Consider the following 55,483-nt stretch of genomic DNA (forward strand, 5'->3'; position numbering starts at 1 on the left):
GTCCCCAGCCCCTGGATCGCCGCCCCCAGCACCAGCCCGTTCAGGCTGTGCGCCAGCAAAGCCGTCAGCGAACCGAGGATAAATATCCCCATACCGAGCAAAACGACCGGCCGGCGGCCAATACTGTCCGAAAGCGGGCCATAAAACAGCTGAGAGGCACCATAGGTCATCAGATAGGCCGCCATTACCCGCTGAACGGCACCATCGCCAACGTTAAATGCCGCCGCAATGGTGGACATCGCCGGAACATAAATAGTCTGCGCCATTTGTCCGACCGCCAGCAGCGCAATCAGCATCACTAACAGATGTCCATTTTCAATCTTTTTCATCGCGCCACATCAGTATAAATAACGGTAAAATTTTTCGTATCCAGAGGATCAGGCAAATGGATACGCTCAGCGCCGGAGAAAATATCAGGAATGGATGACAAAGCGAGGACTGAACCCAAAATAAGCCACCTGCGGCTGTCACTAAAAACGGGCGCGACTGTAAAACAATTTTTACGCTAAGGTAAATTCGTGCGCATACTTTGTTTATACGAGCTTTACCGCCGCCGGAAACTGGAAAAACCACTCACAGCTGACGAAGATAGCCGCAGAGAAGCCAATCCTGCCGCAACTGAGTTAAGGAGTTTGTTATGGCCGCCTGGGTCAACGCCCGAGTAGAAAAAGTGACGAACTGGACGGAAAGCCTGTTCAGTATCATTGTGACCGCCCCCATCGACCCCTTTACCGCTGGCCAGTACGCCAAGCTGTCGCTGGAAGTTAACGGTGAACGCGTGGTTCGCGCCTATTCCTTTGTGAATGCACCGAGTAATAAAAATCTTGAGTTCTATCTGGTGCTGGTTCCTGAGGGTAAGCTCAGCCCGCTACTGTATGCGCTGAAGCCGGGTGATGAAGTAATGATTACCCAGGACGCTCAGGGCTTTTTTGTTATCGAAGAAATTCCGCAATGCGATACGCTGTGGATGCTGGCAACCGGGACCGCCATTGGCCCTTATCTGTCGATTTTAGAAGAAGGGAAAGGACTGGATCGCTTTAAGAATATCGTACTGCTTCATGCCGCGCGCTACGCCCGGGATTTGAGCTATCTGCCGCAGATGCAGCAACTACAGCAGCGCTATAACGGCCAGCTGCAGATTCAAACGGTAGTGAGTCGTGAAGAAGCCGAAGGCTCGCTGACCGGCAGGGTGCCGGCACTGATTGCCAGCGGCCAGCTGGAGGCCGCAACTGGCCTGAAAATCGATGCTGAGTCGAGCCACGTCATGCTGTGCGGTAACCCGGAGATGGTAAAAGACACCCAGCAGCTGCTGAAAGATACTCGCGGAATGCGCAAGCACTTCAAGCGTAAACCGGGCCACATGACCAGCGAACACTACTGGTAATCAGGCTGTTCCACGGCGCAGGAACACCACATACTGCGCCGTCTTACCGTAACGGTTATCGCCATCCGTACCACGGAAGAAGCCAAGTTCAACCATCATGCTGACCAGAATCAACGTGGGGATAAAACGCCCCAGCAGCCACTGCGCATCCCCTGGCAGCATCGACCAGCTACCGGCCATCAGCATCCACGCGAGGATCAGCAGCAGCGCCCACTGGCCGCCCTTGTTGCGGTCGTGTAATCGTTTCACCAGTACTGCGCTGACCGGCCACAGCAGCGCCACCACGCAAAATGCCGCCAGTTGCATATCCATCAAACCGTTACCGGCAAGACTAAACAACAGCGTCAATAGCAGTATCCAGACCACCTGCCAGATCCAGAAATCCCGCCGCCTGAGACGGCCACGAAATGAGAAACACCATTGTTGTAGAGTCATTATTTTTCCCAGTGTCAGGGTGCCCTTTGACTTTTCCAGTCATTGTCCGTTTTAATCTTGAGCAGAGTTTACTGGTTAGGGCCATGAAAATGAATCAAGCGATCTGGGCAGCGATTATCCTGCTGACCACACTGAACATCGCTACAGCAAAAGCCGATCCCGATCCTCAGGACCGGGCAGAACATATGCCTGCGGCACCCTATCTGCAAATGGGGGCCCCAACCTTTGATATGACCATTGGCCAGTTTCGTGAAAAATATAATGCTGCCAACGCAACGTTACCGTTAGGTGAATATCGCGCAATTGACACACCCGATGATAAAAGCAATCTGACCCGTGCCGCTAGTAAGATCAACGAAAATCTTTACGCTTCCACGGCGCTTGAGCACGGCAGCGGGAAGATCAAAACGCTGCAGATCACCTGGCTCCCCATCCCCGGGCCAGAACAGAAAGCCGCGCGGGAAAAGGCACTGGCCTATATGACGGCCTTTGTGCGGTTCTTTGAACCGATGCTCAGCGATGAACAAAGCCAGAAACGGGTGAACGATCTGCTGGCGAAAGGCAAGAATTCGCGATATTACCAGCAGTCGGAGGGGGCGTTGCGCTACATTGTGGCGGATAACGGCGAAAAGGGGCTTACTTTCGCGATCGAACCGCTAAAACTGGCTCTCGCTACCCCCTGAATCGATTCATGCAAACGATGACGAAAAGCAAAGCCTTTCGCATATTTGATCTCTATACTGTCGGCAGACAACGCTGCCTGCCGGCAGCTTTAATACTCTCTAAGCGTGGAGGATACAATGCGACATCCATTAGTGATGGGTAACTGGAAACTGAACGGTAGCAAGCACATGGTCAATGAGCTGATCGCCGGTCTGCGTAACGAACTGAGCGGTGTTGACGGTTGTGGCGTGGCAATTGCCCCACCGGCGATCTATCTGGATCAGGCAAAACATGCCATTTCTGGTAGCCATATCGTACTGGGTGCGCAGAACGTTGACGTGAATCTGTCAGGCGCGTTTACCGGCGAAACCTCTGCCGACATGCTGAAAGATATCGGTGCGCACTACATCATTATCGGTCACTCTGAGCGTCGTACCTATCACGCAGAGAGCGACGAATTCATTGCTAAAAAGTTCGCTATCGTGAAAGCGGCAGGTCTGGTGCCGGTTCTGTGCATCGGTGAAACCGACGCTGAAAACGAAGCGGGCAAAACTGAAGAAGTTTGCGCTCGTCAGATCGATGCCGTGCTGAAAACTCAGGGCGCTGAAGCCTTCAACGGCGCGGTTATCGCCTATGAGCCAGTATGGGCCATCGGTACCGGCAAATCAGCAACCCCTGAGCAGGCACAGGCGGTACACAAGTTCATCCGTGACCACATCGCGAAGCAGGATGCGACCGTGGCTGCACAGGTTATTATCCAGTACGGCGGTTCCGTTAACGATAAAAACGCAGCAGAGCTGTTCGGCCAGCCGGACATCGACGGCGCGCTGGTTGGCGGTGCATCGCTGAAAGCTGACGCGTTCGCGGTTATCGTGAAAGCCGCTGCCGCAGCGAAAAAAGCCTGATCCTCATCCCTGCCCTTCGGGGCAGGGATAGTTTTAGCCAAACTCCTCCACCAGCGCCTTCAGCCTGGCCGCACTCGCGGCAAAACCGCCTTCCGGCAAATTAGTCACCCCCAACACCAGCCCGCAGTAAGCCGTTTTATCCTGATACCACACCGACAGCGGTGACGGGGCCATACCGTACGCCAGCGCCGCCTTTGCAATCTGTACATCGCGCGTGCCCTGCGGCAGGGGAATAATCACCGCCAGTGCCGCACGCGACAGCTGTGTAAAATGCGGCTCAAGCGCCTGTAGCAGCTCGCTGAGTCGGGCGGCATACAGCCGTTTCATCCGCCGCAGATGGCGCATGTAGTGCCCATCGTGCAGAAATTCCGCCACCGCGTTATGCAGAACGGATGACGATGCCGGCGCCAGCAGCGCCACCGTTTCCGCAAAATGCCCGGCCAGCGCGTCCGGCACCACCAGATATCCCATACGCAGCGCCGGGCTGAGCGTTTTACTGAACGTGCCAATATGCAGCACGCGCTCTGCATCCAGCGCCGCCAGGGCAGGAGCCGCCCGCCCCTGCAATTGCAGTTCGCCAAGATAATCATCTTCGATAACCCAGCTATCCTGCCGCCGCGCCCAGGCCAGCAGCTCGCCGCGGCGCGCAAGCGATAATGTCACGCCGAGCGGTGACTGCTGCCCCGGCGTTACCAATGCCACGCGTGCATCGTCCGCCAGCCGTATACCGTCCGCAACGGAAATACCCTGCTCATCTACCGGCACCGGTATCGCCTCGATTCCGGCCAGGTTCAGTGCACGGCGAGCCAGCAGATAACCCGGATCTTCACTCCAGGCACGCGAACCATGCAGCCCCAACGCCAGGCAGATAATGCCCAGCGCACCGGTATAGCCATTGGTGATAATGACCTGCGAGGCCTGGCAGCGGATACCGCGCGCCAGTGACAGATAACTCACCAGCTCCTGACGCAGCGCCAGGCTGCCGCGCGGATCGGCATACCCCGTTGCGCCTCCGGCAATCTCCCGAACGTGGCGGGCCAGAATCCGCGACCAGACTTTGGCCGGAAAAGCATCGCTGGCAGGAGCGCCCATCTGGAAAGTCATTGGCACCATGTCAAAGGCATGGACCACATCCGCCAGCGGAGCCAGCACCGGTGCTTTCGGCGGTATCGCACGGGCGGCGGGCAGCACGGCACTGACCCAGGTGCCCGCTGCGCCACGAGCCACCAGCAGCTGGCTGTCTACCAGCATATCGTAGGCCGCACGCACCGTACCGCGTGCAACACCCAGAGCAACCGCCAGATCACGGCAGGAAGGCACGCGCGACCCCGCCGGGAGGCGACCTTCCGCAATCGCCTGCGCCATCCCGGTACGAATCTGCTCCGTCAGCGAACGATCGGCGTAGCGCTGCAGGCCGATTTGTTCCGCCGTTTGCACGGCAGATGGACCACTGTTTTTGTCAATTCCTGGCACTTTTATTGCCCCATCAAACCGATGAAAATAGTCATCAGCAGCGAATGCTGTCGATCATTCACGCCAATCCCCCTGTATCTGGAGACACAAATATGAGCGAACGTATTGATTTTAACGCCACTTCCCCAACCGGAATGAAGGCGCTGGGCGGCGTCTATGGTTATGTCGCGCAGTGCGGCGTGCCGATGAGCATTATCGAACTGATTTTCCTGCGCGTCTCACAAATTAACGGCTGCGCATACTGCATCGACATGCACACTAAAGCGTTACACAAAGAGGGGATGCCGTGGGACAAAATTGTGCTCACCCAGGTGTGGCGTGAAGCAGGCAACTGGTTTTCCAGCAATGAGCAGGCGGCGCTGGCCTGGGCCGAATCCCTGACGCTGATTGCGCAGACCAACGCACCGGACGAGGTGTATGCCCTGGTCCAAAAAGAATTTAGCGAAAAAGCGATTACCGATATGACAATTGCTATCGGTTTAATGAATGCTTATAACCGTCTGGCCATAAGCCACCGCAAGCTACCGGACAGCGCTCCTCGTAATTAATCCATCCTTCTCAGCCATTTACCCCTCATCTCCTGCTGGTATTGCGGGCCGCTCAACGGCCCGTATAAATGTTACTAATTTCCGCTCATGAATCATTCTCATTTTTAATCTTTAAACACTTTTTTAATTAGCCCGTAACAATGGTATATTTCTGATACTTCCTAAAAGTGATTAAACTTGCAGCAAAAAATGCGGGTGGAATCTTTTAGCATTCCTGAATTAGCGCAATAACTTCACTGGTTCAGAGATATATCGGGTCTGTTTTACCTGCTTAACATGTTGAATTAATTCAGCATACGGAGATGTATCCTCATGCGTAAAATGGCAGTACTTCTGGCGGGTCTGGGTTTGACCAGTAAAGCCGCTGTAGAAGACGAGAAGCACGTTGATGTCTTACTGATCGGTGGTGGAGTGATGAGCGCCACCCTTGGTACCTACCTGCAAGAGCTGGAGCCGAACTGGCGCATCAGCATGGTAGAGCGTCTCGATGCAGTCGCCGAAGAGAGTTCCAACGGCTGGAATAATGCCGGTACGGGACACTCAGCGCTGATGGAACTGAATTACACTCCGGAAAATGCCGATGGATCGATCGACATTAAGAAAGCGGTAGAAATTAACGAAGCGTTCCAGATTTCCCGCCGTTTCTGGGCACACCAGGTTGAACGTGGCGTATTGCGCGATCCGCGCAGCTTCATTACCAGCGTGCCGCATATCAGCTTTGTCTGGGGCGACGATAACGTCAGCTTCCTGAAACGTCGCTACGCGGCGCTGCAAAACTGCAGCCTGTTCCGCGGTATGGAATATTCAGAAGATGCGGAACAGATCAAACAGTGGGTGCCGCTGGTGATGGAAGGCCGCGAGCAGGGGCAGAAAGTTGCCGCTACCCGTATTCCTATCGGCACCGACGTTAACTTCGGTGAAGTCACCCGCCAGCTGGTCACCTCACTGAAGAAGAACCCGAACTTCAGCCTGAAAAATCGCCACGAAGTGCGCAAGGTCCATCGCAACAGCGACGGCAGCTGGAACGTGACCGTGGCCGATCTGAACAACGACGGCAAGCAGGACACCATTCGCGCCAAATATGTCTTTATCGGTGCCGGTGGTGCGGCGCTGACGCTGTTACAGGAATCCGCAATTCCTGAAATGAAAAACTATGCAGGCTTCCCGGTGGGTGGCGAGTTCCTCGTTAGCGAAAACCCGGAAGTGGTGAAGCGCCATCTGGCGAAGGTGTACGGCAAAGCGTCCGTTGGTGCACCGCCGATGTCCGTTCCGCACCTGGATGCCCGCACGCTGGACGGCAAGCCGGTGCTGCTGTTCGGTCCATTTGCTACCTTCTCCACCAAGTTCCTCAAGCAGGGTTCCCTGTGGGATATGTTTGGCTCTATTACGCCATCGAACCTGATGCCGATGATGCGCGTGGGGATGGATAACTTCGATCTGGTGAAATATCTGGTCGGTCAGGTGCTGCTCAGCGCTGACGATCGTCATAAGGCACTGTGCGAATACTTCCCGGACGCGCGTAAAGAGGACTGGCGGCTGGTGAAAGCCGGTCAGCGCGTGCAGATCATTGAGAAAGATGCCAAAAAAGGCGGCGTACTGAAGCTGGGCACCGAAGTGGTCACCTCGCAGGATGGCACCATTTCCGCGCTGCTGGGCGCATCGCCGGGTGCCTCAACGGCGGCACCGATCATGCTGGATCTGATGAGCAAAGTGTTCAAAGAGCAGATGGCATCGTCAGACTGGCAGAGCAAACTGAAGGCAATTATCCCATTCTATGGCCAGAAGCTGAACGGCAACGTGGCCGCGACGGAGAAGGAGCTGGCGGACACCAGCCGCATCCTGCAGCTGGACTACGCGCCAATGACCTCTGCCAATGATGAAAACAGCGAGCAGGCGGCGGAAGTCGTCGGTAAGTAATCGCAGGATGGGGAAACCCATGCGCCGGCGGGCGATTTGAAAAAGAAAAAAGGCGGATATCCGCCTTTTTTCTTGCGCTAAATTCGAGGAACTAAGCCAGCTGGATAGCTTCCACCAGCATCCACAGCGTCGTTGCCAGCAGCGACAGCGCCATGATGGTGTTAAACAGCTGTAGCTTCCACGGCACCTGCAGATGCTTACCCAGCCGATCGCCCATCATCGCCCAGACCAGGATGCACGGCAGGTTCAGCACCATAAAACCGACCATCACTGCCAGAATGCTGCTGTTGACGGTATACATCAGCGCCACGTTGGTTGCCATCAGCCAGGCTTTTGGATTCACCGCCTGAAACAGCGCGCCGCCAATCATCGTCATCGGACGCGCTTTTTCACGCATCTCCGGCGCACCGGAACGGAAGATTTTCCACGACAGCCAAAGCAGATAGCCGCAGCCCAGTAGCGTCAGCGGCAGGCGGATTGCTCCCATCCACGTCAGCAGGACTTCCAGCAGCGCACCGGCCAGTGCGGTCTGTATGCCACAGCCCAGCATAATCCCGGTGACCATCGGCAGAGTACGGCGCATACCAAAATTGACCCCGGAGGTCGCCAGCATCAGGTTGTTAGGGCCTGGGGTAATCGACATAACGGTGACATAGCTGACAAAAGAGAGATCGAGCATAAGAGAGTTCCTACATTCCGGGTGAATACAACCAGTGTATTCACTCTGTCATGATGGTAACAGATGCAGAAAAACAGTATTGTTATGGGTACAAAGTGATTTAAGTTATCACTGTACCCATCCGTTGAGGAGCGATCTGTGTCCATTACCGAACCGCAGGCGACGCTGTACCATAATCTGGCCGAAACGCTGGCCGCCGCTATCCAGCAGGGGACGTTTATGCCCGGTAGCCGACTGCCCGCCATCCGCCGCTGCGCGGCCAGCCATCAGGTCAGCGTTAATACCGTGCTGACCGCCTACGGCATTCTGGAAGATCGCGGCCTGATTGAAGCACGGCCGCAGTCCGGTTACTACGTGCGCGATGCGCTCCCTTCGCTGACCTACCAGTCTCCGCCGCGCAGCAGCGTACGCTCGCCGGGGAGTAAAAAACTCGACCTGATCGATGCCGTTTTTGCCGCGCAGAACCATGCAGACTACACCAATATCTCACTGGCCTGCCCGCAGAACAGCGACTTTTTCCCCACGGCAAAAATCAGCCGCATCATGGCCTCACTGCTGCGTCGTGAACCCGACCTGATTGGCCGCTACGCCCTGCCGCCGGGCAGCCTGCGCCTGCGTCGGGAAATCGCCCGCCGCTCAATGGATTTGGGTATTCGCATCAGCACGGACGACGTAACGCTCACCCACGGCTGTATGGAAGCACTCCAGCTGGCGCTGCGCGCGGTTACCCAGCCCGGCGACTGCGTTGGGCTGGAAACGCCGACCTACTTTTACCTCTTTCCGCTGCTCGCCAGCTTAGGGCTTAAGGTGCTTGAGATCCCCACCGATCCGCAGCACGGGCTGTCGCTGGATGCGCTGGAACTGATGCTGCGGGAGCGGCGTATTCAGGCGATTATCGCCATGCCGAACGCGCAGAATCCACTGGGCAGCAGCATGACGCTGGAGGGGAAAAAGCGACTGGCGCGACTGGTGAATCAGTACGAAGTGCCGCTGCTGGAAGATGGACTGTATGCCGAACTGCAGTTCTGCTGGCCGCTGACGCCCGCAGTTAAAGCCTTTGATGAAAATGGCTGGGTGCTGTACTGCAGCAGCTTTACCAAAACGGTGGCACCCGACTTCCATCTCGGCTGGATTGCCGCCGGCCGTTTCAGCCAGGAGCTGGCCCGGCTGAAATCCGTTTCCTCGCTGGCAGAATCGCGCCTGCTGTCGGAAACGCTGGGGATTTTTCTGGAATCCGGCGGCTACGATCACCATCTGCGCTCGCTGCGCCGCCGCTATGCCGCTCAGCTGGAGGAGGCGCGCGGTATCATCGCCCGCCATTTCCCGCACGGAACGCGCGCCACCCGCCCCAGCGGAGGGTTTGTCTTTTGGGTTGAGCTGCCTGGCAATATCGACAGCGTTGAGCTGTTCCACAGGCTGCTGCAGGAGAAAATCTGCCTGACGCCCGGCGCGCTTTACACGCTGAGCGAGCGCTGTAATAACGCTCTGCGGCTCTCCTGCTGCTACCCGTTTAATGAGCGCTACATCTGGGCGTTGCAGCGCACCGGTGCCGTGGCCTGCGAAATGAGCGGGATTGCGGCTGGCGTGGCGTAAAAACTATGGCGTACCGTTTCGACCCCAGGCCGCATAGCCCTTACGCGCGGTCAGGCGCTCGTAGTAGGCCCGAACGGCAGGAAACTCCGCGTGTTCAAGCGGGGTTTCATACCAGCGATTAACCGACAGGCCAACCGGGATGTCTGCCAGCGAGAAGTTGTCCCCGGATACGTAAGCTCCGGTTTTCTCCAGCTGCTGGTTGAGTATCCCCATGGTGTATTCCCAACCCTTGCAGGCCGCCGCCAGTAAGGTTGGGTCCTGATGTGCAGGGGAATGGCGAACCAGCGACATAAACGCATAGCGCCAGGCGGTGTTAAGTTCGGTGGCCTGCCAGTCAATCCACTGATCTACACGCGCACGCTGTCGGGGATTTTGCGGGTAGAGCCATTCGCCCCCATAGGCATTCGCCAGGTAGCGGATAATGGTGTTGGATTCCCACAGGATAAAATCATCGTCCAGAATAACCGGAATGAGCGCGTTCGGATTCAGCGCTTTAAACGCCTCTTCCTTCGGCGACTGAAAACCCTCGCCCCACTCTTCACGTTCAAAGGGGATACCTAATTCATCACAGATCCACAGCACTTTTCTGACATTGATAGAAGACGCTCTTCCCAGTATTTTCAGCATAATATGTTCCATTTTTTATCTGATATTATCTAGTAATAGCCATAATCAACGAGGCTGACAACCCCTGTGATAAATCATCGCACTACGTGGTCAGTCCCCATGGAAATCTTCCGGTTACAGGTATTGTTATGACGCAGCTACGCCCTTTTAAACAGGTTGATGTTTTTACTTCCACGCCGTTTAACGGTAATCCACTGGCGGTCATTATGGATGCCGACGGCCTGAGCGATGAGCAGATGCAGACCATCGCGCGCTGGACCAATCTTTCCGAAACCACCTTTGTTTTACCGGCAACCGAACCGGCGGCAGATTATCGCGTGCGTATTTTCACCCCGGACATGGAGCTGCCGTTTGCCGGGCATCCTACGCTGGGCACGGCGCACGCATTGCTGGAGTCCGGTATTTCGCTGAATCAGCCGCAGCAGATCGTGCAGCAGTGCGGCGTCGGTCTGGTGAACATCCGCATCGCCGATGACGGTGCGCTGGCGTTCGCTTCACCGGAGGCAGTGCTGACGCCGTTTAGCGATGCGCCCATTTCCAGCGCGTTGAACAGTGATAAGCTGGAAGAGCAGCTGCCGGTGATGGTGGCCGATATGGGTATTCGCTGGCTGCTGGTGCCGATGAAGTCGGCGGAAGCGGTGCTGGAGATCAAACCGGACGCCGTCGAGTTTGCCCGGCTGATTAAGAAATCCAACGTGAACGGGGTAATGCCGTTTGGGCCACTCAAAGGCGTCGCTGATGGCTATGAGGTGCGTGGCCTGCTAATTGAACAAGGTTCCCTGACGGAAGATCCGGTGACCGGCAGCGCGAACGCCTGCCTGGCACGCTATTTCCAGGCACGCGGCGTGGAACTGGACTATCTGGTTCATCAGGGAACCGCCATCCAGCGTGCGGGAAGAGTGACCGTGACCTACGCCAGCGACGGCGTGTGGATTGGTGGCCAGACGGTCACGGTGCTGGATGGTGCCATTCGTTTATAAGCCACGTAGCGACGATTCGACTCACTATCGCGGAGGGAGATCCCGGCTTGCTTGCTTGCTTGCTTGCTTGCTTGCTTGCTTGCTTGCTTGCTTGCTTGCCACAGATGCTGCGCTCCCCACCGCGATAGTGAATCATAATTTGCTGAATTACAGGAACATTCCGCCTGACGCTTCGATGCGCTGGCCGTTAATCCAGCGGCACTCGTCGCTCAGCAGGGCGGCAACGGCGTTGCCGATATCATCCGGCAGGCCGACGCGGCCCAGCGCGGTTTGTGCAGCAATCGCCGCATTCATTGCCGCATCATCACGCACCCGGCCACCGCCGAAATCCGTCTCGATTGCACCGGGCGCGAGAATGTTGACCGCAATACCGCGCGCGCCCAGCTCTTTAGCCTGATAGCGCGTCAGTACCTCCATCGCGCCTTTGACCGCCGCGTAAGCGCCGGAGCCCGGCAGCGTAAAGCGTGCCAGTCCACTGGACACATTCAGAATGCGCCCGCCGTTGGTAATCAGCGGCAGCAGCTTCTGAGTGAGGAAGAAAGGTCCCTTAAAATGAACATTCACCAGCTGGTCAAACTGCGCTTCGGTCGTGTCGGCAAACGGCGTATAGAGGCCGGTCCCTGCATTGTTGAATAAGTAATCAAAGCTGTCGCGCTGCCATACTTTTTGCAGCGTTTCCCGCACGCGTCCGGCAAAGGCATCAAAGCTGCTGCTATCGCCCACATCCAGCTGTAGCGCCACTGCGCGCGCACCCAGGGACTGGATTTTCGTGACGACTTCCTGCGCTTCCTGCTCTTTACTGTGCCAGGTCAGAATGATATCAATCCCCTTTTCCGCCAGTTTTAACGCTGCATTCTGGCCTAAACCGCGGCTGCCGCCGGTGATCAGTGCAATTTTCTCGCTCATTTGTTTCTCCAGGGAGTGGGCTGTGGACAAAAAACAGGATATTACTGCTCTGATGAACTATAAATAGCGTTAACTACGCTTCACTGTTCCATTAACAACAACAATAAGAGAAAAAATGGATAAAATACACACAATGAAAGTGTTTGTACGCGTGGCGGAAATGCAGAGTTTTACCCGCGCGGCAGAGAGCCTGGGACTGCCTAAAGGCAGCCTGTCGCGCCAGATCCAGGCGCTGGAAAACAGCCTTGGCTCGCGCCTGCTGCACCGAACGACGCGGCGGGTGCAGCTGACCCAGGATGGTCAGATTTACTTCGAACGCTGCCGTGATGTGCTGGCCACGCTGGAAGAGATGGATTCGATGTTCCAGCACGATCCGGCCACGCTCAGCGGTCGGCTGCGGGTAGACATGCCGGTCAGCCTCGCCAGCGGCTATCTCATCCCGCTACTCCCCGAGTTTCTTCAGCACTACCCCGGGATTGAACTGGAGCTGAGCAGCAGCGATCGCCGGGTAGATGTGGTACGAGAGGGCTTCGACTGTGTCGTTCGCGTGGGGGTTTTAGAAGATTCCGGGCTGGTCGCACGGCCGCTGGGCCATCTTCCACTGATTAACTGCGCCAGTCCTGACTATCTTGCGCGCTTCGGTACACCGGAATCCCTGAAGGATTTGTCCCAGCATGCGATGGTTCACTACAGTCAGCAGCTCGGCGTGCAGTCGGGCGGCTTTGAATATTTTGATGGTAAAACGACCACGCAGATCAAAACCGGCGGTGCCGTTACCGTGAACAGCACGGAAACCTACCGCTCGGCCTGCCTGGCCGGTCTGGGCATTATTCAGGTACCGCGCGTTGGCGTGCAGAGTGCATTGAAAGAAAAAAAACTGGTGGAGATTTTGCCACACTTCCCGGCATGCCCGATGCAGCTGTCGCTGCTCTGGCCGCATCGTCGTAATCAGGCACGGCGGGTTCAAGTGTTCATTGAATGGCTGAGCCAGGCACTGAAGCGCTACGTTGCCTGACTGACAGGCTATAATTTGCAATTAAACATTAATCAAAAGGATAGAGAAGGATTCATGGCGGATACTCAACGGCGCGATCCCCAGGCAGCAGATACGGCGGAAAAACCGCTGATCAACATCAAAACCGGGAATCATACGGTCGATAAATCCATTACCCGGGTATCCCGGCTGGTCAGCTGGTTCCGTGCCATTCCGGCGGTAGCGCATTTTATTCGTGCGGGTGAGCGATTTAACGATCGGCTTGGTAGCCAGTTTGGCGCAGCGATTACCTATTTTTCATTTCTTTCGCTGATCCCGATCCTGATGGTGTCTTTTGCCGCCGTCGGGTTTCTGCTCGCATCAAATCAGGACCTGTTGACCGAGCTGATCGATAAGATCGTTAGCAGCATCAGCGATCCCTCTTTGGCAACGACGTTGAAGAATACGGTCAATACGGCGATCCAGCAGCGAACGACGGTCGGGATAACCGGTCTGCTGGTGGCGCTGTATTCAGGCATCAGCTGGATGGGTAATCTGCGTGAAGCGATACGCGCTCAGTCCCGCGACGTCTGGGAACGGACGCCGCAGGATCAGGAAAAAGTTTGGTTCAAATATTCTCGCGACTTTATCTCGCTGACCGGGCTGGTGCTGGCGCTGATTATTACCCTGTCGCTGACCTCAATTGCCGGTGCGGCGCAGGCGACGATCGTAAGGGCTCTGGGGCTGGAAGATATCGAATGGCTGCGCCCGGCGATGACGACGATTGCTCTGTCGATCTCCATATTTGCCAACTATCTGCTGTTCCTGTGGATTTTCTGGATACTCCCGCGCCACAAGCCGCGTAAAAAGGCACTGCTGCGCGGTACGCTGCTGGCAGCGATTGGTTTTGAGGTGATTAAATTTATTATGACCCTGACGCTGCCGAAGCTGGCTTCTTCACCGTCCGGTGCCGCTTTCGGCTCCGTGCTGGGGCTAATGGCGTTCTTCTACTTCTTTGCCCGTCTGACGCTGTTCTGCGCGGCGTGGATTGCCACCGCACAGTATAAAGATGACCCGGAACCTATCGGGAAATAACGTTAACAGGCCGGAGAAATCCGGCCTGACTACTTCAGCAGCGCACAGCTGTGGTCCTGCAACTCTTCGGCAGATCCCCGGTTCAAAAGCAGCCAGTTGCGCTCCACCACCATCAGCGCCCGTCGCCCGTCCTTCAACGCAGCAATGGCCACACCGTAACGCCCCATATTTTCACGTGCGCCGGGCAGTTCGTTGGCTATACGGATAAACGGGCTGGTGCGTTTAAACTCATCGCGGGTAATTGCCCGCATAACGTAGTCATGTTTACCCAGCTTATGGGTCTGCCATTGTACATTCAGCGTACCGTCGAGTGCATCGAGCTGCTGGCGAATATCGGCCCGCAGGCAGGAAATATGCACGTGCAGCTGGTTCTGCGTCCGTCCCCACTCAGAATTCACCGCCAGCGAATAGACCCGATCGTTAATCGCCGCCCCCCGCCGTTCTTCCATAAAGTGCCGGGCGCGCCAGGCCTCGGATAAAAAATTCGGCGTGGCCGGGCTGAGTAATTTTCGGCTTTCAACGCCGGTTATTTTTGCGATCGGCAGTAGCAGAAACTGTAGCGCACCATTGCGGTCTTTTAGTACCACATAACCATCGGCTTCACTGACCAGGCTGCACGGGGCCGGATCGTGTTTCTGCTGCTCGCCCACGACGCACTGCTGGCTGACAATCTTCCATAAGGCATCGGCATTATTATTAAAATACAGAGCCATAGCGCCAGCCGATGCCGCTATTACCCCAACCAGCAAAATCGCTAAGCGCTTTCTTCCATGCATCAATCATTACCTCAGCCAATAATCGTTCACAATGTAATCGAAGCGGGCGGTAAGATCATGTGAAATCATCGGCGAGCGCGCTTCCACGGCGAGGAACGTTGCGATGAATACGCTTAGTCCAACAGAGAAAAACAAAAAGGGCCGACAGTGTCGGCCCTGATTACATGACTCCCAATCGGTATTTAGCGCTTCATCACCTGATCGTAAGTTCCACCTTCAGCGAAGTGGGTTTTCTGTGCCGCCGTCCAGCCACCGAACTTACCGTCGATAGTGAACAGTTTCACCGGCTGGAAGGTGCTGGCAAATTTCTTGGCAACGGCCTCATCACGCGGACGGTAGAAGTTCTGCGCCGCGATAGTCTGGCCTTCCGGCGAGTAGAGATACTTCAGGTACTCGTCGGCAACTTTACGGGTATCGCGCTCGTCGACCACTTTATCCACCACGGAAACGGTCGGCTCGGCCAGGATTGACTCGCTCGGGGTGATAATTTCAAACTGATCTTTACCCAGTTTGTTCACCGCCAGATACGCTTCGTTTTCCCAGGCAATCAGCACGTCACCAATGCCGCGTTCAACGAAGGTGTTGGTGGCGCCACGTGCACCGGAGTCCTGTACTTCAACATTCTTAAACAGCGACTTCACGTATTCCTGCGCTTTAGCCTGATCGCCGTTGTTCTGATCCAGTGCCCATCCCCAGGCTGCCAGATAGTTCCAGCGTGCGCCGCCGGAGGTTTTCGGGTTCGGAGTAATCACAGAGACGCCCGGCTTAATCAAATCCGGCCAGTCATGAATTTGTTTTGGGTTACCTTTACGCACCAGGAAGACAATGGTGGAAGTGTACGGTGCGGAGTTATCCGGCAGGCGTTTGATCCAGTTTTTATCGATGCGCCCACGTTCTGCAATGGCGTCAACGTCCGAGGCCAACGCCAGGGTCACAACATCCGCTTTAATCCCGTTGATCACCGACGTCGCCTGTTTGCCTGAGCCGCCATGCGACTGGCGAATCACCACGTTATCGCCGGTTTCCTGCTTATAGTGAGCGCTGAACGCTTTATTGTATTGCTCATACAGTTCACGTGTTGGATCGTAAGAGACATTCAGCAGCTGAATATCCTTCGCCAGCACGCTGGTTGAGGCCAGTAACAGGGTAATTCCCACACTCCACTTCTTCATTGCACGCACTCCCAAAGGTTTAATCTGAGGAGGAGCGTGACATAAAGCAGACTGCGAATTAAAGAATTAAAAAGAAGCTGTAATAACTATATGGAATAACACTTTGCATAAAAAAGGCGCTGGAGCGCAGCGCCTTGTTTTTTATCAGTAAAGCTTTTTGGCGGTTTCCAGCCAGTCGCCTTTGAACGGGCGTTTCATATTTTCGATCGCATCAATGATGTCGTGGTGAACCATTTTCTCGTTCTGAATACCCACGCAGCGGCCGCCGTAGCCCTGCAACAGCAGTTCAATGGAATAAGCACCCATACGAGAAGCAAGAATACGGTCATAGGCAACCGGTGCCCCACCGCGCTGGATATGGCCCAGTACGGTTGCACGGGTTTCACGCTTCGTTTCAGCTTCGATATATTTCGCCAGCTCATCCACATCGCAGATATGCTCGGTAATCGCCACAATTGCGTGCTTTTTACCCTTGGCAATACCGGCTTTAATCTCCGCCAGCAGCTCTTCACGAGTGTATGGCGTTTCTGGCAGAACGATAAACTCACAGCCACCGGCAATCGCCGCCGCCAGGGTCAGATCGCCACAGTAGCGGCCCATCACTTCAACGATAGAAATACGCTGATGCGAAGAGGAGGTATCACGCAGGCGGTCAATCGCTTCAACAACCGTTTCCAGCGCGGTGAAGTAACCGATGGTGTAGTCCGTACCAGCAACGTCGTTATCGATCGTGCCCGGCAGGCCGATGCACGGGAAGCCCATTTCGGTCAGGCGCTTGGCACCCATGTAAGAACCGTCACCGCCGATCACTACCAGCGCGTCAATGCCGCGCTTTCTCATATTATCAAGGGCTACCGCACGCACTTCATCTTTACGGAAATCAGGGAAGCGTGCAGATCCAAGGAACGTACCACCGCGGTTAATCATGTCGGATACGCTGTAGCGATCCAGATTAACCATGCGATCTTCATACAGGCCCAGATAGCCGTCATAAATACCAAAAACTTCCAGTCCTTCACTCAGCGCCGCGCGTACGACACCGCGGATTGCAGCGTTCATACCTGGGGCGTCGCCGCCGCTTGTCAGTACACCGATTTTCTTGATCATGACAACCTCTGAACTTGTTGATGCAAATGTTGAATTCTGAACGCCGGGGCGGCAGGACGCGCGCACAAGAGCTAACCGACTAAGTTAAGCTGATAGTATATCAAATCTCGTTAGCTGAATTGATTCAGGTCAGGCAAGATTTGCCTATTTTTTTTGCGGTAACTCACGTTTTATGTGATGCAGAGCTAACTGATTAATTTAACGACAATTTACCACTAAAAATTATTTTTTGGCTCCACTGGCACCACGGAGCACGGGTCCTGATGGATAATCACATCAGACCCCGGAAAACGCATCAGCAACGCCTGCTCCAGCTCATCCGCTATCTTATGTGCCTTAACCAGTGGTAAGTGGTCATCCATTTCCAGATGGAGCTGAATAAATCGAGTCGGCCCGGACTGGCGGGTGCGAATATCATGCGCCCCCTGGATGCCGGATTTCGCCGCAATAATCTCCAGAATGATCTGCCGCTCCTCATCGGGCAGTGCGCGATCGAGCAGCGCCTGAACAGCTTCATACCCCATCCGTAACGCGCTATACAGAATCCAGACGCCAATGCCTAAGGCAAACAGCGCATCCGCGCGATGAAAACCGTACCAGCTCAGGCCAAGTGCCAGCAGTATCGCCCCGTTCATAATCACGTCAGACTGATAGTGCAGCATGTCGGCACGAATCGCCAGGCTGTGGGTGCGGCGCACGACCCAGCGCTGGAAAGTGACCAGTATTAGCGTAGAAAACAGCGCGATAACGGTGACGATCATTCCCACCAGCGGCGCATGCATTGGGGCGGGCGTGGCCAGATGCTGAAGACCCGTCAGGAACAGAAACAGGGCCGATCCAGAAATAAACATGCTCTGAGCCAGGGCGGCGAGCGATTCGGCTTTGCCGTGGCCGAAAGTATGTTCCGCGTCAGCGGGCTGCAGCGAGTAGCGAACAACCAGCAGATTGGTCAGGGAAGCGGCGATATCCACCAGCGAGTCAACCAGCGCGGCCAGTACGCTGACCGATCCGGTATGCCACCAGGCGAAAATTTTGATGATCAACAGCAGCGAAGCAAGAACCGTAGCGGCCAGTGCTGCCGAGTTGACCAGCCGAGCATAGCGTTGATTCATGACGCACTCCGGCAGGAAAAGTACCGTCAGTATACTGGATTTAAGCGCAAAAAATCCCCGGTTATTGCGAGCCGGTGCATGCGGAGAAACATTGAAATCTGATGGGCAAAAAAAACCCCCTCATCATGAGGGGGAAGACAGGGATGGTGTCTATGGCAAGGAAAAACAGGGATAGTATGTACTGGTACTTTACGGGTTACTGCTGGTGTTACGTACTGCCTGCAGAGGCGAGGCCTGCTGCGAGTTCGTTAGCTGGCGCAACTCATCGATGCGCTGCTGATGTTTCTGCTCTAAGACAGCCTGCTGCTGCGGTGTTAACAGGTGATACATCTGGTTGCGCACCCGGGCCATCTCGACCTGGCGTTCAACCTCCGCCTGCGCTATTTTTTCCACCTGAGCTTCGTAAGCTGCCTGATCGAATTTATCTGCAATAATCAGTTCGTGCAGTTGCTCTAAATCGTTAATACTTATAGGAGAACGATCGTGCCGTGCCTGTTGCATCAGATCCCGTAGTTGCTGACGCTGCTGCTCCGTTAAATTGATGCCATCAAACATGTGATTTTGCGGGCCCAGCCTGAATGTGCTGCTTGCTCCATCAGTGTGATGCATCTCGTCATTCGTCGTAACGTCAGCAGCCCATGCGGTGGAGAGGCTAAGCACCAGCGCCTGAACCGCAACGACGGCGGTAACTCTGCGCATCGTTTACTCCCAAGTTTGTTTCCGTATTTCGATTCAACGAGATTCAGTCTACGGGGCCTGCTGCAAACAAGCGTCAGGGGGTGTAAAACTACGTAAAGTCATAGATTGAGCGCGTTCGTTCACGGTATTTTGCCTGCGGAGGGCAATAAAAGATGAATAAAATCCTGTTGGTTGACGATGACCGCGAATTGACTTCGCTGCTGAAAGAATTGCTGGAAATGGAAGGCTTCAATGTGCTGGTTGCCGGTGACGGTGAACAGGCGCTGGCGCTACTGGATAGCAGTGTCGATCTGCTATTACTTGATGTGATGATGCCGAAGAAAAACGGCATTGATACCCTGAAAGAACTGCGTCAACAGCATCAGACGCCGGTGATTATGCTGACCGCTCGCGGCAGCGAGCTGGATCGCGTACTCGGTCTGGAACTGGGCGCGGACGATTACCTGCCAAAACCGTTCAACGACCGGGAACTGGTTGCGCGTATCCGTGCCATTCTGCGCCGCTCCAACTGGAGTGAGCAGCAGCAACAGCACGACAACAGCTCGCCAACGCTGGAGGTGGATTTACTACGCCTGAACCCGGGCCGCCAGGAAGCCAGCTTCGACGGCGTGACGCTGGATCTGACCGGAACAGAATTCACTTTGCTCTATCTGCTGGCGCAGCATTTGGGCCAGGTTGTGTCACGTGAACATCTGAGCCAGGAAGTCCTTGGTAAGCGGCTTACTCCGTTCGATCGCGCTATCGATATGCATATCTCAAACCTGCGGCGCAAGCTGCCGGAGCGTAAAGACGAACATCCGTGGTTCAAAACGCTGCGCGGACGTGGCTATCTGATGGTGTCCGCAACATGATATCCAGCCTGACCACCCGCATCTTTGCCATATTCTGGCTGACGCTGGCACTGGTGCTGATGCTGGTGTTAATGCTGCCGAAGCTCGATTCCCGCCAAATGACGCCACTGCTGGACAGTGAAGAACGGCAGGGAGTCATGATTGAGCAGCACGTTGAGGCGGAGCTGGCACAGGACCCGCCCAACGACCTGATGTGGTGGCGCAGGCTGTTTCGCGCAATTGATAAATGGGCTCCCCCCGGCCAGCGTTTGCTGCTGGTGACCAGCGAAGGCCGGGTGATTGGCGCGCAGCACAGTGAAATGCAGGTGATTCGTAATTTTATCGGCCAGTCTGATAACTCAGATCAACCGCAGAAGAAAAAATATGGCCGCCTGGAAATGGCCGGCCCGTTCTCCGTGCGCGATGGGGAAGACAGCTATCAGCTGTATTTGATCCGTCCCGCCAGTAACTCACAGCTCGATTTTATCAATTTGCTGTTTGACCGGCCGCTGCTGCTGCTGATCGTCACCATGCTGATCAGCTCACCGCTGTTGCTCTGGCTGGCATGGAGCCTGGCAAAACCGGCACGCAAATTGAAACATGCCGCGGATGATGTAGCCGCCGGTAACCTGCGCCAGCGACCGGAACTGGAAGCCGGTCCGCAGGAATTCCTTGCGGCGGGTGCCAGCTTCAACCAGATGGTCAGCGCGCTGGAACGGATGATGACTTCGCAGCAGCGGCTTTTGTCCGATATCTCGCATGAACTGCGCACCCCGCTGACTCGCCTGCAGCTGGCCACCGCACTGATGCGACGCCGCCACGGTGAGGCCAAAGAGCTGGAGCGTATCGAGATGGAAGCGCAGCGCCTGGATGGCATGATCAACGACCTGCTGGTGCTCTCGCGTACTCAGCACAAAAATGCGCTGGTCAGCGAGGCGATCAAGGCCAATCACCTGTGGTCGGATGTACTGGAAGATGCGAAGTTCGAAGCGGAGCAGATGGGTAAATCGCTGGAGGTGCCTTATCCACCGGGTCCATGGCCGCTGTACGGTAACCCCAGCACGCTCGACAGCGCGTTGGAGAACATCGTGCGTAACGCCCTGCGCTACTCGCACAGCAAAATTTCGGTCAGCTTCTCGGTGGATAAAAAAGGCGTCACCGTCCATGTGGATGATGACGGCCCGGGCGTCAGCCCGGAGGATCGGGAACAGATTTTCCGACCGTTCTACCGCACCGATGAGGCACGTGACCGCGAATCCGGCGGTACCGGGCTGGGGCTGGCAATTGTGGAAAATGCCATTCAGCAGCATCACGGCTGGGTGAAAGCCGATGACAGTCCATTGGGCGGGCTGCGGCTGACCATCTGGCTACCGCTGTATACCACTCAGCACGAATAATTTGCTATCCTGCGGCCCTCGTATCAGAGGGCCGTTTCATGCTACATATCGTTTTATTCGAACCTGAAATTCCGCCGAATACCGGCAATATCATCCGCCTGTGCGCCAATACCGGCTTTCAGCTGCATCTTATCGAACCGCTGGGTTTTGCCTGGGATGATAAACGACTGCGCCGCGCCGGGCTGGACTACCACGAATTCACCGCCATTAAGCATCATGCAAACTATGAGGCGTTTGTCGCCGCAGAAGCGCCTGAGCGCCTGTTTGCGCTGACCACCAAGGGAACCCCTGCTCACAGCGCGGTAAGCTATCAGGATGGCGATTATCTGCTGTTTGGCCCGGAAACGCGCGGCCTACCGGCCAGCATTCTTGATGCCCTGCCCGCACAGCAAAAAATCCGTATTCCAATGATGGCGGACAGCCGCAGCATGAACCTGTCAAATGCGGTATCGGTGGTGGTATATGAAGCGTGGCGACAGTTGGGCTATGCGGGTGCGCTGCTAAGAAGCTGAAATCTGAGCCAGGCTCAGATCCCATCGCCGAATTCAAAGCCCGGCACCATACCGTTAAAGTGCTGGTCCATATCCATTGACGGCATGTCGCTGTTGGGCTTGCCGACAATGCGCGCAGGAACGCCAGCGGCGGTGGTATGCGGCGGAACCGGCTGCAATACAACGGAACCCGCGCCGATCTTCGCCCCCTGACCCACTTCGATATTGCCGAGGATCTTAGCGCCCGCGCCGATCATCACTCCCTGACGGATTTTCGGGTGGCGATCGCCGCTGGTTTTACCGGTACCGCCAAGGGTAACGGATTGCAGAATAGAGACATCGTCTTCGATAACCGCCGTTTCACCCACAACGATCCCTGTGGCGTGGTCCAGCATAATACCGCGGCCGATTTTCGCCGCCGGGTGAATATCGACGGCAAACGACACGGACACTTCGTTTTGCAGGTACACCGCCAGCGCACGACGGCCCTGATGCCACAGCCAGTGGCCAATGCGATGCGCCTGAAGTGCGTGGAACCCTTTCAGATAGAGTAGCGGCGTCGAGTATTTATCGACCGCCGGGTCACGCTGGCGCACCGCCTGAATATCGCAGGCGGCGGAAACGATCATCGACGGGTCCTGCGAATACGCATCCTGAATAACTTCACGAATAGCAATCGCCGGCATAATCGGATTTGCCAGCTTATTGGCCAGCATATAACTCAGCGCACTTCCGAGGTCATCGTGCTTGAGCAGGGTAGCGTGGTAAAAACTGGCCAGCATAGGTTCACAATCGGCCAGCGCTCGCGCTTCCGTTTTGATGTTATCCCAGATCAGTTCAGGTTCTGCACACGACATAACTCACTCCCCACTAAAAATGGCGTCACCAGGACGCCAACAGACAACGACACGGTTACACCATCTCAGCTACCGCTGTTCTCATCTTTTCTGGTACGCCCAAGCAGACTCAACGCTGCCTCACGTGCATTTTTACCACAGTACAGTACCTGATAAATCTGCTCGGTGATTGGCATTTCAACGCCAAATCGCGCGGCCAGTGCTTTCACTTCTTTGGTATTGCGGAAGCCTTCCACTACCTGGCCGATGGTTTGCTGCGCGCCTTCAACATCAGCCCCCTGGCCTAACATCATGCCGAAACGACGATTGCGCGACTGATTGTCGGTACAGGTCAGCACCAGGTCACCGAGGCCGGCCATACCCATAAACGTCGTAGGGTCGGCACCCAACGCTGCACCCAGGCGGCTCATTTCAGCCAGGCCACGGGTAATCAGCGCCGTACGGGCATTCGCACCAAAGCCAATGCCATCCGACATTCCTGCTCCGATAGCGATAACGTTTTTCACCGCACCACCGAGCTGAACGCCGATAAAATCAGGATTATTGTATACCCGGAAACTTTTACCACAGTGCAGTAATTGCTGGATCTCATCTGCGAAAGTGCTATCGGTGGCCGCAAGCGCTATCGCCGTTGGCATACCGGCAGCCAGCTCTTTGGCAAATGTCGGACCGGAAATCACCGCCAGCGGGATCGCGTCGCCCAGAATTTCTCGCGCCACGTCCTGTAGCAGACGACCGGTCTCTTTCTCCAGGCCCTTCGTCGCCCATACCAGACGGGAGTCCGCACGCAGATGTGGTTTAATCTGCTGCAAAACGTCACCAAATACATGGCTGGGGACTACCACCAGCAGATCACGGCTGGCAGCAATCGCTTTAGCCAGGTCAGTTTCTATCTGCAAAGTATCGGGGAAAGGCACATCGGGGAGGAAAGCGGTATTGCAGCGATCGGACTGAAGCTGCGCCTGGTGCTGTGGATTATGCCCCCACAGCACCACGTCGTGGCCATTACGGGCAAGCGTAATCGCCAGGGCGGTGCCGTACGAGCCGGCACCGATGACGCTCATGGAAGCATGAGAGCTACGCATTAAGCATCCTGCTGCTGCGCTGCACCTTCTGACTGCTGCAGATAGTTCATAAACAGCGCGTCGAAGTTAACCGGTGCAAGATTCAGCTGCGGGAAAGTACCGCGAGAAACCAGGCTGGTGATGCATTCACGAGCATACGGGAACAGGATGTTCGGGCAGTATGCACCCAGGCAGTGTGCCATCTGCGTGCCTTCAATGCCGCTGACGGAGAAAATACCCGCCTGCTGAACTTCGCACAGGAACGCCGCTTCGTCGTTTACCGTTGCGGTTACGGTTACGCGCAGTACAACTTCATATACGTCGTCAGCCAGCTGAGTAGAGGCGGTATCAAGATCCAGCTTAACTTCCGGTTCCCACTCTTTCTGGAAAACCTGCGGTGCATTTGGCGCTTCAAAAGAGATGTCTTTGGTATAGATACGCTGGATCTGGAAAGCCATCTCGGTGTTGTTTTGTTCTGACATGATACGTAATCCTATGGGTTAATAATCCGTTATTGTGCCGCAGTGTTCGTCATCCTGTGAGCGCTCAGTGCGTACTCAGCTCGTTACTATTTTAACAGCGGGTCAAGACCGCCGCGGCCGTCGAGCGCAAAGAGATCGTCACAGCCGCCAATGTGCTGTGCATCAATAAAAATTTGAGGAACGGTAGTCCGGCCGCTGCGTTTGATCATCACTTCACGCGTATCGGCATCCCCATCAATCGGGATTTCCTGATAGCTCACGCCTTTCTGATCCAACAGCGCTTTGGCACGATGGCAGAAAGGGCAGGTTGCTTTGGTATAGATCTCAATGTTAGCCATGCCGACACTCCTGAAGTTTACTTACCGCGGACCAGCGGCAGGTTCTCGCCGCTCCAGCCAGAAATACCGTCTTTCAGCACATACACCTGTGCAAATCCGGCAGCGTTCAGCTGCGACGCGGATTCACCTGCTGAAGTACCGGTCGCACAAACGACAATCAGCGGCTGCGCTTTGTGTTTTTCCAGTTCGCTGAAGCTGCCTTTTTTGATATCAGCAGCCAGTACGTTAACTGAATTTGAAATATGGCCTTTACGGAAGTCATCGCGCCCACGCACATCTACAACCACGGCATCTTCTTTGTTGATTAAACGGGTGGCTTCACCACGGCTAATCGTTTTTACTTTGGAGAACAGACCCTTAACCGTAGTCACGATCACCAAAACCAGCAAAACAACCCACGCCAGACTTAAAATTGTGTGATTGCCTGCAAACTGCATAATATCTTGCATGAGGGGTAACAACTCCCGGAAGGGTTAATAAGCTAAAAATAAGGCTTCTGAGTATACCTGCCAAGGCTGCCATGTACAGTCGATAAGCTGCTCAGAGTTATGTTTTCTGCGGCAGATTACAAAAAAAAGTTGCCTTAAGTGAAAAATACTATCCTGAGATAACGGTGTATCGTTCTTAAGCGGTTATTTGTTGTGCAGCGAGCCATTACGGCTGTCGCTCATCGTGATTCTGAAAGGATTCACGACCGAGCAAAAATCCCGTGCTGGAGAGCGATTACTGTTACTGTCAGTAACTGAAAACCCGGTAGAGATGGCTGGTAAGCCGCTGTTCATCGTGGAATAATCCGAAGCTATGAGGGAAAAAGCAACAGTGATACATTCATGGACCCCACGTAACAAGCAGGCATCCACGCCGTCATTACGTGCAAGCTTGTCCATCCTGACCGTCAGTGTTCTTTGCACCGGCGCGTTGCTATGGTCTTTTTCTGCTTCCGCCGCCGACGACAATAAGTCACAGCTACAGAGTATCCAGCAGGATATCGCTAAAAAAGAGAAAAGCGTTCAGCTGCAAAAACAGCAGCGCAGCAAACTTCTCGATCAGCTGCAGGCTCAGGAAAAAGTTATCGCTCAGGCCAGCCGCCAGCTGCGCGAAACGCAGTCGGGTCTGGGTTCACTGAGTAAAGATATCAGTTCTCTCACCGCCTCCATCAATAAGCTTCAGAAACAGCAGCAGCAGCAGGAATCTATGCTGGCGCAGCAGCTTGATGCCGCTTTCCGCCAGGGCCAGCACAGTGGTTTACAGCTGATCCTCAGCGGCGAAGAGAGCCAGCGCAGCGAGCGCATGCTGGCCTATTTCGGCTATCTGAACGATGCCCGGCAAAAATCCATCGATAAACTGAAGCAAACCCGCAGCGACCTCTCGGCGCAAAAAACCAGCCTGGTAGACAAGCAGGCACAGCAAAAATCCCTGCTGGAGCAACAGCAAACGCAGCAGCAAAAGCTTGAGGGTGCCCGCCAGGCGCGTAAGCAAACCCTGACCACGCTCGAATCATCGCTGGAGAAAGACCAGGCGCAGCTGGTGGAACTGCGGCAGAACGAAAGCCGCCTGCGCGACAAAATCGCCAGGGCCGAGCGGGAAGCCAAAGCCCGTGCCGAACGCGAAGCCCGTGAGGCGCAGAAAGTGCGCGAACGCGAGGCGCAGGCGAAGCGGAAAGGCACCACCTATAAACCTACCGAGAGCGAGCGAGCGCTGGTTTCCCGTACCGGCGGCCTTGGCCGGGCAGCAGGACAGGCTCTGTGGCCGGTACGCGGCAGCATCGAGCACCGTTTTGGCGAACAGTTGCAGGGTGAGCTTCGCTGGAAGGGTCTGGTGATCGCCGCACCGGAAGGGACCGAAGTTAAAGCGATTGCCGATGGTCGAGTGCTGATGGCCGACTGGCTGCAGGGTTACGGGCTGGTGGTGGTCGTGGAGCACGGTAAAGGCGATATGAGCCTGTACGGCTATAATCAGAGTGCGCTGGTGAGCGTGGGAACACAGGTCCGGGCAGGGCAGCCCATTGCGCTGGTTGGCAACAGCGGTGGCCGCGGCACGCCTTCACTCTATTTCGAAATCCGCCGCCAGGGACAGGCCGTCAATCCATTGCCGTGGTTAGGAAGATAAGTTTGTTTCAGTTACGAAAACTCAGCGGCCTGCTGGTAGCGCTTGTTTTGGTCAGCCCGGCGTTCGCCGGAAAGCTTTCAATAGTGATTGATGATTTTGGCTACCGTCCGGCGCAGGAAAATCAGGTATTACAGATGCCTGCGGCCATTTCCGTGGCGGTGTTGCCTAATGCACCACACGCCCGGGAGATGGCAACCAAAGCCCATCAGCGCGGCCACGAAGTGCTGATCCATTTGCCGATGGCCCCCCTCAGCAAGCAGCCGCTGGAAAAAGACACTCTGCGCCCGGACATGTCCGTGGATGAAATTGCGCGCATCGTGCGTGAAGCCGCCGCCGATGTCCCCTACGCCGTTGGGTTAAATAACCATATGGGTAGCGCAATGACCTCCAGCCTGCCCGGCATGCAGAAAGTGATGCAGGTTCTTGACCGCTATAATTTTTATTTCCTCGACAGCATGACCATCGGCAACAGCCAGTCAACGCGCGCCGCCGCCGGCACCAGCGTTAAAGTCATCAAGCGCCGCGTGTTCCTGGACGATACGCAGAATGAGGCGGATATCCGCCAGCAGTTTACCCGGGCGGTCCGGCTTGCCCAACGCGACGGCTCGGCAATTGCCATTGGTCACCCGCATCCGACGACGGTGCGCGTTTTGCAGCAGATGTTGCCAACGCTGCCTGCCGATATCACGCTGGTGCGCCCAAGCCAGCTTCTCAACGAACCACAGCATGGCAGCAACACGCCGCTGCCTGAGACCCGGCCGCAACCGAACAAGCCGCGCAATCCGTTCCGCGTGGGCAAAAACTGCCCGGTGAAAACCGTGCCGGTTCCGGCAACGCTGGCTCTTGGGATTGTCGCTGAAAGCATCGCCAGCAGCCCGCTGTTGAAAACGCTGTCGCAGCAGTTTTCAGGATTAAAGCCTGATTTTTCTCGCTAAATTCGTTTGCCGCCAGCGCCTGCTGGCGGCAGCGTGTTAAGACGGCCAGTTAAGGATCACCTTGCCCGAGTGGCCGGAACGCATTTCATCAAACCCCTGCTGGAAATCATCAATATCAAAGCGATGAGTAATAATCGGCGTTAAATCCAGCCCGGACTGTAGCAACGCCACCATTTTGTACCAGGTTTCAAACATTTCCCGACCATAAATCCCTTTGATAAACAAGCCCTTGAAGATCACCTGATTCCAGTCGATGGCCATTTCCTCGGAAGGAATACCCAGCATAGCAATGCGCCCGCCGTGATTCATTACGCTCAGCATGGAACGAAATGCTGCGGGTACGCCAGACATCTCCAGTCCGATATCAAAGCCTTCCGTCATTCCCAACTCACCCATCACCGATCTCAGGTCGTCCCGGCTGACGTTAACCGCCCGGGTGACGCCCATTTTCTGGGCCAGCTCCAGCCGGTATTCGTTAACGTCGGTGATCACCACATGCCGTGCACCAACGTGGCGACAGATAGCCGCCGCCATAATGCCAATCGGCCCCGCGCCGGTTATCAACACATCCTCACCGACCAGATCGAATGACAGCGCCGTATGCACCGCGTTGCCGAAGGGATCGAAGATGGCCGCCAGCTCGTCAGGAATATTATCGGGAATTTTAAACGCGTTAACCGCCGGAATTGACAGGTATTCGGCAAAGCAGCCCTGACGATTCACGCCAACGCCAATCGCATTGCGACACAGATGAGTTCGCCCTCCCCGGCAGTTACGGCAGTGGCCGCAGGTGATATGCCCCTCGCCGGATACCCGGTCACCGGGCTGAAAACCGACCACTTCCTGCCCCACTGCCACCACCTCGCCGACGTATTCGTGGCCCGTAATCATCGGCACCGGGATGGTTTTCTGTGACCAGGCATCCCAGTTATAGATATGCACGTCGGTGCCGCAGATCGCCGTTTTGCGGATTTTTATCAACACATCATTGTGGCCCGGCTCGGGTATCGCGGCGTCGTTGATCATCCAGATCCCCTGGCGGGCGTGCAGTTTGGCTAACGCTTTCATCACTCCTCCTTATCCGGCAATGACGCCCAGCTGACGGCCAACGCGGGTGAATGCATCAACCGCGCGCTCCAGCTGCGGCTGCGTGTGGGAGGCAGAAATCTGGGTACGGATACGCGCTTTTCCTTCCGGCACTACCGGGTAGAAGAAACCGGTGACATAGATCCCCTCCTGCTGTAACAGACTGGCAAAGGTCTGCGCCAGCCGCGCCTCGCCCAGCATCACGGGAATGATGGCGTGGTCGGCCCCGGCCAGAGTGAACCCCGCAGCCTGCATCGCAGAACGGAAATAGTTCACGTTATCCCACAGCCGCTGCCGCAGCCCATCGCCTTCTGCCAGCATGGAAAGCACCTGTAAGGATGCCGCGACAATTGAGGGTGCCAGGGAATTGGAAAACAGGTAAGGCCGGGATCGCTGACGCAGCCACTCCACCACCTCTTTTTTGGCGGCGATGTAGCCGCCGGACGCCCCACCAAGCGCTTTGCCCAGTGTGCCGGTAATGATGTCCACTCGGCCCATCACGCCGCAGTATTCATGGCTGCCGCGCCCCGCCTCACCGACAAAACCTACAGCGTGAGAATCATCCACCATCACCAGCGCCTGGTAGCGATCGGCGAGATCGCAAATCCCCGCCAGATTAGCAATCACGCCATCCATCGAAAACACGCCGTCGGTAGCGATAAGAATATGACGTGCGCCCGCTTCCCGCGCCCGTTGCAGGCAGGATTCCAGCTCGGCCATATCATTGTTGGCATAGCGATAGCGCTGAGCTTTACACAGGCGGATGCCGTCTATAATCGATGCGTGATTCAACGCGTCGGAGATCACCGCATCCTCCGCACCCAGCAGGGTTTCAAACAGCCCGCCGTTGGCGTCAAAGCAGGAGGAGTAAAGGATGCTGTCTTCCATGCCCAGAAATTCCGCCAGTCGATGTTCCAGCTGGCGATGCTGGTCCTGCGTCCCACAGATAAACCGCACCGAGGCCATGCCAAAACCGTGCGTATCCAGCCCGGCTTTTGCTGCAGCAATCAGCGACGGATGGTTAGCCAGCCCGAGATAGTTATTGGCGCAAAAATTCAGTAGCTCGCTACCGTCAGCTAATGCAATGACCGTCTGCTGCGCACCTGCAATCTGCCGCTCGTGCTTAAACAGCCCCTCGCGATCCGCATTCAGCAACTGCTGTTTAACCTGCTGATAAAAAACATCCTTCATGTTTATCCCCCTCCTGCTCTTTTCAGCGACACTGTGCACTGAAAGTACAGCACAATAGCGGACAGACATGATGGAAGATGCAAATATTGCAGCATATCTCACGGAATAATTTGTTCAGCACCCCAGGTTACAGACTCGTCTGGCTGTGTGTGGCGCGATGAGATGTTATGATAAGACTATTAGCGCGTGGAGCCTCCTGCTCCACCCCACAGTAAAGGTTAATGCTCATGATTATCGTCACCGGCGGCGCTGGATTTATTGGAAGCAATATCATCAAGGCGCTGAATGATAAGGGCCATACTGACATTCTTGTGGTCGACAATCTTAAAGACGGAACCAAATTCGCCAACCTGGTGGATTTAGACGTCGCCGACTACATGGATAAAGAAGACTTCCTGATTGCCATTCTGGCCGATGAAGATTTTGGCGATGTTGAAGCCGTGTTCCACGAAGGTGCCTGTTCATCCACCACCGAGTGGGACGGAAAGTACATGATGGATAACAACTATCAGTACTCTAAAGAGCTGCTGCATTACTGCCTTGAGCACGATATTCCGTTCCTGTACGCCTCTTCCGCCGCCACTTACGGCGGGCGCAACGCCGATTTTATTGAAGAGCGCCAGTTTGAAGAGCCGCTGAACGTATATGGCTACTCCAAAATGCTGTTCGACCACTATGTACGCAGCATTCTGCCAGAAGCGCAGTCTCAGGTTTGCGGTTTCCGCTACTTCAACGTTTATGGACCGCGCGAAGGACACAAAGGCAGCATGGCCAGCGTGGCATTCCATCTCAATACCCAGCTGAAAAACGGTGAGAACCCGAAACTGTTTGAAGGCAGCGACGGATTTAAGCGCGACTTTATCTATGTGGAAGACGTTGCTGCGGTCAACCTGTGGTTCTGGGAAAACAGCGTGTCCGGCATCTTTAACTGCGGTACCGGCCGTGCCGAGTCTTTCCAGGAAGTGGCAGACGCCGCGCTGAATTATCACCAGAAAGGTGAAATCGAATACATTCCGTTCCCGGAAAAACTGAAAGGCCGTTATCAGGCGTTTACCCTTGCCGACCAGACCAAACTACGCGCTGCGGGCTACGATAAGCCGTTCAAAACCGTCGCCGAAGGCGTGGCTGAATACATGGCGTGGCTGAACCGTAACGGTTAACGGAGCGGGGCAGGCAATGAAAATTCTGGTTATTGGCCCATCGTGGGTCGGCGACATGATGATGTCGCAGAGCCTGTATCGTACGCTGAAGGCGGAACATCCCGAGGCGACGATCGATGTGATGGCGCCAGCCTGGTGCCGGCCCCTGCTGTCGCGCATGCCGGAAGTGAACGAGGCGCTGGCGATGCCGCTGGGCCACGGCGCACTGGAGATCGGTGAACGTCGTCGGTTGGGCAAGGCGCTGCACGATAAAGGCTACGATCGTGCGTTTGTGCTGCCCAACTCGTTTAAATCCGCGCTGGTGCCGTTTTTTGCTGCCGTCCCGCACCGTACCGGCTGGCGCGGTGAAATGCGCTATGGCCTGTTGAACGATATCCGCACGCTGGATAAAGCCGCGTTTCCGCTGATGGTGCAGCGCTACGTCGCGCTGGCATACGACAAATCTCGCATCGCCAGCGCCAGCGATCTGCCCCAGCCGCTGCTGTGGCCGAAACTGGTTGTTCAGGAATCCGAGAAGCAAACCACCGCCGCCGCATTTCATCTCGCCGCTGACCGACCGCTGATCGGCTTCTGCCCCGGCGCGGAGTTTGGCCCGGCAAAACGTTGGCCGCACTATCACTATGCCGCGCTGGCGCAGCATCTGATCGACCAGGGCTACCAAATAGCGCTGTTCGGTTCGGCGAAAGACCATGAGACGGGCGATCAGATCCTTGCCGCGTTGAGCGAAAACAATCGACAGCACTGCCGCAACCTGGCGGGGGAAACCCAGCTGGAACAGGCAGTGATTCTGCTGGCTTGCTGCCATGCCGTGGTAAGCAACGACTCAGGACTGATGCATATTGCCGCAGCGCTCGACCGCCCGCTGGTTGCGCTTTACGGTCCAAGCAGCCCTGATTTCACGCCGCCGCTGTCCGATAAGGCACGGGTGATACGTCTGATCGACGGCTACCACAAAGTGCGTAAGGGTGATGCTGCCGAAGGCTATCACCAGAGTCTGATTGATATTACTCCAGCGCGCGTTATCGCCGAGCTGGAAACGCTTTGCCCTACTCCAGGAGTTTGAATGCGGGTTCTGATTATTAAAACCTCCTCAATGGGAGATGTATTGCACTCGCTACCAGCATTAACGGACGCCATGCAGGCCATTCCCGGAATTCGTTTTGACTGGGTCGTTGAAGAGGGCTTTGCTCAGATCCCTTCCTGGCATCCTGCCGTGGATAATGTCCTGCCGGTGGCGATTCGACGCTGGCGCAAACACTGGTTTGGCAGCCAGAACCGAGAAGAGCGCGTGGCGTTTAAGCGCGAGCTACAGTCGCGAGAGTATGATGTGGTGCTGGATGCGCAGGGGCTGATTAAAAGCGCGGCGCTGGTCACGCGTCTGGCAAAAGGCGTTAAGCACGGGGCCGATAGCCGCAGCGCGCGTGAACCGTTTGCCAGCTGGTGGTATGACCGCCGTCATCCGATCGACAAACAGCAGCATGCCGTACAGCGCACGCGAGAACTGTTCGCCAAAAGCCTCGGCTATGCGCTGCCGGAAACCACGGGTGACTACGCTATCGCCCAACATTTTATTCACGAGCTGCCGGAAGATGCGAACCGCTATCTGGTGTTTCTGCATGCCACCACCCGCGATAATAAGCACTGGTCGGAAAGCCACTGGCGTGAACTTATTGGTTTAATACAGCCATCGGGATTGCGGATAAAGCTTCCCTGGGGTGCGGAACACGAGCATCAGCGTGCGATTCGCCTGGCTGAAGGCTTTGATTTCGTTGGTGTGCTGCCGAAGCTGACGCTGGAGCAGGTTGCCCGGACGCTGGCTGGCGCACGTGCAGTGGTGTCCGTTGATACCGGTCTGAGCCACTTAACCGCCGCGCTCGACCGACCGAACATCACGCTTTATGGCCCAACCGATCCGGGGCTGATTGGCGGCTACGGCAAGAATCAGTTTGCCCTGATTTCTCCGGATAAAAACATGGATTCGTTGAGCGCAGAGCAGGTGCGTGAGGCATTGAGCAAGGTCATTTCATGAAGAAACTACACATCATTAACCTGGGAAAAATGGGCGGCGTAGAGCGCCTTTTTTTGCAGTATCTTAATGACGCGGGCGATGACAGCAATGAAATCATCTGTGTGAGCCGCGAGATAGGCCCTGAAATTGCGCGTCAGATGCCACAGCAGAAAGTGACCTTCGCTACGCGACTTATCGATAAGCTCCCGCTACGCTGCCCACAGTTTCTGCGGAAGTACCTTTTGCAGTGGAAAGTAAACCGTGCCAATGCTGACGTGATTATCGTCTGGGATTTAATCCCAGGGCTGGCCGCTAAACCGCAACGCGGCAAGCTGCTTTACTACGATCACGGCTGCTCGTGGCGCTATGCCAAAAACACCAAGACGCTGCGTTTTCTCTCAATGCTTGATGGCGTTATTTCCGCTTCTTACGCCTCTAAACGAGTGATGGAGCTGCGTTTCAATTTACCCTGCCCGCATAAGGTGGTGATTAACCGCATCAAAACTCCCGACGGGATCAGTACCACTCCTCGCCATCTGAGGTCGCCAATACGTCTGGGTACGGCTTCGCGACTGGTCACCCTGAAGGGTATCAGCGTTGGATTACTGACATTGAAAGAGCTGCTGGCACGAGGACACGACGTGGTGCTGGAGATTGCCGGAAAAGGTCCGGACCGCGCGGAATTTGAGGCACTGGCAGAAAGATTACAGCTCGGCGATCGGGTCACTTTCAGTGGTTTTCAGCATAACGTTGCGGATTTTTTTAACCGTACTGATATTTACCTCAGCACACCGATCACCGAACCTTTCGGATTATCCTGTATGGAATCGTTATATTTTGGCGTTCCGGTGATATTTCCAATGGTAGACGGTCAGCCAGAGGCCGTTAAAGAAGGCGTCTGCGGCATCGTTATCGTTCCTTCCGTCAGCATTGAACAACACAAAACTCTCACCGGTATTGAGGTGGATTTCCCTCATCAGGTCTACGATCCTCTAGCGGACGCGCTGGTTTCTGCGAAATTAATTTCACATACTGACTGCGCGGATGCTGTCGAAAAATTGATAGCGGAAAAAAATTACGAATCTTACAGCAGAAATGCGCAGAAATTCCCATTAGAGAACTTTAGTTTTGCAGTATTTCAGGATGAATTTAATAACACCCTTGAATATTACAAAAATGAGAAATAATGTGAGAGATTTAGCCAAAGGCATTTTTAATAACCCAACTCCGTCGCCACTGTGGAGTTATTTTTCCTACTCGTGCTGCGCCATTAGTCTTTTAATATTGCCTTTTCTTCCGAGTGCCGGGCGTGATTTGTTTTATCTTAGCGGCTACTTCGCCTTTTTCTGCGTTTTATTCAATTTTAAATATTATACCGATAATAAAAAAAATCTGATCCTGCCAGGATTATTTCTGACATTATCCTTTTCCACCATTTTCTGGCTGGTCGTTTATAAAGCCCCCGGCGACTATATCAATATCTATCGCTCGTATATGAACATGTCGAGACTGTTTATAGCCACCGCTTTTGTTCTACTACTTGCTCTCAATGAACGCCTGGGCTTGCAGCGTAAAATTATCTATTTTTGCATCACTGCTGGAGTGGTGATTAACCTCTATGCTTTCTATCAGAGCATAGCGTTGAGATACATTCGTATTGAACTGGGCTTCGATCGCGCGACGATAGTAGCCTATATTCTTACCGCCGTTAGCTTACTGATGATGCAGTCTGTTCTGATGCTAAAAGTCAGGTATCGGCTGGTACTTTATGCATTGGCTTTCATGCTCAGCTATGCCGCTATCGTGTTCACGGGCACACGTGCCGCTATGCTGCTTTACCCTGTGCTCATTGGTTTGTCAGTGCTTGCGACAAAAAATGTGATATCTCATCGGCATAAGATCGTGATTATATTGCTTCTTCCGCTGCTACTTACCGTCTGTGGTTTTATCTTTAAGGATAAAATTGCTAAACGTATTGAGGATGCACAGAGAAATTTCGTCATGCTAAATACGGCAAAAGCGGATAACTCTATTTTCTCCCGAGTGTGGATGCAAATTATCGCAATCAGAACCGGCAATGATGCGCCTTTTGGGCAGTCTGCTGAAAGTCGAGCGAAAGAAGCGCTGAAAATTATTGCCGAAGAACCAAAATTATATAATGCCAAACGCTATCTCGACGTGCATATGCATAATGAAGTGCTGGAAACCTACTCGCTAAAAGGTATATGGGGCGTTGCCATACTGCTCGCCATCTACCTGGCCCTGATGATTCAGTCCTTCAGACCTGAACGAAATGCCATGCTACTGGGTGTCAGTGCTGCACTGACCCTCTATGGCCTGAGCGACGTTCTGTTCTTTAGCTCGGAGGCAACCATCACCTTTTCACTGGCAATTATCTTCAGTGTGTTGTCGCTAAAGAAAACTCGGGAGCAGGCAGATGAGTGAAATTGAAAAGGGTCACCTGCTCAGCGTTATTATTCCGTTCTACAATAATGAAGACTTTTTGGGCGACAGCCTGGAATCATTATTGCGACAAGTTGATGATGATATTGAGATCGTACTAGTTAATGACGGCTCAACAGATGGTTCAGTCATTGCAGCACAGAGTGTCCTGGATCGCTACGCCCATCCGCACGTTGTCTTTATTTCTCAGCAAAACGGGGGCATCGCGCACGCACGCAATGTTGGGCTTCGGCATGCCAGCGGACAGTATGTGACTTTCCTTGATGGGGATGATTTGCTCAGTCGTCACTATCTGATCACGCTTCGCCCACTGCTGTTATCCGGGAAGTATGAGTTAATAGATTTTAAATATCATATATTTGCCAATGCAACGCAGGAAGACAACCGCCCCGCAGAATCAGCATTTTCCACCAGTGATTTTACGCAGGGAATGAGCTGCCTGATGCCGCTTTTCAGTCGGTCCATGTGGCATCTGTGGAACAGAGTGTTCCATCGTTCTCTGCTCGTTGGTGAATCATTCGAAACAGGCCGACGCTATGAGGATGTGATCTTTACGCCATTCGTCTACTTCAAGACGCAAAAAATTGGCCATATCGATCACCCACTCTATTTTTATCGCGATAACAGCCAGGGCATCACCCGCAACGTTAAAGAAAAAGACATTGAAGACATGCTGTTTGCGATGCAGAAAATGCTGAGTTTTGCGGCGCAGCATCAACATGATAAGGCAATTAAACAGCTCGCTGCCCTGATGGTGCTCAACTGCTTTAACGAAGTAAAAGCCATGTCGAAGAAACTTTACGGCTACTACTTTTACCCCGAGAAAGTCCGGGAAGTATTAACGCAAGCCGCCACGCTGTGTGATGGCACTGCCGTACCGAAGAAAAAGGTCCGGCAGATGCGATACGCCTACATCGATACCTGGCTGTCACAACTCCGCTGGAAAATGACGAAGTGAAAGATTACTTCTCATTCAGCCGCAGGTGTTCCACAACCTCATCATAAACCCGCTGTGGTTGGATCACTCCCATCGGACTTTCTGCTTCCAGCGGCATCGTATAGCCAGTGCGGGAAAGATGAATAACGCGGTGCAGCTCTAAATCCTGAATAGGGCCGGTAGAGCGCGGGTCGGCGGTAACAAACAGGCTGATGGTTTTTACCTTCAGAGCGATCGCTACGTGCAGTGGCCCCGTATCACCGGTCACCAGCAAATCGAAACCATCCAGCAGCGTAATCATTTGCTGTAACCCGGTTTTCCCAATGCGGTCATCAACATGCTCTGCGGTCGTTGCGCTGACGCTTTGCAGAAAGCGCTGTGCTCTTTCCCTGTCGGTACCGCCGCCAATCAGCACAATTTTCACTTTCGGCCAGGCGGCCACCAGCATTTCAGCCAGTCTGACGTAATACGAAACAGGCCAGCAGCGTGACTCCGTTGATGCGCCCAGTTGAAAACCAATGGTTATCTGGTCAGGATTTTTTACCGCTCGCTCAAAAGGGGCAGGAATTTCCATGGTGGGATCGTCACTGCGGCATCCCAGAATCGAAACCAGCTCAAGCTTACGACGAACAAAATGTCCGTAGTAATGGAACACATAGTTGGTCAGCCATTTCTCCAGCCCGCTAATTCCGGAGCTGTAGTTATCGCGAATAATATATTTGGCCCCGGCCATCACGGCGCTGATCACATCATAGGGCAGATGCGAATGCATAATCAGAGCCAGATCGGGCTGATGCTCACGTAAGGATTTCAGCAGCGGGCCCAGCGTTTTGATTTTACTGTTCCAGTAAACGACGCGGTTAAAGTCTCGCCCGCCCTCCACCAGCTCCCGGTTCTTCTCATGCACGACCAGCGTAATATGCGCATCGGGATAACGCTCGCGTACGGCACGAATAGCGGGCGTATTGAACATAAAATCGCCGAGTGCCGTTGTCGAATAGATAACGATATTGTCGAAATGAATCCCACTGTCGAAAGTGGATTTATCCTGCAGACGGCCGTATCTGGCGGTATAGCGGTCAAGGAAAAAGTTCGCGAGCTTAATCTTCCATTTCTTCGACATCTCAACCCACTTTACTCTGGTAATATTCTGATAAAGTTAACCCCGTCGTACGCGACTGCAACCAGCTGAACAGCTGCTCCAAATCGTCATACAACGCGTCGATATCCGCGGCGGTTTTGAACGTCGGGCTGCCGCCGGGCATAAACTCCGACGAATGCAGCATAAACTCCACATAGTCGCTGCCAGCGGCCAGCGTTTTTTCCGCCACGCCGATCATCTGTTGAAGATTACCGCGCATCGGCCGCAGCCAGTGGACAGACGGGCTGCGACGCTTGCCGCGCAGCCGATCCCAGCCCTGCTTAACGCCGTTCATCAACGCTGAATGCTTGTACTGAATACTCATCGGCACTTCCAGCAGCGGGGAATCACCCGCCCGGGAAATATCCTGCGGATCGATAAAATAAGCACGATCGGGGAAATGCTGGTAATTGGTGCCGCCGTTGCCCTGCGGTGCACCCGGCGAAAACTGCCAGTTCACGCGCGGCGTGACCGAGCAATCCACCTGATAGCCCAGCTCAATCAGCAAACGGGCATAAAATTCGTTAAACGCCCAGCGTCCGGCACGGTGGCTGCGCATTTTAGTCTGCAGAGTGTCTTCCAGCAGCCGGGTGATGTAGCCGACTTTCTCGCGGATGAGCGCTTCAGGGTATTCAATCAGATAGGGTTTGTGCCGCCAGTCGTCGCCGGTGAGGTCCTGTATGGGGGGGTTATTCCACGCGTGCAGGTGCATGCCGATTTCCCCGGTATCGCGGGCAATCACGTCGCGGGCAAATTCAACGTAGGCCGGATCGACCGCCATTTCATAATTCGTCAGCCATGTCGGTTTAAAAGCGTACTTCTCACAAAGCTGCTGGAAACGGGGCAAAAACCGGGTGTTTTCGGTAGTGATCCGATCGTGATTCTGCCAAAGATTATCGCCTTCGGTATCGATGGTGATGATAAACGCGGGCTTACCCATATTCTTTCCTGTCAGCTCAATTACCTGCGGCTATGTTACGTAGCGGGCCAGCAAAGCGCAAAGGTAATTCCGCTCATCCCGGCGTTAGCGGGAGGCGAGGCTAGCCACGCCCTGGTGACTGCTTTAGAATCAACGACTGGTTTATTGAACAGCGATAAAGCATGGAATCTCTGGATCTGTCCCACATCCCTCACCCGGTATCACGTATCCTGGTGATCAAATTTCGCCACCATGGCGATATGCTGCTGACTACGCCGGTCATTCACTCATTAAAAGCCGCCTTTCCTGATGCTCAGATAGATGTGCTGCTTTTTGAGGAAACCCGAACCATGCTCAGCTGCCATCCTGATATCCACCAGATTTATGCCATCGATCGCAGCTGGAAAAAACAGGGTGTGCGCTTCCAGATTAGCCAGGAATGGCGGCTGATGAGCACGCTGAGAAAACAGCATTACGATATGGTGCTGAATCTGGCCGATCAGTGGCGCAGTGCGATTATTACCCGCTTCACCGGCGCACGTGTGCGTCTGGGGTTTGATTTCCCCAAGCGTCAGGGAAGGCTGTGGCGTCAGTGCCATACGCAGTTAGTTTCCACTGCAGACCATAATTCCCTGCATACCGTTGAGCAGAATCTGTCGCTGCTGGCCCCTTTGCGGCTTCCTGAGTACCGGGATAACGTCGCCATGCACTACTCTGACGCAGATCGTCAGATCGTTCGCGAGCTTGCCGGTCCGGAAGATTATATCGTGGTTCAACCGACCTCCCGCTGGTTCTTCAAATGCTGGAGCGAGGAGAAATTTGCTGCCACGCTTCAGGGGCTGCTGGATGATGGCCGAAAAGTCGTACTGACCTCCGGTCCTGACGGCAAAGAAATAGCGATGGTCGAAGGAATTATTGATCGACTGAGCTCGCGGGAAGGCGTTCTCTCTCTGGCCGGGAAGCTGACGCTGACCCAGCTTGCCGCGCTGATTGACGGTGCGCAGCTGTTTATCGGCGTAGATTCCGTTCCGATGCACATGGCTGCGGCACTTCAAACGCCAACCGTCGCGCTGTTTGGCCCCTCAAAGCTGGTTTTCTGGCGCCCGTGGCAAGTTAAAGGCGAAATCATCTGGGCTGGAGACTACGCTCCCCTGCCGGACCCGGACAGCGTCGATACCCGCACCAGCGAACGCTATCTGGATGCCATCCCCGTTGACGATGTCCTGGCAGCAGCACGGAGGCTTTTAGCATGAAACCCATCAGACTGGCGATCGTACGGCAGAAATACCGACCCGATGGCGGCGCAGAGCGTTTTATCGCCCGCGCGCTGGAAGCGCTGGACCAGCAGTCACTGGACCTCAATGTGATTACCCGTGAATGGCAGGGTCAGCGCCAGCCCAACTGGCACCTGCATATCTGTAATCCGACAAAATGGGGCCGCATCAGCCGCGAGCGAGGGTTTGCCGACGCCGCCCGGGCGCTGTGGCAGCGTGAAAACTTCGATATCGTTCAGAGCCACGAGCGCATTGCCGGATGCGATATCTACCGTGCCGGCGACGGTGTTCATCAGCGCTGGCTTGAGCTGCGCGGCCGGCTAATGCCGGGCTGGCGACATAAACTATTGCTGGCGAATCGTTATCACCGCTACGTGATGGCGGCCGAAAAAGCGATGTATGAAGCTCCGGAGCTGAAAGCCGTCATCTGCAATGCAGAGATGGTAAAGCAGGAAATCATCCAGCGATTTGGCGTTGCCGGTGACAAAATCCATGTCATCTACAACGCCATTAATATTGCCCAGTTCGTACCGGCGGAGATGGCGACACGGGCGGCTATCCGGCAGAAAATCGCGCTGCCGCTGGATGCCAGCGTGCTGATTTATGTTGGCTCCGGCTTCGAGCGTAAAGGGCTGGCGGCGGCAATACGCGCAGTAGCCAGTACCGATCGCTACCTGCTGGTCGTCGGCAAAGATAAAGCAGAGAAACAGTACAGAGCACTGGCGACTACGCTGGGCTGTGCCGATCGTATCCGCTTCGTTGGGATGCAATCGGATACGCTGCCGTGGTATCAGGCCGCCGATGGGCTGTTGCTGCCCACGCTGTACGATCCCTTCCCCAACGTTATCCTCGAGGCAATGGCCTGCGGTCTGCCGGTGATCACCTCGACCACCTGCGGCGGCGCGGAGTTCATTCAGCAGGGACACAATGGCTATGTATGCGATGCGCTGGATATCACTGCGCTGCGCGATGCGGTGATGGCCCTTCCCGCTTGTGCGACCGACAGCAGCATGGCGCTGGCGGCCCGTGAACAAGTGATGGCTTCCACGCCACAGCGGCTGTCACAGCAGCTTGTATCGCTTTATCAACAGATTCTGGACTAACCAATGCGTATTTTGATGATTATTGACGGCCTGCCGGGCGGCGGTGCAGAAAAAGTGGTACTGACGCTGTGCGAAGGGATGCAGAAGATGGGCCACAATGTCAGCCTGTTCTCGCTGCGTAACGTGTGCAATTACGCTATCCCGGACGGGATTGATTATCAGATCGTAGAACGCCCGAGCAAAGCTCCCTGGCGCAAGCTGACCGAGCTGTCGCGCCGCGCCGCCGCGCTGGATGATGCCATTGCAGTCAGCGAATCGCATCGCGGCAGCTATGATTTAATCTTCTCCAATCTGCATAAAACCGACCGGATTGTATCGCGCTGTAAAGCCATTCCGCCGCAGAAGCTGTGGTACTGCATTCACGGTATTCTCTCTACCTCTTACCTGGGTCATCGCAGCGGGTTCAGCCGCTGGCTGAAACTGCGTAAGATCGCCCGTGTTTATCAGGGCAAAAATATCGTCGCGGTCTCCCGCGCGGTGGGAGAGGATTTGACCCAACAGCTGGCGATCTCGCCATCGCGGCTGGCGGTTATCAATAATCCTTTTGATATTGAAAGTATTCTGCAGCAGGCAGCAGAACCTTTATCCGTCGCGGGCGTGCCTTATATCGTTCACGTCGGGCGTTTTCATCCGCACAAGCGCCATGACCGCCTGCTGGAAGCCTTTGCTGCATCGGGTATTCCGGCCAAACTGGTGCTGGCAGGAACCGGCAGCGAAGACCAGCTCGCGAAGACGAAGGATCTGGCCATTCGTTTGGGTATTGATGACCGGGTGGTTTTTGCCGGTTTCCAGGCTAATCCTTACCCGCTGATTAAGCATGCCCGAATGCTGGTACTGAGTTCAGACAGTGAAGGTTTTGGTAATGTGCTGGTGGAAGCCCTGCTGTGCGGCACCCCGGTGGTCAGCACGCGCTGCCCGGGTGGCCCAGCGGAAATTCTCGAACGTATGGGCATGAAGGATGCGCTGGCAGAGTTAACTGCCGATTCACTGGCCGCGAAGATAGCGGCGACCTGGCAGTCGCCACCGTTCATCGATAGCCAAAAGCTCGCTGAATATGATTTAGAACCCGTTTGCCGTCAGTATCTGGCGCTTCAGGAGAAATCAATCCGCTAAGCTTTGTAGCTGCTGCCAGACCTCATCGACGCTGACATCTGCGCACTCACCGGATGGCGTCTGCATAATCCGGTAGTCGCCTGACCACGGATGCCAGACCTTGCTATCCGTGTCACCAAACAGCACCACCTGCTTTTTATTCATTGCCGAGGCCAGATGCATCTGGCCTCCGTCGCTGCACAGCAGGCGCTCGCAGTGTTCAAAAGCCGCCACCAGCTCGCGTACCGACGCGGTGGGATAAAGAGAAACTCGCTCACTGTCACAGGCAGCCAGAACCTGCTCAGCACGATGTTCATCGCCGACATCATCAGGCGCCAGCGTGCCCTGCGGGGACCAGAAGATGACCGCACTGCCGTTACCGGTCGCCAGGTGGCGCTGGATGATCTCAACGTAGCGCTCCAGCGGCCAGCGGCGTTTAGGGCTGCGGCTACTGATATGCACAGCCAGAACCGGACCGTCGTTATAGCTTCGCTCGGCAAAACGGCGGGCGGCCTGCTGGCGCTCCTGCTCGCTCAGCCAGATCCGCACCGGGGGAATCGTCAGCTTTTTGTCGCTGATGGCCGAGAGATAGCTAAAGGTACGCTCCACCTGGTGCTCACCAATAAAATCTGCGGCTCGGAAAGGAACGCTTATCGCCCGGTCGCCGGTATCGGCACCGATGATATGCTTTACACCCGCCATTTTCGCCAGCCGAAGGCTGTATACGCAGGGATTCGGGTTCGCCAGGATCGCAGCATCAAAGCGGATGCGGCGCAGCCGCATGAAAATTTTCAGACGATCGAGATACACGCCAAACTTGCTCTCATTTTTCTTACGGTGCTTGGCTTTACGGTAAATAAAGGTGTTTTCAATATGCGGATTATTTTTGACCACGTCCTGGCTGACGGTGTTGATCAGTAAATAGACATTGGCATCGGGCCAGGCAGATTTGACCCCTTCAATCAGCGGCGTGGTACACACCAGATCGCCAATATTGTCACGGCGGATAATCAAAATGTTTTTCATTGTACTTTTCAGGCGACGGTTCTCGCCCAATCTTTTCACCGATGCCAAAGAGTAGATCCCAGCCCCTCTTCAACCAGTTTTCAAAACATCTCAATCCGTCGAGAGCATAAAAAAGTGCGTCTGTTGAAACACACTTGCGGTATCCGATCGTTCGCCCGCTAACAGCTCAGACAGCACGTAATATTAAATTACACATGTATCGTCAAAAAAAGAATTCCCGCCTTGCCATAATAACGACTAACACTATGAAAATTAGTGTAATAAGAAAATACTTAGAGAATGGACTCTTCTATGCAACTCCCACCCCTGCTCACGGTGATCGTTCCACTGTACAACGCCGGTCGTTTTTTTAAGCCCTTTATGGAATCGCTGCTGGCACAAACTTTCCAACAGCTGGAAATAATCATTGTTGATGATGGCTCAACCGACGGCTCCGGGGAATCAGCCGATGAATATGCCGGCCGTGTGGCACATATTCGCGTGATCCATCAGGCAAACAGCGGCGTATCACGGGCCAGGAATGCCGGTCTGCGGGAGGCCCGTGGGCAGTATGTTACCTTTCCCGATGCGGACGATATTCTGGAACCGCAGATGTATCAGACCCTGATGGAAATTGTATTAGCGGATGACCTTGACGCCGCGCAGTGTAATGCTCTGCGTATTAATGCTCACAATGATCACAGCAGCCCGCTGATTCCTTTTGACCGATTACAGTCAACGTCCATCATGTCCGGTGCAGACTGGCTCAACCAGGCGCTGAAAACCCGCCGCTATCTGCATGTTGTCTGGCTGGGGGTTTATCGTCTTTCGCTGATTCATGAATGCAGGCTGCGCTTTATCCCCGGCCTTCATCATCAGGACATACCGTGGACGACCGAATTCATGTTTAACGCGCGAAGAGTGCGCTATAGCGATGCCCCACTCTACCGTTACAGAATTCATACCGAATCGATTAGCCACCGCCGCCGCCAGGGTCGGCAAAATGTCCGATACCAGCGCCATTATCTTCGCATCTGCGCTTTGCTGGACGATATGAATCGCCGCTATCAGCATCGGATACCCGTCTATCGTTCCTTTCATGCACAAATTACCCGCGAGGCACTCAGCGTCTGTCATGCTATTCGCCGCGAAACGGATGCCGAGGCCCGCCGCACAATGATTCACGACCTCATGCGAACCCGAACACCTCAGCGTATGATGCGGAACGCACGCGGTATTACTCAGTGGTATAAACTGCTGGTATGGCAGATGCGCCTGTTTTATCTCTATCACTCCCACCGAGTGAGTGAATAAGACACACTGCGGTATTTAACGCCGCCATCATCAGGTACAGTAGCCCAATAATGAAGTACTGTGAGACAGCATCACTTATCTGATAACATGCCCTATTATTCCTTTTTTTGGCAATCTCTGGGCATAAGTCTCTTTTCACCTGAAAAAACAATGTGATGATTACCATTTATACCGTTTTACTGTATCTCATTCAGCCCTTCATCTGGCTCCGTCTCTGGCTACGCGGGCGGAAAGCGCCTGCCTATCGTCTGCGATGGGCTGAACGCTATGGTTTCTGCAAAGGTAAAGTAAAACCTGATGGGATCTTGCTGCATTCGGTTTCTGTCGGTGAAACCCTGGCCGCCATACCGCTTGTTCGTGCGCTACGCCATCGCTATCCCGATCTGCCGATCGTCGTAACGACTATGACACCAACGGGTTCCGAACGCGCCAGCTCAGCGTTTGGTAAAGACGTTCATCATGTCTATCTGCCCTATGATTTACCCGGCGCAATGAACCGCTTCCTTGATACTGTCAATCCCCGACTGGTTATCATTATGGAAACCGAGCTCTGGCCGAACATGATCTCGCTGCTGCACGCGCGTAAAATTCCACTGGTGATCGCCAACGCCCGTCTGTCCGAACGCTCGGCGAAGGGCTATCAGAAGATCGCCAAGTTTATGAAGCAGCTGCTGCAAAAAATTACCCTAATCGCCGCGCAAAACCAGGAAGACGGTGAACGCTTTATCGGCCTTGGGCTAAAACGTTCGCATCTGGCGGTGACCGGCAGCCTGAAGTTTGATATTTCCGTGACCCCTGAGCTGGCTGCTCGCGCCGTGACGCTGCGACGCCAGTGGGCACCGCACCGCCCGGTATGGATAGCCACCAGCACCCATGAAGGCGAAGAGAGCATTATTCTGGAGGCGCACCGCAAACTGCTTGCCCGTTTCCCGACGCTGTTATTGATCCTGGTACCGCGCCACCCGGAGCGCTTCGACACCGCGCGTAACCTGACGCAGAAGGCTGGGATGAGCTACACGTTGCGCAGCAGCGGAGAAATCCCCTCCGGCAGCACGCAGGTAGTCATCGGCGATACCATGGGAGAACTGATGCTGCTATACGGAATTGCCGATCTGGCGTTTGTGGGCGGCAGCCTGGTTGAGCGCGGCGGTCATAACCCGCTGGAGCCTGCGGCTCATGCCATTCCGGTTCTGATGGGGCCACATACCTTTAACTTTAAAGATATTTGCTCCCGCCTGCAGCAGGCTGACGGTCTGATCACCGTGACCGATGCCGATTCACTGGATAAAGAGATTGGTACGCTGCTGACCGACGAGGACTATCGTCTCTATTACGGTCGTCATGCGGTTGATGTTCTGCATCAGAATCAGGGCGCACTCCAGCGTCTGCTCCATCTCCTGGAGCCTCACCTGCCACAGCGGAATCACTAAATGAACACTCGCCAGCAGCTGTCGGTTGTCCTGATTGCGAAAGATGCGGCGGAACTCCTGCCGGAATGTCTGACTTCGGTCAGTTGGGCGGATGAAATTATTCTGCTCGACTCCGGCAGTCGCGACGGCACAGCAGAAATCGCTGAACGTCACGGGGCGCGCGTCTTCCACTCCACGGAATGGCACGGCTATGGCAAACAGCGCCAGCTGGCGCAGAGCTATGCCAGCCACGCAATGATCTTGATGATCGATACTGACGAACGCGTGACGCCAGAACTGCGCCGCAGCATTGAGCTGGTACTTGAACAACCCGCCTCAGAGACGGTGTACAGTATTGCCCGGCGTAATCTGTTCCTTGGTCGCTTTATGCGTCATAGCGGCTGGTATCCCGATCGTGTCACACGGCTTTATCCGCGCAGCTATCGCTACAACGATAATCAGGTTCATGAATCACTGGAAACCGAACAGGCAAAAGTCCGGCCTCTTCAAGGAGACCTCCTGCATCTGACCTGCCGTGATTTTTCCGATTTTCAGTGGAAACAGTTCGCCTATGCAGAAGCCTGGGCAAAACAGCGCCACCAGCAGGGTAAACGCTGCGGTATTGCGGCAATTTTCGGCCACACCGCAGGTGCCTTCCTGAAAACGCTGGTGCTGCGCGCCGGTTTTCTGGACGGCAAGCAGGGATGGCTACTGGCCGTGGTTAATGCACAGTACACGTTTAATAAATATACGGCCCTGTGGGCTCTCAATCACGCATCCAGGAACGGCAGACTATGAGCACCAAAGCCATCTACCCCGGCACCTTCGACCCAATGACCAATGGTCATCTGGATATCGTGACGCGCGCCGCACTGATGTTTGACCATATCGTTCTGGCAGTAGCGGCCAGCCCCAGTAAAAAGCCCATGTTCACGCTGGAAGAGCGCGTGGCGCTGGCCACAGAAGTGACGGCACATCTGGGTAATGTGGAAGTGATCGGCTTCAGCGATTTAATGGCAAACTTCGCCAAAGCGCAGCAGGCCAACGTGCTGGTACGAGGGCTGCGGGCGGTATCTGACTTCGAATATGAGCTGCAGCTAGCGCATATGAACCGCCATCTACTGCCAACGCTGGAAAGTGTCTTCCTGATGCCTTCTGAAGAGTACTCGTTTATCTCATCATCCTTGATGAAGGAAGTCGCACGCCACGGCGGTGAGGTAAAAGCCTTCCTGCCGGCACCGGTGTATCTGGCCCTGCAGGCGAAGCTCTGAGTCTATTTCTGGCAGCGCGGACAGAAGAAGGTGCTTCTCTGAGCGTGTTTACTGCTTTCTATCGGCGTGCCGCACGCGCGGCACGGTTCTCCCGCCCGCCCATACACCTGTAGCTCCTGAGCAAAGTAGCCGGGCTTCCCGTCGCTCTGCAGAAAATCCCGCAGCGTAGTACCACCCTGTTCGATTGAACGCAGCAGCACGGCCTTGATGGTGGCCACCAGCAGGTCTGCTTCAGACTCATTGAGCGCCATGGCAGGACGATCGGGATGGATACCGGCAACGAACAGAGATTCACTGGCGTAGATGTTGCCCATCCCCACTACCAGCTTGTTGTCCATCAGCCACGGTTTGATCGCCGTGCGCTTACCGCGCGATTTCGCAAACAGATATGCACCGTTAAAACTGTCTTCCAGCGGTTCAGGACCGAGATGGGAGAGAACCGAACTGGCTGCAAGATCGGTACACCATAGCCAGGCACCAAAGCGACGCGGATCGGTATAGCGCAGCACCTTACCGTTACTCATGACCAGGTCAACGTGGTCATGCTTCGCCGGCGGCAGTTCGTGCGGAAGCATTCGCAGGCTGCCGGACATGCCCAGGTGGATGATAATCCATCCGGTCGGCAGTTCCAGCAGCAGATATTTGGCACGCCGCTGCACGCTGAGCACAGGCTGATCGCTGAGAGCATGTATTTCGTGTGAGACGGGCCAGCGCAGGCGGGAATTACGCACCACGGCGTGCAGAATCGTTGCGCCGACCAGATGTGGCTCAATTCCGCGTCGGCTGGTTTCTACTTCTGGTAATTCTGGCATCTTCCCGCTCCCGTTGGCATATCAACATAATGACGCAGTACTCTAATACAAAACTCAGAAACAAAAAAACCCGGCCGGAGCCGGGTTTTTCAACTGAGATTAATTACTTAATCTTAGCTTCTTTGTAGATCACGTGCTGGCGGACAACCGGATCGAATTTCTTCAGTTCCAGTTTTTCCGGCTTAGTACGTTTGTTCTTCGTGGTGGTATAGAAGTGACCTGTACCAGCAGAAGAAACCAGCTTGATCTTCTCACGAATACCTTTAGCCATGTTTCAGTTCCTTACCTTAGTACTTCTCACCGCGGGTACGCAGATCGGCCAGAACCGTCTCAATACCCTTTTTATCGATTACACGCATGCCTTTGGCAGATACGCGTAGTGTAACGAAGCGCTTTTCGCCCTCAACCCAAAAACGGTGAGAGTGCAGGTTCGGCAGGAAACGGCGTTTCGTCGCGTTCATTGCGTGGGAACGGTTGTTACCCGTCACCGGACGCTTGCCAGTTACTTGGCAGACTCGTGACATGTCTATTCTCCAAAAATCAAATCAGCTCGAGCTTTAAAAATAAGGTTTTGGCCGCCTCGTCAGACTAATAGCCTATCCAGGCGAGTTCTATGTGAACCCGCTGAGCAGGCCCAAACGCCAAACCCGAGATTCTCAAAGGTGGCGTAGTATACGCCCTGTAGCGCGAGTGCTCAAGTCCCGAACAGATAAAGATCCCTCTGGATCGCCTGTAACCGTCTTAATTGCATGTGAAACAGCCTGTTTTTGTACGCTGAACGGCCCGACATTCGTGATTGAAGGCAGTAAAAGGCGATTTTTCACATCCACCCCAGTTCGGCAAAAGAAACATATTCACCTCGCCCAATCACGATATGGTCAAGCACACGAATGTTAAGCAACGAGCAGGCACGGACGATTTGCTGAGTAATATCACGATCGGCGCGGCTTGGTTTTGCCAGCCCGGAGGGATGATTGTGAGCCAAAATCAGTGCCGCCGCATTGTGCTTTAAGGCTTCGCGGACAATTTCCCGCGGATGGACTTCCACGCTGTTGATGGTACCGCTGAACATCTCGCAGGTATGGATAACCCGGTGCTGGTTATCAAAAAAGATCACCTGAAAGATCTCGCGCTCCCGATGAGCAAGCGAACTGTGTAAAAAATCCAGCATTTGCTCAGAGCTTGTCACGGCATGGCTCTTCAGCGCTTCCTGACAGGTAAAACAGCGCCTCGCCAGCTGAGCGACGGCATGAATCTGCGCATATTTAGCGAGACCTATCCCCCCTACCGCCTGAAATTCCTCCTTACTGGCATTCATCAGTCGATACAGCGACCCAAAATGATCGATTAAGCGCTGCGACAATTCCATCACATGTACTCCGCGCGTGCCGGTCCGCAAAAAAATGGCCAGCAGCTCACAGTCACTCAATGTTGCCGCTCCAAATTTGATCAACTTTTCACGCGGGGGTAGCCCCTGCCACTTATTTTCCATCTTCTGCGTCTCCTTGCCTGAATACGCAAAATCATGTCATTATATACAGTAGTTTTCTATCACTAACCGCTGGCTTTACGAGGCAGATCGCAAAGGGACCCAGGTGAAAAATAACCAGCCCGATCGAATGTGATAAAATATCCAGCATTGCGGTACAAAGTTACCGGGCAGGCTCAACAGAAGGCGAAAGGCAGATGATGGGATTATCGGGAAAGCGGATTGTTCTGGGCGTCAGCGGCGGTATTGCCGCCTATAAAACGCCAGAGCTGGTCCGCAGGCTCCGCGATCGCGGAGCAGAAGTCCGCGTGGTGATGACGGATGCTGCGAAAGCTTTTATCACCCCACTTAGCTTACAGGCCGTTTCCGGTTTCCCGGTATCGGATGATTTGCTCGATCCGGCTGCCGAAGCGGCGATGGGCCATATCGAACTGGGGAAATGGGCAGATCTGGTGATTCTGGCACCGGCGACTGCCGATCTTATCGCACGCGTTAATGCCGGAATGGCTAACGATCTCGTCACCACTATTTGTCTGGCAACGGCGGCTCCCGTTGCGATTGTGCCGGCCATGAACCAGCAGATGTATCGCGCGTTACCCACCCAGCATAACATCCAGCAGCTGGCACAGCGTGGTGTGATGATCTGGGGTCCTGACAGCGGCAGCCAGGCCTGCGGTGACGTTGGGCCGGGACGCATGCTTGACCCATTAGCGATTGTTGATCTGGCTGTTAGCTGGGCCACACCTGTCAATGACCTGCAACATCTTCATATTATGATCACCGCGGGCCCAACTCGCGAAGCACTGGACCCGGTGCGCTTCATCAGTAACCACAGCTCCGGTAAAATGGGGTTTGCCATCGCCGCAGCCGCAGCCAAACGCGGGGCCAGCGTCACGCTGGTAGCGGGTCCTGTTGAATTGCCAACCCCGCCATGGGTCAAACGCATCGACGTCACGACGGCACTTGAGATGCAGCACGCCGTGATGGAACAGGTGGCGAAGCAGCATATTTTCATCGGCTGTGCAGCGGTGGCTGATTATCGCGCCGCAGCGGTTGCCGAAGAAAAAATCAAAAAGCAGGGTGATGAAATTACCCTGAAAATGGTGAAAAACCCTGATATTGTCGCCGGCGTGGCGGCTTTAGCCGAGGGGCGCCCCTACGTGGTAGGATTTGCTGCTGAAACCCAGAATGTGGAAGAATACGCACAACAAAAACGGGCGCGCAAGAATCTGGACTTGATCTGCGCCAATAATGTTGCCAAAGCCGGGCAGGGTTTCAATAGCGATTCCAATGCTCTTCACCTTTTTTGGCAGGAAGGAGATAAAGTCTTACCGCTCAGCGATAAGTCTCTCCTTGGCCAACAGTTACTAGACGAGATAGTCATCCATTATGATGAAAAAAATCGACGTTAAGATTTTAGATCCGCGTGTCGGCAACGAATTCCCTCTACCGACCTACGCGACCTCTGGATCTGCCGGGCTTGATCTGCGCGCATGCCTGGACGGCGCAGTTGATCTGCAGCCGGGCCAGACTACGCTGGTGCCAACGGGGTTAGCTATCCATATTGCCGACCCGACGCTGGCTGCCGTTATTCTGCCGCGTTCCGGCCTCGGGCATAAACATGGCGTGGTGCTGGGCAACCTGGTTGGCCTGATTGATTCTGACTACCAGGGACAGCTGATGGTTTCTGTCTGGAACCGCGGCCAGGACGCATTTACTATCGAACCCGGCGAGCGTATTGCTCAGATGGTCTTTGTTCCTGTGGTGCAGGCTGAGTTCAATCTGGTCAATGATTTTGACACCAGCGTGCGTGGTGAAGGCGGTTTTGGCCATTCTGGTCGCCAGTAACTCACCACCACTCCCGTAAAACGAAACCCGTTTTTTCGCCGTGAGCCATCAGGCTCACGGACGTTGCGTGGGCTCGTGCCCATTTATGGTGATCTTTTCAGGGGTCTTTTAAGACATGGTTGAAAAAAAGAGTGCGAAAAGGAATCGTCGCGAGGAAATCCTGCAGGCACTGGCGCAGATGCTGGAATCAAGTGATGGCAGCCAGCGGATAACGACCGCAAAACTGGCAGCAAGCGTTGGCGTATCTGAAGCTGCGCTCTACCGTCATTTTCCCAGCAAGACCAAGATGTTTGACAGCCTGATCGAATTTATCGAAGACAGCCTGATTACGCGCATCAATCTGATTTTGAAAGACGAAAAAGAAACGCTGCCGCGTTTGCGTCTTATCACGCAGTTGATTCTGGGCTTTGGTGAGCGTAATCCGGGTTTAACGCGAATTTTGACCGGCCATGCGCTGATGTTTGAACAGGATCGTCTGCAGGGGCGTATCAACCAGCTGTTTGAGCGTATTGAAGTACAAATTCGCCAGGTGATGCGCGAAAAGAAAATGCGTGAAGGCGAAGGGTTCGCTACGGATGAAACGCTGTTGGCCAGCCAGCTGCTGGCTTTTTGCGAAGGGCTGCTTTCGCGTTTTGTTCGTTCAGAGTTTCGCTATCGTCCGACAGCGGAATTTGAAGTTCGCTGGCCGCTGTTCGCAATGCAGCTGGTATAACCGACGTGGACTGGCCCAGCAATGAGGCCAGCCCATATCGACTTTTCAGGTCAGCCGATGTTTCAGATACCGTATTCGCTACGGTAGGCGCGAACTGCCGCCAGGTGGTCGGCAAGCTCAGGTTTCTCTTCCAGATAGCTGATTAACTCTTTCAGCGTGATAATCGAAATCACCTTACAGCCGTAATCCCGCTCCACTTCCTGGATAGCCGAAATGGCGCCGCGTCCGCGTTCCTGACGATCGAGGGAAATCAGTACACCAGCCAGGCTCGCCTCGTTCGCCGCAATGATCTCCATAGACTCACGGATCGCCGTACCGGCGGTAATCACATCATCCACCAGCATCACCTTACCCTGCAGCGGGCTGCCAACCAGCGTGCCGCCTTCACCGTGAGTTTTGGCCTCTTTTCGGTTAAAGCAGTACGGCACATCGCGATCGTGATGATCGGCCAGTGCAACGGCAGTGGTGGTAGCAATCGGGATACCTTTGTAGGCCGGACCGAACAACAGATCGAAATCAATGCCTGAATCTACCAGAGCCTGCGCATAGAAACGGCCCAACAGGGCCAGATCGCGACCGGTGTTGAACAGACCTGCGTTAAAGAAGTACGGGCTTTTACGCCCTGACTTCAGCGTGAACTCACCAAACTTCAGCACCTGCTTGTTGATGGCGAATTCGATAAATTGGCGCTGCCAGGCTTTCATGTTGTCATTCCTCAATATTCAGGCAAAAAAAAGGCGACTCTTGGGTCGCCTGGAAAAATCAGATACTCAGCGCTGCTTTCTGCGCCTGTACCAGTGTGTCAATGCCGCCCCGGGCCAGCTCAAGCAGTTTGAGCAGCTCATCGTGGCTGAAGGGTTCGCCCTCTGCTGTCCCCTGTACTTCAATCATACGACCGTCTTCGGTCATCACCACGTTCATATCCGTTTCGGCAGCGGAATCTTCAACATATTCCAGATCGCACAGCGCTTCGCCGTTTACGATGCCAACGGAAATGGCAGCAACCATGCCTTTCATTGGATTGGCCTTCAGCTTGCCAGTCGCAACAAGATGATTCAGTGCATCGGCCAATGCCACGCAGGCACCAGTGATGGATGCGGTGCGCGTACCGCCGTCGGCCTGTAATACGTCGCAGTCCAGGGTGATGGTAAATTCGCCCAGCGCTTTCAGATCCAGCGCGGCGCGCAGGGAGCGAGCGATCAGGCGCTGGATCTCCAGCGTGCGGCCACCCTGTTTACCTTTCGCCGCTTCGCGGGCGTTACGGCTATGGGTGGCGCGAGGCAGCATGCCGTATTCAGCCGTCACCCATCCCTGCCCCTGACCTTTCAGGAAACGAGGAACGCCCTCTTCAATCGTTGCAGTACACAGTACTTTGGTATCACCGAATTCAACCAGCACAGAGCCTTCTGCATGTTTGGTGTAATGACGGGTCAGGGTTACGGGGCGCACCTGATGTGCGCTACGGCCTGATGGACGCATAGTATGTTCTCCGGCTAGCTAATTATAATTGGCTGCGCATTATACGGATTTCACTGGTGAATGCCTATCTAAGGCAGCTTCATCCGCGCGCTGTTATGCAACTGGCAGATAATCAACGTTTAAAACAGCAAGATAATCGGGAACAGGATGTAAAAATAATCGAGATATGGCTAAATGCCCCTCTTTATTGACTCTTCACGCGGGACCGTCCGTATGACTGCTGTTTTACATTTTATTCTGGCCCTGGCCATTATCTTCTGCCTGGCGCTGCTATTCAGTTCCGACCGAAAGAAAATTAGTCCACGCGTACTGTTACAGCTGGTCGTAATTGAAGGCGCTTTGGCCTGGTTCTTCCTGAACGCATCCGGTGGACTAAGCGTAGTGAGTGCTGTGTCCGGCTTCTTCGAGGTGCTGTTGAAATATGCCGCACAGGGTACCGACTTTGTGTTTGGCAACATGAGCTCCCAGGGGCTGGCTTTTATCTTCCTGGGCGTACTGTGCCCAATCGTCTTTATCTCTGCGCTAATCGGTATTTTACAGCACCTGAAGATCCTGCCGCTGCTGATCCGGTTTGTTGGTACCGTGCTGTCTAAAATCAACGGTATGGGTAAGCTGGAGTCATTCAACGCCGTCAGTACCTTAATCCTTGGTCAGTCAGAGAACTTTATCGCCTATAAGGGTATCCTGGCAGAGATTTCGGAGCGGCGCCTCTACTCAATGGCCGCAGCCGCGATGTCTACCGTTTCACTGTCGGTTGTCGGTGCCTACATGTCGATGATTGAACCGCGCTATGTAGTAGCCGCACTGGTGCTTAACATGTTTAGCACCTTTATCATCCTGTCGATTATTAACCCGACGCCGGTGGGTGATGAACCCGAGATTCGGCTGGAAAAACTGCACGAAGACCAGAGCTTCTTTGAGATGCTTGGCGAGTACATCCTCGCAGGTTTTAAAGTCGCGATGATTATCCTGGCCATGCTGATTGGATTTATTGCCCTAATCACAGCGGTTAATGCACTGTTTGCTGCGGTATTCGGTATCAGCTTCCAGCAGATCCTTGGCTATATTTTCTGGCCGTTTGCCTGGCTGATCGGTATTCCACCGGCCGATGCCCTGAAAGCCGCCAGTATTATGGCCACTAAGCTGGTGACCAACGAGTTTGTCGCGATGATTGAACTGAAAAAAATCGCAGCGGAACTGTCACCGCGCGGGTTGGGGATACTGTCCGTCTTCCTGGTTTCGTTTGCTAACTTTGCCTCCATCGGCATTGTGGCAGGTGCCATCAAGGGACTTAACGAGCAGCAGGGGAATGTGGTATCACGCTTCGGCCTGAAGCTGATCTATGGCTCCACGCTGGTCAGTTTACTTTCCGCCGCCTTCGCCGGGCTGGTGTTGTAAACATTTAGCCCGGTACTGCGGTACCGGGCTGCTGGATAAGTTAACCTCGGTCAGAAAGCCACGCAGGCCGGTGTATCAACCCGCATAACCGAATCCTGAGCAAAACGCTGCTTGTAAATCGCCCTCAACGCTTCAATCCCCTGCTCACTGCTCCGATCCGTTGCATGAATCAGCATCAGCGCTTTGCTGTCTTCACGCGCGAGCTTTCCGTCGTTGCCCAGCCACTGTCCTTTCGCGTTAAATACCGTCAGGCCATCTTTAAAGCGCGGTGTAACATCCTTATCAACAAACGTCTGCCATTCAGCCTCAGTAATCGCCTGCCCGTGCGGCCTGTTCAGGCCAAAATAGAGCGTTGTCTGCTGCATCGCCTCACCGGTCGCACATGTCGGTGTCGGTGCCGCTGTGCTCGTCACCTTGCCTGCCACACTGCATCCCGTGAGCGCTAAGAGTAAAAAAGAAGAATAAAATAAACGAGCAGACATGAACTCTCCTGGTAAATAACGATGGCGATCGAGTGGCCCGGCACTCAGGCCGGATTATTCTTAACATATTAATCTCTGGTTGATAAAACGTCAGCCGTTGCTCCGACTTTTGACTGAATACCTGTTAAGCCAGCGCCTGCGCCGTTATACTTCCGGCATCTTTCTCTTAAGCGAGTACGCAAAATGATCCGCAGTATGACCGCCTACGCCCGCCGCGAAACCAAAGGTGATTGGGGCAGCGCCGCCTGGGAGCTGCGTTCCGTAAACCAGCGCTATCTTGAAACGTATATCCGTCTGCCAGAGCAATTCCGCGGGCTGGAACCGGCTATTCGCGAACGCATCC

60 protein-coding genes (1 of these 60 cut by a window edge) are annotated in these 55,483 nt (G+C 54.6%); 32 read left to right on the forward strand and 28 right to left on the reverse strand.

Features of this window, described 5'->3' with window-relative positions:
* Positions 1–329, reverse strand: a 329-nt coding sequence (locus tag IBT46_RS22345; protein ID WP_200547460.1) for an MFS transporter, incomplete at its 3' end; no start/stop codon positions are given.
* Positions 330–637: 308 nt separating this feature from the next.
* Here IBT46_RS22345 and fpr point away from each other — a divergent pair.
* Positions 638–1,384 (forward strand): ferredoxin--NADP(+) reductase, encoded by a 747-nt coding sequence (gene fpr / locus IBT46_RS22350; RefSeq protein ID WP_200547461.1) that lies wholly within the window; start codon positions 638–640, stop codon positions 1,382–1,384.
* Here fpr and IBT46_RS22355 read toward each other — a convergent pair whose 3' ends face one another.
* On the reverse strand, positions 1,385–1,819 hold the full coding sequence (locus tag IBT46_RS22355; RefSeq protein ID WP_105594481.1) for a DUF805 domain-containing protein: 435 nt from the start codon (positions 1,817–1,819) through the stop codon (positions 1,385–1,387). It abuts the gene before it with no gap.
* 89 nt (positions 1,820–1,908) lie between these two features.
* Between IBT46_RS22355 and IBT46_RS22360 the strand changes: the two genes are divergently transcribed.
* Together IBT46_RS22360 and tpiA are read left to right on the forward strand one after the other, a co-directional pair.
* Positions 1,909–2,502 (forward strand): YiiQ family protein, encoded by a 594-nt coding sequence (locus IBT46_RS22360; RefSeq protein WP_200547518.1) that lies wholly within the window; start codon positions 1,909–1,911, stop codon positions 2,500–2,502.
* 117 nt (positions 2,503–2,619) lie between these two features.
* Positions 2,620–3,387 carry a triose-phosphate isomerase gene (tpiA, locus tag IBT46_RS22365; protein ID WP_200547462.1) on the forward strand — a complete coding sequence of 256 codons (768 nt, stop codon included), beginning with the start codon at positions 2,620–2,622 and terminating at the stop codon, positions 3,385–3,387.
* Positions 3,388–3,420: 33 nt separating this feature from the next.
* Here tpiA and IBT46_RS22370 read toward each other — a convergent pair whose 3' ends face one another.
* The gene (locus IBT46_RS22370) at positions 3,421–4,860 is read right to left on the reverse strand and encodes a PLP-dependent aminotransferase family protein (RefSeq protein WP_200547463.1); all 1,440 of its coding nucleotides are present in this window, start codon (positions 4,858–4,860) and stop codon (positions 3,421–3,423) included.
* Positions 4,861–4,952: 92 nt separating this feature from the next.
* Between IBT46_RS22370 and IBT46_RS22375 the strand changes: the two genes are divergently transcribed.
* Positions 4,953–5,408 carry a carboxymuconolactone decarboxylase family protein gene (locus tag IBT46_RS22375; protein ID WP_200547464.1) on the forward strand — a complete coding sequence of 152 codons (456 nt, stop codon included), beginning with the start codon at positions 4,953–4,955 and terminating at the stop codon, positions 5,406–5,408.
* Positions 5,409–5,720: 312 nt separating this feature from the next.
* Positions 5,721–7,325 carry a malate dehydrogenase (quinone) gene (gene mqo / locus IBT46_RS22380; protein WP_200547465.1) on the forward strand — a complete coding sequence of 535 codons (1,605 nt, stop codon included), beginning with the start codon at positions 5,721–5,723 and terminating at the stop codon, positions 7,323–7,325.
* 91 nt (positions 7,326–7,416) lie between these two features.
* Here mqo and IBT46_RS22385 read toward each other — a convergent pair whose 3' ends face one another.
* Positions 7,417–8,004, reverse strand: coding sequence for a LysE family translocator (locus tag IBT46_RS22385; RefSeq protein ID WP_105594476.1), 588 nt, complete (start codon positions 8,002–8,004; stop codon positions 7,417–7,419).
* Between the two features lie 138 nt (positions 8,005–8,142).
* On the opposite strand from IBT46_RS22385, the gene IBT46_RS22390 reads away from it, so the two are divergent.
* Positions 8,143–9,597 (forward strand): PLP-dependent aminotransferase family protein, encoded by a 1,455-nt coding sequence (locus tag IBT46_RS22390; RefSeq protein WP_200547466.1) that lies wholly within the window; start codon positions 8,143–8,145, stop codon positions 9,595–9,597.
* Between the two features lie 3 nt (positions 9,598–9,600).
* On the opposite strand, the gene IBT46_RS22395 is transcribed toward IBT46_RS22390, so the two are convergent.
* Positions 9,601–10,224 carry a glutathione S-transferase family protein gene (locus tag IBT46_RS22395; protein WP_200547467.1) on the reverse strand — a complete coding sequence of 208 codons (624 nt, stop codon included), beginning with the start codon at positions 10,222–10,224 and terminating at the stop codon, positions 9,601–9,603.
* 128 nt (positions 10,225–10,352) lie between these two features.
* Here IBT46_RS22395 and IBT46_RS22400 point away from each other — a divergent pair, with 128 nt between their 5' ends.
* Positions 10,353–11,204 carry a PhzF family phenazine biosynthesis protein gene (locus tag IBT46_RS22400; protein ID WP_200547468.1) on the forward strand — a complete coding sequence of 284 codons (852 nt, stop codon included), beginning with the start codon at positions 10,353–10,355 and terminating at the stop codon, positions 11,202–11,204.
* Positions 11,205–11,351: 147 nt separating this feature from the next.
* On the opposite strand, the gene IBT46_RS22405 is transcribed toward IBT46_RS22400, so the two are convergent.
* Positions 11,352–12,110, reverse strand: coding sequence for an SDR family NAD(P)-dependent oxidoreductase (locus tag IBT46_RS22405; protein WP_200547469.1), 759 nt, complete (start codon positions 12,108–12,110; stop codon positions 11,352–11,354).
* A 115-nt stretch (positions 12,111–12,225) separates the two neighbouring features.
* Here IBT46_RS22405 and IBT46_RS22410 point away from each other — a divergent pair, with 115 nt between their 5' ends.
* Positions 12,226–13,125: a LysR family transcriptional regulator gene (locus IBT46_RS22410; RefSeq protein WP_200547470.1), complete on the forward strand. Its 900-nt coding sequence runs from the start codon at positions 12,226–12,228 to the stop codon at positions 13,123–13,125.
* Positions 13,126–13,179: 54 nt separating this feature from the next.
* Positions 13,180–14,178 (forward strand): inner membrane protein YhjD, encoded by a 999-nt coding sequence (yhjD, locus tag IBT46_RS22415; protein ID WP_200547471.1) that lies wholly within the window; start codon positions 13,180–13,182, stop codon positions 14,176–14,178.
* A 29-nt stretch (positions 14,179–14,207) separates the two neighbouring features.
* On the opposite strand, the gene IBT46_RS22420 is transcribed toward yhjD, so the two are convergent.
* The 5 genes from IBT46_RS22420 to cpxP form a co-directional block, all read right to left on the reverse strand.
* Positions 14,208–14,954 carry a CDP-diacylglycerol diphosphatase gene (locus IBT46_RS22420; RefSeq protein WP_200547472.1) on the reverse strand — a complete coding sequence of 249 codons (747 nt, stop codon included), beginning with the start codon at positions 14,952–14,954 and terminating at the stop codon, positions 14,208–14,210.
* Positions 14,955–15,136: 182 nt separating this feature from the next.
* Entirely contained in the window at positions 15,137–16,126 is a 990-nt protein-coding gene (locus tag IBT46_RS22425; RefSeq protein WP_105594468.1) for a sulfate ABC transporter substrate-binding protein, read from the reverse strand.
* 144 nt (positions 16,127–16,270) lie between these two features.
* Positions 16,271–17,233 (reverse strand): 6-phosphofructokinase, encoded by a 963-nt coding sequence (gene pfkA, locus IBT46_RS22430; RefSeq protein ID WP_105594467.1) that lies wholly within the window; start codon positions 17,231–17,233, stop codon positions 16,271–16,273.
* A gap of 215 nt (positions 17,234–17,448) precedes the next feature.
* Positions 17,449–18,345, reverse strand: coding sequence for a CDF family cation-efflux transporter FieF (gene fieF, locus IBT46_RS22435; protein ID WP_200547473.1), 897 nt, complete (start codon positions 18,343–18,345; stop codon positions 17,449–17,451).
* A gap of 189 nt (positions 18,346–18,534) precedes the next feature.
* Entirely contained in the window at positions 18,535–19,044 is a 510-nt protein-coding gene (cpxP, locus tag IBT46_RS22440; protein ID WP_105594465.1) for a cell-envelope stress modulator CpxP, read from the reverse strand.
* Between the two features lie 152 nt (positions 19,045–19,196).
* Here cpxP and cpxR point away from each other — a divergent pair, with 152 nt between their 5' ends.
* Genes cpxR through trmL form a run of 3 tightly spaced genes read left to right on the forward strand, consistent with a single transcriptional unit; the run spans position 19,197 to position 21,783 of the window.
* Entirely contained in the window at positions 19,197–19,895 is a 699-nt protein-coding gene (cpxR, locus tag IBT46_RS22445) for an envelope stress response regulator transcription factor CpxR (protein WP_105594464.1), read from the forward strand.
* Complete coding sequence (gene cpxA, locus IBT46_RS22450) at positions 19,892–21,271, forward strand: envelope stress sensor histidine kinase CpxA (RefSeq protein WP_200547474.1); 1,380 nt, start codon at positions 19,892–19,894, stop codon at positions 21,269–21,271. Before cpxR ends, cpxA begins: the two co-directional genes overlap by 4 nt.
* Positions 21,272–21,309: 38 nt before the next feature.
* Complete coding sequence (gene trmL / locus IBT46_RS22455; protein ID WP_200547475.1) at positions 21,310–21,783, forward strand: tRNA (uridine(34)/cytosine(34)/5-carboxymethylaminomethyluridine(34)-2'-O)-methyltransferase TrmL; 474 nt, start codon at positions 21,310–21,312, stop codon at positions 21,781–21,783.
* Between the two features lie 14 nt (positions 21,784–21,797).
* Here the strand turns inward: trmL and cysE are convergent, their stop codons facing one another.
* The 5 genes from cysE to IBT46_RS22480 all read right to left on the reverse strand — a co-directional run bounded on the left by cysE (position 21,798) and on the right by IBT46_RS22480 (position 24,952).
* Positions 21,798–22,619, reverse strand: a complete 822-nt coding sequence (gene cysE / locus IBT46_RS22460) for a serine O-acetyltransferase (RefSeq protein WP_105594461.1) — start codon at positions 22,617–22,619, stop codon at positions 21,798–21,800.
* Between the two features lie 65 nt (positions 22,620–22,684).
* Positions 22,685–23,704, reverse strand: a complete 1,020-nt coding sequence (gpsA, locus tag IBT46_RS22465) for an NAD(P)H-dependent glycerol-3-phosphate dehydrogenase (RefSeq protein ID WP_105594460.1) — start codon at positions 23,702–23,704, stop codon at positions 22,685–22,687.
* Positions 23,704–24,165: a protein-export chaperone SecB gene (gene secB, locus IBT46_RS22470; RefSeq protein ID WP_105594459.1), complete on the reverse strand. Its 462-nt coding sequence runs from the start codon at positions 24,163–24,165 to the stop codon at positions 23,704–23,706. The genes gpsA and secB overlap by 1 nt, the downstream gene beginning before the upstream one ends.
* A gap of 86 nt (positions 24,166–24,251) precedes the next feature.
* A complete protein-coding gene (gene grxC / locus IBT46_RS22475; protein ID WP_105594458.1) occupies positions 24,252–24,503 on the reverse strand; it encodes a glutaredoxin 3 in 252 nt (83 codons plus the stop codon).
* Positions 24,504–24,520: 17 nt separating this feature from the next.
* A complete protein-coding gene (locus tag IBT46_RS22480) occupies positions 24,521–24,952 on the reverse strand; it encodes a rhodanese-like domain-containing protein (RefSeq protein ID WP_105594457.1) in 432 nt (143 codons plus the stop codon).
* A 352-nt stretch (positions 24,953–25,304) separates the two neighbouring features.
* On the opposite strand from IBT46_RS22480, the gene envC reads away from it, so the two are divergent.
* Both envC and IBT46_RS22490 read left to right on the forward strand, forming a co-directional pair.
* A complete protein-coding gene (gene envC / locus IBT46_RS22485; protein ID WP_200547476.1) occupies positions 25,305–26,612 on the forward strand; it encodes a murein hydrolase activator EnvC in 1,308 nt (435 codons plus the stop codon).
* Between the two features lie 2 nt (positions 26,613–26,614).
* Positions 26,615–27,547 (forward strand): divergent polysaccharide deacetylase family protein, encoded by a 933-nt coding sequence (locus IBT46_RS22490; protein ID WP_200547477.1) that lies wholly within the window; start codon positions 26,615–26,617, stop codon positions 27,545–27,547.
* 36 nt (positions 27,548–27,583) lie between these two features.
* Here the strand turns inward: IBT46_RS22490 and tdh are convergent, their stop codons facing one another.
* Together tdh and IBT46_RS22500 are read right to left on the reverse strand one after the other, a co-directional pair.
* Complete coding sequence (tdh, locus tag IBT46_RS22495; RefSeq protein WP_105594454.1) at positions 27,584–28,615, reverse strand: L-threonine 3-dehydrogenase; 1,032 nt, start codon at positions 28,613–28,615, stop codon at positions 27,584–27,586.
* 9 nt (positions 28,616–28,624) lie between these two features.
* Positions 28,625–29,824: a glycine C-acetyltransferase gene (locus IBT46_RS22500; protein WP_200547478.1), complete on the reverse strand. Its 1,200-nt coding sequence runs from the start codon at positions 29,822–29,824 to the stop codon at positions 28,625–28,627.
* 227 nt (positions 29,825–30,051) lie between these two features.
* On the opposite strand from IBT46_RS22500, the gene rfaD reads away from it, so the two are divergent.
* Genes rfaD through IBT46_RS22530 form a run of 6 tightly spaced genes read left to right on the forward strand, consistent with a single transcriptional unit; the run spans position 30,052 to position 36,413 of the window.
* Positions 30,052–30,984, forward strand: a complete 933-nt coding sequence (gene rfaD / locus IBT46_RS22505; RefSeq protein ID WP_105594452.1) for an ADP-glyceromanno-heptose 6-epimerase — start codon at positions 30,052–30,054, stop codon at positions 30,982–30,984.
* A 16-nt stretch (positions 30,985–31,000) separates the two neighbouring features.
* Positions 31,001–32,047 carry an ADP-heptose--LPS heptosyltransferase RfaF gene (gene rfaF / locus IBT46_RS22510; RefSeq protein WP_200547479.1) on the forward strand — a complete coding sequence of 349 codons (1,047 nt, stop codon included), beginning with the start codon at positions 31,001–31,003 and terminating at the stop codon, positions 32,045–32,047.
* Entirely contained in the window at positions 32,048–33,013 is a 966-nt protein-coding gene (rfaC, locus tag IBT46_RS22515; RefSeq protein WP_200547480.1) for a lipopolysaccharide heptosyltransferase RfaC, read from the forward strand.
* Positions 33,010–34,179, forward strand: a complete 1,170-nt coding sequence (locus IBT46_RS22520; RefSeq protein ID WP_200547481.1) for a glycosyltransferase family 4 protein — start codon at positions 33,010–33,012, stop codon at positions 34,177–34,179. The genes rfaC and IBT46_RS22520 overlap by 4 nt, the downstream gene beginning before the upstream one ends.
* 22 nt (positions 34,180–34,201) lie before the next feature.
* On the forward strand, positions 34,202–35,437 hold the full coding sequence (locus tag IBT46_RS22525) for an O-antigen ligase family protein (protein ID WP_370569518.1): 1,236 nt from the start codon (positions 34,202–34,204) through the stop codon (positions 35,435–35,437).
* Complete coding sequence (locus IBT46_RS22530; protein ID WP_200547483.1) at positions 35,430–36,413, forward strand: glycosyltransferase; 984 nt, start codon at positions 35,430–35,432, stop codon at positions 36,411–36,413. Before IBT46_RS22525 ends, IBT46_RS22530 begins: the two co-directional genes overlap by 8 nt.
* A gap of 4 nt (positions 36,414–36,417) precedes the next feature.
* On the opposite strand, the gene IBT46_RS22535 is transcribed toward IBT46_RS22530, so the two are convergent.
* Positions 36,418–37,515: a glycosyltransferase family 9 protein gene (locus IBT46_RS22535; protein ID WP_200547484.1), complete on the reverse strand. Its 1,098-nt coding sequence runs from the start codon at positions 37,513–37,515 to the stop codon at positions 36,418–36,420.
* A 1-nt stretch (position 37,516) separates the two neighbouring features.
* Positions 37,517–38,473: a polysaccharide deacetylase family protein gene (locus IBT46_RS22540; protein WP_105594445.1), complete on the reverse strand. Its 957-nt coding sequence runs from the start codon at positions 38,471–38,473 to the stop codon at positions 37,517–37,519.
* Positions 38,474–38,634: 161 nt separating this feature from the next.
* Between IBT46_RS22540 and rfaQ the strand changes: the two genes are divergently transcribed.
* Genes rfaQ through IBT46_RS22555 form a run of 3 tightly spaced genes read left to right on the forward strand, consistent with a single transcriptional unit; the run spans position 38,635 to position 41,942 of the window.
* The gene (gene rfaQ / locus IBT46_RS22545; protein ID WP_200547485.1) at positions 38,635–39,705 is read left to right on the forward strand and encodes a putative lipopolysaccharide heptosyltransferase III; all 1,071 of its coding nucleotides are present in this window, start codon (positions 38,635–38,637) and stop codon (positions 39,703–39,705) included.
* Positions 39,702–40,829 carry a glycosyltransferase family 4 protein gene (locus IBT46_RS22550; protein ID WP_200547486.1) on the forward strand — a complete coding sequence of 376 codons (1,128 nt, stop codon included), beginning with the start codon at positions 39,702–39,704 and terminating at the stop codon, positions 40,827–40,829. The genes rfaQ and IBT46_RS22550 overlap by 4 nt, the downstream gene beginning before the upstream one ends.
* A 3-nt stretch (positions 40,830–40,832) precedes the next feature.
* Positions 40,833–41,942, forward strand: coding sequence for a glycosyltransferase (locus tag IBT46_RS22555; protein WP_200547487.1), 1,110 nt, complete (start codon positions 40,833–40,835; stop codon positions 41,940–41,942).
* On the opposite strand, the gene IBT46_RS22560 is transcribed toward IBT46_RS22555, so the two are convergent.
* Entirely contained in the window at positions 41,931–42,947 is a 1,017-nt protein-coding gene (locus tag IBT46_RS22560) for a glycosyltransferase family 9 protein (RefSeq protein ID WP_200547488.1), read from the reverse strand. The two genes, IBT46_RS22555 and IBT46_RS22560, sit on opposite strands and share 12 nt — an antisense overlap.
* 291 nt (positions 42,948–43,238) lie before the next feature.
* Here IBT46_RS22560 and IBT46_RS22565 point away from each other — a divergent pair, with 291 nt between their 5' ends.
* From IBT46_RS22565 to coaD, 4 genes are all read left to right on the forward strand, one after another.
* Positions 43,239–44,240 carry a glycosyltransferase gene (locus tag IBT46_RS22565; RefSeq protein ID WP_200547489.1) on the forward strand — a complete coding sequence of 334 codons (1,002 nt, stop codon included), beginning with the start codon at positions 43,239–43,241 and terminating at the stop codon, positions 44,238–44,240.
* A 155-nt stretch (positions 44,241–44,395) separates the two neighbouring features.
* Positions 44,396–45,670, forward strand: coding sequence for a lipid IV(A) 3-deoxy-D-manno-octulosonic acid transferase (gene waaA, locus IBT46_RS22570; RefSeq protein ID WP_105594439.1), 1,275 nt, complete (start codon positions 44,396–44,398; stop codon positions 45,668–45,670).
* A complete protein-coding gene (locus IBT46_RS22575; protein WP_105594438.1) occupies positions 45,671–46,447 on the forward strand; it encodes a glycosyltransferase family 2 protein in 777 nt (258 codons plus the stop codon).
* Entirely contained in the window at positions 46,444–46,920 is a 477-nt protein-coding gene (coaD, locus tag IBT46_RS22580; protein ID WP_200547490.1) for a pantetheine-phosphate adenylyltransferase, read from the forward strand. Before IBT46_RS22575 ends, coaD begins: the two co-directional genes overlap by 4 nt.
* Positions 46,921–46,922: 2 nt before the next feature.
* Here coaD and mutM read toward each other — a convergent pair whose 3' ends face one another.
* The 4 genes from mutM to radC all read right to left on the reverse strand — a co-directional run bounded on the left by mutM (position 46,923) and on the right by radC (position 49,224).
* A complete protein-coding gene (mutM, locus tag IBT46_RS22585) occupies positions 46,923–47,732 on the reverse strand; it encodes a bifunctional DNA-formamidopyrimidine glycosylase/DNA-(apurinic or apyrimidinic site) lyase (RefSeq protein ID WP_200547491.1) in 810 nt (269 codons plus the stop codon).
* Between the two features lie 103 nt (positions 47,733–47,835).
* Positions 47,836–48,003: a 50S ribosomal protein L33 gene (gene rpmG, locus IBT46_RS22590; RefSeq protein WP_001051798.1), complete on the reverse strand. Its 168-nt coding sequence runs from the start codon at positions 48,001–48,003 to the stop codon at positions 47,836–47,838.
* A gap of 16 nt (positions 48,004–48,019) precedes the next feature.
* The gene (gene rpmB / locus IBT46_RS22595) at positions 48,020–48,256 is read right to left on the reverse strand and encodes a 50S ribosomal protein L28 (protein ID WP_105594435.1); all 237 of its coding nucleotides are present in this window, start codon (positions 48,254–48,256) and stop codon (positions 48,020–48,022) included.
* 296 nt (positions 48,257–48,552) lie between these two features.
* Entirely contained in the window at positions 48,553–49,224 is a 672-nt protein-coding gene (gene radC / locus IBT46_RS22600) for a DNA repair protein RadC (RefSeq protein WP_200547492.1), read from the reverse strand.
* A gap of 194 nt (positions 49,225–49,418) precedes the next feature.
* Here radC and coaBC point away from each other — a divergent pair, with 194 nt between their 5' ends.
* The 3 genes from coaBC to slmA all read left to right on the forward strand — a co-directional run bounded on the left by coaBC (position 49,419) and on the right by slmA (position 51,781).
* Complete coding sequence (coaBC, locus tag IBT46_RS22605; RefSeq protein ID WP_200547493.1) at positions 49,419–50,633, forward strand: bifunctional phosphopantothenoylcysteine decarboxylase/phosphopantothenate--cysteine ligase CoaBC; 1,215 nt, start codon at positions 49,419–49,421, stop codon at positions 50,631–50,633.
* The gene (gene dut / locus IBT46_RS22610; protein WP_172606646.1) at positions 50,611–51,069 is read left to right on the forward strand and encodes a dUTP diphosphatase; all 459 of its coding nucleotides are present in this window, start codon (positions 50,611–50,613) and stop codon (positions 51,067–51,069) included. The genes coaBC and dut overlap by 23 nt, the downstream gene beginning before the upstream one ends.
* A gap of 115 nt (positions 51,070–51,184) precedes the next feature.
* Positions 51,185–51,781, forward strand: coding sequence for a nucleoid occlusion factor SlmA (slmA, locus tag IBT46_RS22615; protein WP_105594432.1), 597 nt, complete (start codon positions 51,185–51,187; stop codon positions 51,779–51,781).
* A 62-nt stretch (positions 51,782–51,843) separates the two neighbouring features.
* Here the strand turns inward: slmA and pyrE are convergent, their stop codons facing one another.
* Complete coding sequence (gene pyrE, locus IBT46_RS22620) at positions 51,844–52,485, reverse strand: orotate phosphoribosyltransferase (RefSeq protein WP_105594431.1); 642 nt, start codon at positions 52,483–52,485, stop codon at positions 51,844–51,846.
* A 58-nt stretch (positions 52,486–52,543) separates the two neighbouring features.
* On the reverse strand, positions 52,544–53,260 hold the full coding sequence (gene rph, locus IBT46_RS22625; RefSeq protein ID WP_200547494.1) for a ribonuclease PH: 717 nt from the start codon (positions 53,258–53,260) through the stop codon (positions 52,544–52,546).
* A gap of 213 nt (positions 53,261–53,473) precedes the next feature.
* Between rph and IBT46_RS22630 the strand changes: the two genes are divergently transcribed.
* The gene (locus IBT46_RS22630; RefSeq protein ID WP_200547495.1) at positions 53,474–54,658 is read left to right on the forward strand and encodes a NupC/NupG family nucleoside CNT transporter; all 1,185 of its coding nucleotides are present in this window, start codon (positions 53,474–53,476) and stop codon (positions 54,656–54,658) included.
* A 50-nt stretch (positions 54,659–54,708) separates the two neighbouring features.
* Here IBT46_RS22630 and IBT46_RS22635 read toward each other — a convergent pair whose 3' ends face one another.
* On the reverse strand, positions 54,709–55,140 hold the full coding sequence (locus IBT46_RS22635) for a DUF3574 domain-containing protein (protein WP_200547496.1): 432 nt from the start codon (positions 55,138–55,140) through the stop codon (positions 54,709–54,711).
* A gap of 183 nt (positions 55,141–55,323) precedes the next feature.
* On the opposite strand from IBT46_RS22635, the gene IBT46_RS22640 reads away from it, so the two are divergent.
* Positions 55,324–55,483, forward strand: partial view of a YicC/YloC family endoribonuclease gene (locus tag IBT46_RS22640; protein WP_200547497.1) — the 5' portion only. It continues 704 nt past the right edge of the window; the window shows 160 of its 864 coding nt (coding positions 1–160); it begins with the start codon at positions 55,324–55,326; the stop codon falls past the right edge of the window.

It is taken from the genome of Erwinia sp. S38 (assembly GCF_016624545.1).
Taxonomy (GTDB): domain Bacteria; phylum Pseudomonadota; class Gammaproteobacteria; order Enterobacterales; family Enterobacteriaceae; genus Erwinia; species Erwinia coffeiphila.

Bases quoted from the DNA above. Each gene is read 5' to 3' on its own strand.
- IBT46_RS22520 (WP_200547481.1), top strand. From the start codon at position 33,010: ATGAAGAAACTACACATCATTAACCTGGGAAAAATGGGCGGCGTAGAG.
- pyrE (WP_105594431.1), bottom strand. From the start codon at position 52,485: ATGAAAGCCTGGCAGCGCCAATTTATCGAATTCGCCATCAACAAGCAG.
- IBT46_RS22535 (WP_200547484.1), bottom strand. From the start codon at position 37,515: ATGTCGAAGAAATGGAAGATTAAGCTCGCGAACTTTTTCCTTGACCGC.
- cpxP (WP_105594465.1), bottom strand. From the start codon at position 19,044: ATGCGCAGAGTTACCGCCGTCGTTGCGGTTCAGGCGCTGGTGCTTAGC.
- rfaQ (WP_200547485.1), top strand. From the start codon at position 38,635: ATGGAATCTCTGGATCTGTCCCACATCCCTCACCCGGTATCACGTATC.
- secB (WP_105594459.1), bottom strand. From the start codon at position 24,165: ATGTCAGAACAAAACAACACCGAGATGGCTTTCCAGATCCAGCGTATC.
- rpmB (WP_105594435.1), bottom strand. From the start codon at position 48,256: ATGTCACGAGTCTGCCAAGTAACTGGCAAGCGTCCGGTGACGGGTAAC.
- IBT46_RS22550 (WP_200547486.1), top strand. From the start codon at position 39,702: ATGAAACCCATCAGACTGGCGATCGTACGGCAGAAATACCGACCCGAT.
- IBT46_RS22480 (WP_105594457.1), bottom strand. From the start codon at position 24,952: ATGCAAGATATTATGCAGTTTGCAGGCAATCACACAATTTTAAGTCTG.
- IBT46_RS22635 (WP_200547496.1), bottom strand. From the start codon at position 55,140: ATGTCTGCTCGTTTATTTTATTCTTCTTTTTTACTCTTAGCGCTCACG.
- slmA (WP_105594432.1), top strand. From the start codon at position 51,185: ATGGTTGAAAAAAAGAGTGCGAAAAGGAATCGTCGCGAGGAAATCCTG.
- IBT46_RS22385 (WP_105594476.1), bottom strand. From the start codon at position 8,004: ATGCTCGATCTCTCTTTTGTCAGCTATGTCACCGTTATGTCGATTACC.
- IBT46_RS22425 (WP_105594468.1), bottom strand. From the start codon at position 16,126: ATGAAGAAGTGGAGTGTGGGAATTACCCTGTTACTGGCCTCAACCAGC.
- tpiA (WP_200547462.1), top strand. From the start codon at position 2,620: ATGCGACATCCATTAGTGATGGGTAACTGGAAACTGAACGGTAGCAAG.
- IBT46_RS22540 (WP_105594445.1), bottom strand. From the start codon at position 38,473: ATGGGTAAGCCCGCGTTTATCATCACCATCGATACCGAAGGCGATAAT.
- rph (WP_200547494.1), bottom strand. From the start codon at position 53,260: ATGCGTCCATCAGGCCGTAGCGCACATCAGGTGCGCCCCGTAACCCTG.
- IBT46_RS22355 (WP_105594481.1), bottom strand. From the start codon at position 1,819: ATGACTCTACAACAATGGTGTTTCTCATTTCGTGGCCGTCTCAGGCGG.
- radC (WP_200547492.1), bottom strand. From the start codon at position 49,224: ATGGAAAATAAGTGGCAGGGGCTACCCCCGCGTGAAAAGTTGATCAAA.
- cysE (WP_105594461.1), bottom strand. From the start codon at position 22,619: ATGTCGTGTGCAGAACCTGAACTGATCTGGGATAACATCAAAACGGAA.
- IBT46_RS22575 (WP_105594438.1), top strand. From the start codon at position 45,671: ATGAACACTCGCCAGCAGCTGTCGGTTGTCCTGATTGCGAAAGATGCG.
- IBT46_RS22565 (WP_200547489.1), top strand. From the start codon at position 43,239: ATGCAACTCCCACCCCTGCTCACGGTGATCGTTCCACTGTACAACGCC.
- mutM (WP_200547491.1), bottom strand. From the start codon at position 47,732: ATGCCAGAATTACCAGAAGTAGAAACCAGCCGACGCGGAATTGAGCCA.
- mqo (WP_200547465.1), top strand. From the start codon at position 5,721: ATGCGTAAAATGGCAGTACTTCTGGCGGGTCTGGGTTTGACCAGTAAA.
- cpxR (WP_105594464.1), top strand. From the start codon at position 19,197: ATGAATAAAATCCTGTTGGTTGACGATGACCGCGAATTGACTTCGCTG.
- fpr (WP_200547461.1), top strand. From the start codon at position 638: ATGGCCGCCTGGGTCAACGCCCGAGTAGAAAAAGTGACGAACTGGACG.
- IBT46_RS22400 (WP_200547468.1), top strand. From the start codon at position 10,353: ATGACGCAGCTACGCCCTTTTAAACAGGTTGATGTTTTTACTTCCACG.
- coaD (WP_200547490.1), top strand. From the start codon at position 46,444: ATGAGCACCAAAGCCATCTACCCCGGCACCTTCGACCCAATGACCAAT.
- rfaD (WP_105594452.1), top strand. From the start codon at position 30,052: ATGATTATCGTCACCGGCGGCGCTGGATTTATTGGAAGCAATATCATC.
- IBT46_RS22530 (WP_200547483.1), top strand. From the start codon at position 35,430: ATGAGTGAAATTGAAAAGGGTCACCTGCTCAGCGTTATTATTCCGTTC.
- coaBC (WP_200547493.1), top strand. From the start codon at position 49,419: ATGATGGGATTATCGGGAAAGCGGATTGTTCTGGGCGTCAGCGGCGGT.
- waaA (WP_105594439.1), top strand. From the start codon at position 44,396: ATGATTACCATTTATACCGTTTTACTGTATCTCATTCAGCCCTTCATC.
- IBT46_RS22375 (WP_200547464.1), top strand. From the start codon at position 4,953: ATGAGCGAACGTATTGATTTTAACGCCACTTCCCCAACCGGAATGAAG.
- pfkA (WP_105594467.1), bottom strand. From the start codon at position 17,233: ATGATCAAGAAAATCGGTGTACTGACAAGCGGCGGCGACGCCCCAGGT.
- rfaC (WP_200547480.1), top strand. From the start codon at position 32,048: ATGCGGGTTCTGATTATTAAAACCTCCTCAATGGGAGATGTATTGCAC.
- yhjD (WP_200547471.1), top strand. From the start codon at position 13,180: ATGGCGGATACTCAACGGCGCGATCCCCAGGCAGCAGATACGGCGGAA.
- IBT46_RS22555 (WP_200547487.1), top strand. From the start codon at position 40,833: ATGCGTATTTTGATGATTATTGACGGCCTGCCGGGCGGCGGTGCAGAA.
- tdh (WP_105594454.1), bottom strand. From the start codon at position 28,615: ATGAAAGCGTTAGCCAAACTGCACGCCCGCCAGGGGATCTGGATGATC.
- rfaF (WP_200547479.1), top strand. From the start codon at position 31,001: ATGAAAATTCTGGTTATTGGCCCATCGTGGGTCGGCGACATGATGATG.
- IBT46_RS22410 (WP_200547470.1), top strand. From the start codon at position 12,226: ATGGATAAAATACACACAATGAAAGTGTTTGTACGCGTGGCGGAAATG.
- rpmG (WP_001051798.1), bottom strand. From the start codon at position 48,003: ATGGCTAAAGGTATTCGTGAGAAGATCAAGCTGGTTTCTTCTGCTGGT.
- grxC (WP_105594458.1), bottom strand. From the start codon at position 24,503: ATGGCTAACATTGAGATCTATACCAAAGCAACCTGCCCTTTCTGCCAT.
- IBT46_RS22630 (WP_200547495.1), top strand. From the start codon at position 53,474: ATGACTGCTGTTTTACATTTTATTCTGGCCCTGGCCATTATCTTCTGC.
- trmL (WP_200547475.1), top strand. From the start codon at position 21,310: ATGCTACATATCGTTTTATTCGAACCTGAAATTCCGCCGAATACCGGC.
- gpsA (WP_105594460.1), bottom strand. From the start codon at position 23,704: ATGCGTAGCTCTCATGCTTCCATGAGCGTCATCGGTGCCGGCTCGTAC.
- envC (WP_200547476.1), top strand. From the start codon at position 25,305: ATGAGGGAAAAAGCAACAGTGATACATTCATGGACCCCACGTAACAAG.
- IBT46_RS22420 (WP_200547472.1), bottom strand. From the start codon at position 14,954: ATGCATGGAAGAAAGCGCTTAGCGATTTTGCTGGTTGGGGTAATAGCG.
- IBT46_RS22560 (WP_200547488.1), bottom strand. From the start codon at position 42,947: ATGAAAAACATTTTGATTATCCGCCGTGACAATATTGGCGATCTGGTG.
- fieF (WP_200547473.1), bottom strand. From the start codon at position 18,345: ATGAATCAACGCTATGCTCGGCTGGTCAACTCGGCAGCACTGGCCGCT.
- IBT46_RS22395 (WP_200547467.1), bottom strand. From the start codon at position 10,224: ATGCTGAAAATACTGGGAAGAGCGTCTTCTATCAATGTCAGAAAAGTG.
- IBT46_RS22405 (WP_200547469.1), bottom strand. From the start codon at position 12,110: ATGAGCGAGAAAATTGCACTGATCACCGGCGGCAGCCGCGGTTTAGGC.
- cpxA (WP_200547474.1), top strand. From the start codon at position 19,892: ATGATATCCAGCCTGACCACCCGCATCTTTGCCATATTCTGGCTGACG.
- IBT46_RS22500 (WP_200547478.1), bottom strand. From the start codon at position 29,824: ATGAAGGATGTTTTTTATCAGCAGGTTAAACAGCAGTTGCTGAATGCG.
- IBT46_RS22360 (WP_200547518.1), top strand. From the start codon at position 1,909: ATGAATCAAGCGATCTGGGCAGCGATTATCCTGCTGACCACACTGAAC.
- dut (WP_172606646.1), top strand. From the start codon at position 50,611: ATGATGAAAAAAATCGACGTTAAGATTTTAGATCCGCGTGTCGGCAAC.